Annotated in this window: 51 protein-coding genes, 6 tRNA genes and 1 riboswitch (2 of these 58 cut by a window edge); of the genes, 31 read left to right on the top strand and 26 right to left on the bottom strand. The window is 52.1% G+C overall.

What is annotated here, in order from left to right:
• From EYB48_RS09230 to rarD, 4 genes are all read left to right on the top strand, one after another.
• A protein-coding gene (locus EYB48_RS09230) for a segregation and condensation protein A (RefSeq protein WP_328823329.1) crosses the window boundary here: on the top strand, positions 1 to 298 show its final stretch. 557 nt of this gene lie to the left of the window's left edge; the window shows 298 of its 855 coding nt (coding positions 558–855); the start codon falls outside the window, past its left edge; the stop codon is at positions 296 to 298.
• A gap of 39 nt (positions 299 to 337) precedes the next feature.
• Positions 338 to 1,177, top strand: a complete 840-nt coding sequence (gene panC, locus EYB48_RS09225) for a pantoate--beta-alanine ligase (RefSeq protein WP_162020055.1) — start codon at positions 338 to 340, stop codon at positions 1,175 to 1,177.
• Positions 1,177 to 2,073, top strand: a complete 897-nt coding sequence (locus tag EYB48_RS09220; RefSeq protein WP_162020054.1) for a cobalamin-binding protein — start codon at positions 1,177 to 1,179, stop codon at positions 2,071 to 2,073. Before panC ends, EYB48_RS09220 begins: the two co-directional genes overlap by 1 nt.
• Positions 2,074 to 2,197: 124 nt before the next feature.
• Positions 2,198 to 3,085 (top strand): EamA family transporter RarD, encoded by an 888-nt coding sequence (gene rarD / locus EYB48_RS09215; protein ID WP_162020053.1) that lies wholly within the window; start codon positions 2,198 to 2,200, stop codon positions 3,083 to 3,085.
• A 117-nt stretch (positions 3,086 to 3,202) separates the two neighbouring features.
• Here the strand turns inward: rarD and EYB48_RS09210 are convergent, their stop codons facing one another.
• Entirely contained in the window at positions 3,203 to 3,844 is a 642-nt protein-coding gene (locus tag EYB48_RS09210) for a DUF3471 domain-containing protein (RefSeq protein ID WP_162020052.1), read from the bottom strand.
• A gap of 253 nt (positions 3,845 to 4,097) precedes the next feature.
• A riboswitch (TPP riboswitch) is annotated at positions 4,098 to 4,189 on the top strand.
• 68 nt (positions 4,190 to 4,257) lie between these two features.
• Between EYB48_RS09210 and EYB48_RS09205 the strand changes: the two genes are divergently transcribed.
• Both EYB48_RS09205 and EYB48_RS09200 read left to right on the top strand, forming a co-directional pair.
• The gene (locus tag EYB48_RS09205) at positions 4,258 to 6,411 is read left to right on the top strand and encodes a TonB-dependent siderophore receptor (RefSeq protein ID WP_162020051.1); all 2,154 of its coding nucleotides are present in this window, start codon (positions 4,258 to 4,260) and stop codon (positions 6,409 to 6,411) included.
• Positions 6,412 to 6,591: 180 nt separating this feature from the next.
• Positions 6,592 to 6,942: a hypothetical protein gene (locus EYB48_RS09200; protein ID WP_162020050.1), complete on the top strand. Its 351-nt coding sequence runs from the start codon at positions 6,592 to 6,594 to the stop codon at positions 6,940 to 6,942.
• Positions 6,943 to 7,105: 163 nt separating this feature from the next.
• Here the strand turns inward: EYB48_RS09200 and EYB48_RS09195 are convergent, their stop codons facing one another.
• The 12 genes from EYB48_RS09195 to tolA form a co-directional block, all read right to left on the bottom strand.
• The gene (locus EYB48_RS09195) at positions 7,106 to 8,563 is read right to left on the bottom strand and encodes a Ppx/GppA phosphatase family protein (RefSeq protein ID WP_162020049.1); all 1,458 of its coding nucleotides are present in this window, start codon (positions 8,561 to 8,563) and stop codon (positions 7,106 to 7,108) included.
• Between the two features lie 145 nt (positions 8,564 to 8,708).
• Positions 8,709 to 9,620 (bottom strand): class I SAM-dependent methyltransferase, encoded by a 912-nt coding sequence (locus tag EYB48_RS09190; protein ID WP_162020048.1) that lies wholly within the window; start codon positions 9,618 to 9,620, stop codon positions 8,709 to 8,711.
• Between the two features lie 154 nt (positions 9,621 to 9,774).
• A tRNA-Lys gene (locus EYB48_RS09185) sits at positions 9,775 to 9,850 on the bottom strand.
• Positions 9,851 to 9,903: 53 nt separating this feature from the next.
• Positions 9,904 to 9,979, bottom strand: a tRNA-Lys gene (locus tag EYB48_RS09180).
• A 53-nt stretch (positions 9,980 to 10,032) separates the two neighbouring features.
• Positions 10,033 to 10,108 (bottom strand) — tRNA-Lys (locus tag EYB48_RS09175).
• Positions 10,109 to 10,161: 53 nt separating this feature from the next.
• Positions 10,162 to 10,237 (bottom strand) — tRNA-Lys (locus EYB48_RS09170).
• 53 nt (positions 10,238 to 10,290) lie between these two features.
• A tRNA-Lys gene (locus tag EYB48_RS09165) sits at positions 10,291 to 10,366 on the bottom strand.
• 77 nt (positions 10,367 to 10,443) lie between these two features.
• Positions 10,444 to 10,519: transfer RNA gene (locus EYB48_RS09160), tRNA-Lys, on the bottom strand.
• An 86-nt stretch (positions 10,520 to 10,605) separates the two neighbouring features.
• On the bottom strand, positions 10,606 to 11,367 hold the full coding sequence (gene ybgF, locus EYB48_RS09155) for a tol-pal system protein YbgF (RefSeq protein ID WP_162020047.1): 762 nt from the start codon (positions 11,365 to 11,367) through the stop codon (positions 10,606 to 10,608).
• 83 nt (positions 11,368 to 11,450) lie between these two features.
• A complete protein-coding gene (gene pal, locus EYB48_RS09150; RefSeq protein ID WP_162020046.1) occupies positions 11,451 to 11,987 on the bottom strand; it encodes a peptidoglycan-associated lipoprotein Pal in 537 nt (178 codons plus the stop codon).
• Between the two features lie 128 nt (positions 11,988 to 12,115).
• Positions 12,116 to 13,423: a Tol-Pal system beta propeller repeat protein TolB gene (gene tolB, locus EYB48_RS09145; protein WP_235935007.1), complete on the bottom strand. Its 1,308-nt coding sequence runs from the start codon at positions 13,421 to 13,423 to the stop codon at positions 12,116 to 12,118.
• A 3-nt stretch (positions 13,424 to 13,426) separates the two neighbouring features.
• Positions 13,427 to 14,380, bottom strand: a complete 954-nt coding sequence (gene tolA / locus EYB48_RS09140) for a cell envelope integrity protein TolA (protein ID WP_162020045.1) — start codon at positions 14,378 to 14,380, stop codon at positions 13,427 to 13,429.
• Between the two features lie 439 nt (positions 14,381 to 14,819).
• Between tolA and EYB48_RS09135 the strand changes: the two genes are divergently transcribed.
• From EYB48_RS09135 to EYB48_RS09115, 5 genes are all read left to right on the top strand, one after another.
• Complete coding sequence (locus tag EYB48_RS09135; RefSeq protein ID WP_162020044.1) at positions 14,820 to 15,893, top strand: hypothetical protein; 1,074 nt, start codon at positions 14,820 to 14,822, stop codon at positions 15,891 to 15,893.
• The gene (locus EYB48_RS09130) at positions 15,890 to 17,728 is read left to right on the top strand and encodes an AAA family ATPase (RefSeq protein ID WP_162020043.1); all 1,839 of its coding nucleotides are present in this window, start codon (positions 15,890 to 15,892) and stop codon (positions 17,726 to 17,728) included. The genes EYB48_RS09135 and EYB48_RS09130 overlap by 4 nt, the downstream gene beginning before the upstream one ends.
• Positions 17,725 to 18,381 (top strand): 4Fe-4S single cluster domain-containing protein, encoded by a 657-nt coding sequence (locus EYB48_RS09125; protein ID WP_162020042.1) that lies wholly within the window; start codon positions 17,725 to 17,727, stop codon positions 18,379 to 18,381. Before EYB48_RS09130 ends, EYB48_RS09125 begins: the two co-directional genes overlap by 4 nt.
• A gap of 24 nt (positions 18,382 to 18,405) precedes the next feature.
• A complete protein-coding gene (locus EYB48_RS09120; RefSeq protein ID WP_162020041.1) occupies positions 18,406 to 20,796 on the top strand; it encodes a protein kinase domain-containing protein in 2,391 nt (796 codons plus the stop codon).
• A gap of 206 nt (positions 20,797 to 21,002) precedes the next feature.
• Positions 21,003 to 21,812 (top strand): MipA/OmpV family protein, encoded by an 810-nt coding sequence (locus tag EYB48_RS09115; RefSeq protein WP_162020040.1) that lies wholly within the window; start codon positions 21,003 to 21,005, stop codon positions 21,810 to 21,812.
• Between the two features lie 168 nt (positions 21,813 to 21,980).
• Here EYB48_RS09115 and EYB48_RS09110 read toward each other — a convergent pair whose 3' ends face one another.
• Positions 21,981 to 22,670 (bottom strand): hypothetical protein, encoded by a 690-nt coding sequence (locus tag EYB48_RS09110; protein WP_162020039.1) that lies wholly within the window; start codon positions 22,668 to 22,670, stop codon positions 21,981 to 21,983.
• Between the two features lie 247 nt (positions 22,671 to 22,917).
• Between EYB48_RS09110 and EYB48_RS09105 the strand changes: the two genes are divergently transcribed.
• Complete coding sequence (locus EYB48_RS09105; protein ID WP_162020038.1) at positions 22,918 to 24,069, top strand: acyltransferase family protein; 1,152 nt, start codon at positions 22,918 to 22,920, stop codon at positions 24,067 to 24,069.
• 100 nt (positions 24,070 to 24,169) lie between these two features.
• Here the strand turns inward: EYB48_RS09105 and EYB48_RS09100 are convergent, their stop codons facing one another.
• Together EYB48_RS09100 and pepN are read right to left on the bottom strand one after the other, a co-directional pair.
• A complete protein-coding gene (locus tag EYB48_RS09100) occupies positions 24,170 to 25,171 on the bottom strand; it encodes a class 1 fructose-bisphosphatase (protein WP_162020037.1) in 1,002 nt (333 codons plus the stop codon).
• Positions 25,172 to 25,237: 66 nt separating this feature from the next.
• A complete protein-coding gene (pepN, locus tag EYB48_RS09095; RefSeq protein ID WP_162020036.1) occupies positions 25,238 to 27,916 on the bottom strand; it encodes an aminopeptidase N in 2,679 nt (892 codons plus the stop codon).
• A gap of 435 nt (positions 27,917 to 28,351) precedes the next feature.
• Here pepN and EYB48_RS09090 point away from each other — a divergent pair, with 435 nt between their 5' ends.
• Positions 28,352 to 28,975 (top strand): DUF4136 domain-containing protein, encoded by a 624-nt coding sequence (locus tag EYB48_RS09090; RefSeq protein ID WP_162020035.1) that lies wholly within the window; start codon positions 28,352 to 28,354, stop codon positions 28,973 to 28,975.
• Positions 28,976 to 29,030: 55 nt separating this feature from the next.
• Here the strand turns inward: EYB48_RS09090 and EYB48_RS09085 are convergent, their stop codons facing one another.
• From EYB48_RS09085 to EYB48_RS09075, 4 genes are all read right to left on the bottom strand, one after another.
• Entirely contained in the window at positions 29,031 to 31,172 is a 2,142-nt protein-coding gene (locus tag EYB48_RS09085; RefSeq protein ID WP_162020034.1) for a DUF1631 family protein, read from the bottom strand.
• A 105-nt stretch (positions 31,173 to 31,277) separates the two neighbouring features.
• A complete protein-coding gene (locus tag EYB48_RS19375; RefSeq protein ID WP_268895141.1) occupies positions 31,278 to 31,409 on the bottom strand; it encodes a hypothetical protein in 132 nt (43 codons plus the stop codon).
• Positions 31,410 to 31,501: 92 nt separating this feature from the next.
• The gene (locus EYB48_RS09080; protein WP_162020033.1) at positions 31,502 to 32,476 is read right to left on the bottom strand and encodes a quinone oxidoreductase family protein; all 975 of its coding nucleotides are present in this window, start codon (positions 32,474 to 32,476) and stop codon (positions 31,502 to 31,504) included.
• 11 nt (positions 32,477 to 32,487) lie between these two features.
• Positions 32,488 to 33,405 carry a DMT family transporter gene (locus tag EYB48_RS09075; RefSeq protein ID WP_162020032.1) on the bottom strand — a complete coding sequence of 306 codons (918 nt, stop codon included), beginning with the start codon at positions 33,403 to 33,405 and terminating at the stop codon, positions 32,488 to 32,490.
• An 84-nt stretch (positions 33,406 to 33,489) separates the two neighbouring features.
• On the opposite strand from EYB48_RS09075, the gene EYB48_RS09070 reads away from it, so the two are divergent.
• The 11 genes from EYB48_RS09070 (at position 33,490) to EYB48_RS09020 (ending at position 44,695) form a co-directional block, all read left to right on the top strand.
• Entirely contained in the window at positions 33,490 to 33,876 is a 387-nt protein-coding gene (locus EYB48_RS09070; RefSeq protein WP_162020031.1) for a hypothetical protein, read from the top strand.
• Positions 33,863 to 34,588: a YebC/PmpR family DNA-binding transcriptional regulator gene (locus tag EYB48_RS09065; RefSeq protein ID WP_162020030.1), complete on the top strand. Its 726-nt coding sequence runs from the start codon at positions 33,863 to 33,865 to the stop codon at positions 34,586 to 34,588. The genes EYB48_RS09070 and EYB48_RS09065 overlap by 14 nt, the downstream gene beginning before the upstream one ends.
• A 1-nt stretch (position 34,589) precedes the next feature.
• A complete protein-coding gene (purD, locus tag EYB48_RS09060) occupies positions 34,590 to 35,864 on the top strand; it encodes a phosphoribosylamine--glycine ligase (protein ID WP_162020029.1) in 1,275 nt (424 codons plus the stop codon).
• 107 nt (positions 35,865 to 35,971) lie between these two features.
• A complete protein-coding gene (hemF, locus tag EYB48_RS09055; RefSeq protein WP_162020028.1) occupies positions 35,972 to 36,883 on the top strand; it encodes an oxygen-dependent coproporphyrinogen oxidase in 912 nt (303 codons plus the stop codon).
• Positions 36,874 to 37,542 carry a nicotinate (nicotinamide) nucleotide adenylyltransferase gene (nadD, locus tag EYB48_RS09050; RefSeq protein WP_162020027.1) on the top strand — a complete coding sequence of 223 codons (669 nt, stop codon included), beginning with the start codon at positions 36,874 to 36,876 and terminating at the stop codon, positions 37,540 to 37,542. The genes hemF and nadD overlap by 10 nt, the downstream gene beginning before the upstream one ends.
• A 4-nt stretch (positions 37,543 to 37,546) precedes the next feature.
• The gene (gene rsfS, locus EYB48_RS09045; protein ID WP_162020026.1) at positions 37,547 to 38,215 is read left to right on the top strand and encodes a ribosome silencing factor; all 669 of its coding nucleotides are present in this window, start codon (positions 37,547 to 37,549) and stop codon (positions 38,213 to 38,215) included.
• Positions 38,216 to 38,316: 101 nt separating this feature from the next.
• On the top strand, positions 38,317 to 38,787 hold the full coding sequence (rlmH, locus tag EYB48_RS09040) for a 23S rRNA (pseudouridine(1915)-N(3))-methyltransferase RlmH (RefSeq protein WP_162020025.1): 471 nt from the start codon (positions 38,317 to 38,319) through the stop codon (positions 38,785 to 38,787).
• A 177-nt stretch (positions 38,788 to 38,964) separates the two neighbouring features.
• Positions 38,965 to 40,278 (top strand): alpha/beta hydrolase, encoded by a 1,314-nt coding sequence (locus EYB48_RS09035; protein ID WP_162020024.1) that lies wholly within the window; start codon positions 38,965 to 38,967, stop codon positions 40,276 to 40,278.
• A 129-nt stretch (positions 40,279 to 40,407) separates the two neighbouring features.
• The gene (locus EYB48_RS09030; RefSeq protein ID WP_162020023.1) at positions 40,408 to 41,040 is read left to right on the top strand and encodes a Maf family protein; all 633 of its coding nucleotides are present in this window, start codon (positions 40,408 to 40,410) and stop codon (positions 41,038 to 41,040) included.
• The gene (rng, locus tag EYB48_RS09025; protein WP_162020022.1) at positions 41,037 to 42,503 is read left to right on the top strand and encodes a ribonuclease G; all 1,467 of its coding nucleotides are present in this window, start codon (positions 41,037 to 41,039) and stop codon (positions 42,501 to 42,503) included. Before EYB48_RS09030 ends, rng begins: the two co-directional genes overlap by 4 nt.
• A gap of 791 nt (positions 42,504 to 43,294) precedes the next feature.
• On the top strand, positions 43,295 to 44,695 hold the full coding sequence (locus EYB48_RS09020) for a Fic family protein (RefSeq protein WP_162020021.1): 1,401 nt from the start codon (positions 43,295 to 43,297) through the stop codon (positions 44,693 to 44,695).
• Positions 44,696 to 44,860: 165 nt separating this feature from the next.
• On the opposite strand, the gene bla is transcribed toward EYB48_RS09020, so the two are convergent.
• Together bla and EYB48_RS09010 are read right to left on the bottom strand one after the other, a co-directional pair.
• A complete protein-coding gene (gene bla, locus EYB48_RS09015; protein ID WP_162020020.1) occupies positions 44,861 to 45,760 on the bottom strand; it encodes a class A beta-lactamase in 900 nt (299 codons plus the stop codon).
• A gap of 71 nt (positions 45,761 to 45,831) precedes the next feature.
• Positions 45,832 to 46,722 (bottom strand): LysR family transcriptional regulator, encoded by an 891-nt coding sequence (locus EYB48_RS09010; RefSeq protein WP_162020019.1) that lies wholly within the window; start codon positions 46,720 to 46,722, stop codon positions 45,832 to 45,834.
• A gap of 188 nt (positions 46,723 to 46,910) precedes the next feature.
• On the opposite strand from EYB48_RS09010, the gene EYB48_RS09005 reads away from it, so the two are divergent.
• Complete coding sequence (locus EYB48_RS09005) at positions 46,911 to 47,774, top strand: MBL fold metallo-hydrolase (RefSeq protein WP_162020018.1); 864 nt, start codon at positions 46,911 to 46,913, stop codon at positions 47,772 to 47,774.
• Between the two features lie 182 nt (positions 47,775 to 47,956).
• Positions 47,957 to 48,376 (top strand): nuclear transport factor 2 family protein, encoded by a 420-nt coding sequence (locus tag EYB48_RS09000; protein ID WP_162020017.1) that lies wholly within the window; start codon positions 47,957 to 47,959, stop codon positions 48,374 to 48,376.
• A gap of 134 nt (positions 48,377 to 48,510) precedes the next feature.
• On the opposite strand, the gene EYB48_RS08995 is transcribed toward EYB48_RS09000, so the two are convergent.
• A complete protein-coding gene (locus tag EYB48_RS08995) occupies positions 48,511 to 50,196 on the bottom strand; it encodes a long-chain-fatty-acid--CoA ligase (RefSeq protein ID WP_162020016.1) in 1,686 nt (561 codons plus the stop codon).
• Between the two features lie 216 nt (positions 50,197 to 50,412).
• Here EYB48_RS08995 and EYB48_RS08990 point away from each other — a divergent pair, with 216 nt between their 5' ends.
• The 3 genes from EYB48_RS08990 (at position 50,413) to EYB48_RS08980 (ending at position 53,029) form a co-directional block, all read left to right on the top strand.
• Positions 50,413 to 51,444: an acyltransferase family protein gene (locus EYB48_RS08990; protein ID WP_162020015.1), complete on the top strand. Its 1,032-nt coding sequence runs from the start codon at positions 50,413 to 50,415 to the stop codon at positions 51,442 to 51,444.
• Between the two features lie 325 nt (positions 51,445 to 51,769).
• A complete protein-coding gene (locus EYB48_RS08985) occupies positions 51,770 to 52,012 on the top strand; it encodes an IS3 family transposase (RefSeq protein WP_162020014.1) in 243 nt (80 codons plus the stop codon).
• Positions 52,013 to 52,063: 51 nt separating this feature from the next.
• Positions 52,064 to 53,029, top strand: coding sequence for a polymorphic toxin-type HINT domain-containing protein (locus tag EYB48_RS08980; RefSeq protein ID WP_162020013.1), 966 nt, complete (start codon positions 52,064 to 52,066; stop codon positions 53,027 to 53,029).
• Positions 53,030 to 53,685: 656 nt separating this feature from the next.
• Here the strand turns inward: EYB48_RS08980 and EYB48_RS08975 are convergent.
• Positions 53,686 to 55,053, bottom strand: coding sequence for a S41 family peptidase (locus EYB48_RS08975; protein WP_162020012.1), 1,368 nt, complete (start codon positions 55,051 to 55,053; stop codon positions 53,686 to 53,688).
• Between the two features lie 612 nt (positions 55,054 to 55,665).
• Between EYB48_RS08975 and EYB48_RS08970 the strand changes: the two genes are divergently transcribed.
• Both EYB48_RS08970 and EYB48_RS08965 read left to right on the top strand, forming a co-directional pair.
• Entirely contained in the window at positions 55,666 to 56,181 is a 516-nt protein-coding gene (locus tag EYB48_RS08970) for a hypothetical protein (protein WP_162020011.1), read from the top strand.
• Position 56,182: 1 nt separating this feature from the next.
• Positions 56,183 to 56,491, top strand: a complete 309-nt coding sequence (locus tag EYB48_RS08965) for a hypothetical protein (RefSeq protein WP_162020010.1) — start codon at positions 56,183 to 56,185, stop codon at positions 56,489 to 56,491.
• Positions 56,492 to 56,941: 450 nt separating this feature from the next.
• On the opposite strand, the gene EYB48_RS08960 is transcribed toward EYB48_RS08965, so the two are convergent.
• On the bottom strand, positions 56,942 to 57,358 hold the full coding sequence (locus EYB48_RS08960; RefSeq protein ID WP_235935003.1) for a VOC family protein: 417 nt from the start codon (positions 57,356 to 57,358) through the stop codon (positions 56,942 to 56,944).
• Positions 57,359 to 57,560: 202 nt separating this feature from the next.
• Positions 57,561 to 57,671, bottom strand: the 3' end of a protein-coding gene (locus EYB48_RS08955; protein ID WP_162020009.1) for a putative adenosine monophosphate-protein transferase Fic. It continues 483 nt past the right edge of the window; 111 of the gene's 594 nt are visible here — the last part of the coding sequence; its start codon lies off the right edge, out of view; its stop codon occupies positions 57,561 to 57,563.

Raw genomic sequence — 57,671 nt, 5'->3', positions numbered from 1 at the left:
GATCGCTGACATCCAGACCGCCTGGGCCGATGTACTCAAGCGCGCGACGCTGGTACAGCATCACAAAATCAGTCGCGAGGAATTGTCGGTGCGCGCCCACATGACCGGCATCCTGCGTAAGCTGCAATCGACCCGTTTTGTCGAGTTTTCTGAACTGTTTGACCCCAGCCGCGGTGCGCCAGTGCTGGTGGTGAACTTTGTCGCTTTGCTGGAGCTGGCCAAGGAAACTCTGATTGAAATCACTCAGGCCGAAGCCTTTGCCCCTATCTACGTCCGTCTGGCTTATACACCAGCCTGATGCTGACCTCTTTTTGAACTTACTCTCTCTTTATTCACCATGAAAATCATTTCATCTATAGAAGAATTGCGCGACCACCTGAGTGGTCAGTTGCGTACGGCTTTCGTACCAACCATGGGCAATCTGCATGAAGGCCACTTGTCGCTGATGCGTCTGGCAAAAAAACATGGTGACCCGGTAGTCGCATCAATTTTCGTGAATCGCCTGCAATTTGGCCCTAACGAGGATTTTGATAAATATCCGCGCACCTTCCAGGCTGACGTAGAAAAACTGGAAAAAGAAGGCGTCTACATCCTGTTCGCACCGACAGAAAAAGATTTGTATCCTGAACCTCAGGAATTCCGCGTACGTCCACCCGATGATCTGGGCAATATTCTGGAAGGTGAATTCCGCCCCGGCTTTTTCACCGGCGTGACCACAGTTGTGTTGAAACTGTTCTCCTGCGTACAGCCTAAGGTCGCGGTGTTCGGTAAAAAAGACTATCAGCAATTGATGATCATCCGGAATATGAGTAAGCAATTCGCACTGCCTACCGAAATCATCGCGGCCGACACCTATCGTGCCGACGACGGACTGGCGCTGTCATCACGCAATATGTATCTGTCCGCTGCAGAGCGCGCAGAAGCCCCTGCGCTGTATCAAACCCTGCATGAAGTGGCACAGGAAGTCCGCAGCGGCCATCTGGATATGTTTGCGCTGGAACGCCAGGCCATGGAAAAACTGCATGCGCGTCAGTGGAATCCGGATTATGTCTCTATCCGCAAACGCGACAATCTGCAACCGCCTTCAGCCGGTGACCTGGCGCAGGGTGCGCAACTGGTGGTATTGGCTGCCGCTAAGCTTGGCGGTACCCGCCTGATCGACAATCTGGAAATCTGATGCTGCTGCGTCCGTTCTGCCTGCGTGGCATAGTCAGCCATAGCCTGGCGCTTGCCTTGAGCCTGACTGCCGCCTCCACGCTGGCGGCGGTCAGCGTGAAAGATGATGCGCAACGCACAGTCACGCTGGATAAACCGGCGCAACGCATCATCAGTCTGGCACCGCATGCGACTGAATTACTGTTTCAGGCCGGTGCCGGCAAAAGCATGGTCGCGGTCAGCGATTACAGCGATTATCCGGATGCAGCACGTCAGTTGCCCTCGGTTGGCAATGTATTCGCACTGGATCTGGAGCGCATCGTTGCTTATAAGCCGGATCTGATCGTGATCTGGGGCACAGGCAATGCAAAAAATCTGGCCAATCAGCTGCGCAACAGTAAGCTCAATGTGTTTGAAAGCGAGCCACGCGATTACGAAATGGTGGCCAGCTCGATAGAAAGACTGGCCCATCTGGCTGGCACTGACGCACAGGGCAAGGCCGTCGCAGCGCAATTCCGCGAACGCCTGGCACAATTGCGCAAGACGTATCAGTCTGATGCGAAACCGGTCAGCGTGTTTTATCAAGTCTGGCAAAAACCGCTGATGACACTCAACGATACGCACATGGTGTCCGCTGCGATACGCCTGTGCGGTGGCCGCAATGTATTTGCAGAGCTGAAGGAAATCAGCCCCAGCATTTCCCTGGAAGCGGTACTGGCAGCCAATCCTGACGCCATCATCAGCGCCGGTGACAGCCCGGATAAGCTGCGCGAACAGTGGAAGCAATATGCAATACTGAATGCGGTAAAGAAAAATCATATCTACACGGTCAAAGGCGACTGGCTCAACCGCGCCGGTCCGCGCATCCTCGAAGGTACAGAGGCCCTCTGCAAGGCAATTGCTTCCGCCCGACAATAAGTATCAGGGATACTGCACTAAGCACGATGTACCAGACAAAGTACCGGTACACCTGCCTCAGACTTTGCTGCGATAATAGCGAACTGGCCAGTGTTATCTGGCCTTTTCACTTTTGGATAGATTTATGCGCAAAGGCACTTTACTGGCAGGCTCCGCTTACGTCATATGGGGTTTGTTTCCGCTCTATTTTCATGCTTTACAGGCGGTACCTGCCTTAGAAATTCTGCTCAACCGCATGCTGTGGTCGCTGTTATTTCTGGTCGGGGTACTGGCCTGGCGCAAGCAATGGGGCTGGGTGCGGGAAGCGCTGGCCCAACCTAAGCTGATCGCCAGTTTTACACTCAGTGCTTTGCTGTTATCGACCAATTGGTTTGTGTATATCTGGGCCGTCAATGATGGTCATGTGATCGATGCCAGCCTCGGTTATTTCATTACACCGCTGGTCAATATTCTGCTTGGTTCCATCATGCTGCGTGAACGTCTGCGCGCAGTGCAATGGCTGGCGGTGGGCTTCGCGGCGGCCGGTGTGGCCTGGCTGACCTGGCAAACCGGTCATCTGCCGTGGGTGGGTTTATTCCTGGCGCTGACCTTCGGCACTTACGGCCTGTTGCGTAAAACCTCCAAGCTGGGTGCGCTCGAAGGTTTGTCGCTGGAGACTGCGATCCTGTTCCCGTTCGCAATCAGCTATCTGGGCTGGCTGACCTGGCATGGGCAGAATGCGCTGATTACCCAAAGCACGGATCTCAAACTGATCCTGATGCTCAGTGGTCCGGTTACCGCGATTCCCTTACTGATGTTTGCCGCTGGTGCACGCCGCATTCCTATGACGACACTGGGCCTGTTGCAGTACATTGCACCGATGGTGCAACTGATGCTGGGCGTCTGGTTATTTCATGAGCCTTTCGATCAGCATAAATTGCTAGGCTTCGTACTGATCTGGGCCGCGCTGCTGGTCTATTCGGCTGAAGGACTGTGGATGAATTTCCGTACCCAGTCTGACGCTAAAACCTAGTCACTTCAAAGTAAAGTCCGCATGAATAATGGCTCACAGCCCGATTTTGGCTGCTGAGGCAGTGTTCATGCGGACTTTGCTTTCTGACGCAAGTTCTGCGGCTTCAAAATCCTAGTATCAGCGCAGCCTGAGCGCCGGTAAGTGCTGGCCATGCTGATGCAGTATCAACTGCTTCACACTGCCATCCGTCTGCTTCTCGAATTGTATGCGGGCAGCTACACCAACCGCATCGAACTCGGTCTCCGACACCGCCATTAACGCAAACTGCGGCTGGCCACTGGCCTGCGCCAGAAAACGCTCGCCATCACGACTGATGGTAATCACAAAGTTGGGTGCCAGCTGATATTGGCCGACATAGGCGTCGAATACGGCTGCAGGCAGCGCCAGCACTTTAGCTGCCGGTTTGTCTGATGAGGACTTCAGCGCCACACGTTGCGCTGGTAACTCGCGACCACCCTGCCTGAGCACCAGTTTGTTGAACTTGCCATCGCTGTCTTTTTCAAAGCGGATTTCAGCGCCGAACTTATCGGATACGAATACCTCCTGCGCCTTGGCCCTGACCTCAACAGCAGGCTGTCCGGTGGCCTGAATCACAAAGCGGCTGCCCTCACGCCTGACATTCAGCACAAAATTCGGCGCCAGCTGGTAGTCGCCCACATAGCTGTCAAACACAGCATCCGGCACTGTAATCGGCGCCGGTGCAGCTTGCTCTGTACTCGTGCTGGCAGCAGTTGCCGCAGTCTGCCGGGCCAGACTCAAGGGGCTTTGCACTAGCAGCACAGCCAGTATAAAAGAATAGGAAATGGGGAAGCGGCACATCATAACTCCTGAGTGAATGACGCAATGCACTGCGCCGTGTCAGTGCGCAGCAGTGGGAAACAGAGATATTATATTGCCAATTTAATAGCAAATACAGCAATAATTTTGACTGGAAATTTCACGTGTGAGTCATTCCAGCCTGAGGCCGCCACAATCTGGCACGGACAACGGGGTGCGATTCAGGGTAAAATCGCGGCTTCGCTAGGGGTCCCGCTTTGCCGGGTGAGAAAAACCCTTATACCTGATCTGGATCATGCCAGCGTAGGAAAGCGCAAAGTTCACAGCCAGTTCTGGTTTGCTTTGGCGACTACTATGCAGCGAGTCGCAGGTCTCACTGACAACCAAGAGCAACCATGACATCTACCCGCCGCCCTGCTGTGCACGCCGTGCAAACAATCATTCAGCCTGCTTTCCGCCTATCCCTGCTTGCGCTGGCTATCGCGCAATGCCATACCGCCGCCTATGCACAAAGCAGCGACAACAGCTTGCCAGAAGTGGTCGTCAGTGCCAGCAAAAATAAAGACGGCAAAGCAGAACGCAGCAAGGCAGCAGGCTTCATCGACGCGCCTTTACTCGATACCCCGTTCTCAGTCAGCAGCTGGACCCAGCAACAAATGCAGGATTTGCGCATACGCCAGACCACCGATGCGATGAAATTTGATGCCAGCGTCAACGATGCGTACAACGCAGTCGGCTATGCGGAACAGTTTTCCATTCGTGGCTTTGCACTGGACAATGCGAGCAGCTATCGCAAAGATGGTTTCGCGATTCCGGGCGACGCCTCGATTCCGCTGGAAAATAAAGAACGCGTAGAAATCCTCAAAGGTATCGCTGGCTTCCAGTCTGGCTTCGCCACACCGGGCGGCGTAATCAACTACGTGACCAAGCGTCCGCTCAACAGCGCCTTACGCACGGTGACCACAGAAATTTCGGAACGCGGCACGCTGTATGGCGCGGCAGACCTCAGCAATCTGAACGCCGACAAGCAGTTCGGCTACCGCATCAATGCGGCTGGTGAACGGCTGCGTTCGTATGTGAAGGGTGCCAATGGCGAGCGTCAGTTTGTGTCAGCCGCGTTTGACTGGCATCTGAACAATAACTCGCTGCTGCAACTGGACCTGGATTATCAGCACAAGTCCCAGCTTTCCGTACCCGGCTTTCAGCTGTTTAACGGCACCTCCCTGCCGCGCGGCGTGAATGCAGAGATGATGCTCAATGATCAGGCCTGGGCCAAACCTGTCGATACCCGCAGCAGCAATCTGGGCCTGCGTTTTGAGACCCGCCTGAATGCGGACTGGAGCGCCAGCCTGGCGGCCAATCTGCATGACTTCCATCGTGATGATTACACTGCGTTTCCTTATGGCTGCAGTGCTGCCAATCTGTATCCGGGCTATTGCGCCAACGGTGATTATGATGTGTACGATTACCGCAGCCTGAATGAATCCAAGAAGCTGATCAGCACCCAGGCTTTATTGCAAGGCAAACTGGTGACGGGTAACTTCAGTCATCAAATCGCGGCAGGCCTGTCGACTTCGCGTCGCCGTGATTATTTCGGTGATGCGGTTTATGAATATGCAGGGTCCAGCAATCTGTTCCGTCCGGTGGCTGTTGGCATCACCAGCAAAGTGCCGGGTGCCGCTTATCTGCGCCGTACCGACAAAGAATGGTCAGCCTTCTTACAAGATATCATCACTGTGTCTGAAGCCTGGACCCTGCACCTGGGCCTGCGCCGTCTGAACATAGAGCGCAGCCAGTCAGACAACCCTGGCTATAGCAATGCGCACTGGGTGTCGAATACCGCACTGGTATATAAACCGCAAGCTGCAGTCTCGCTCTACACGTCGTTTGCACAAGGACTGGAGCATGGTGGTATCGCGCCTTTCGGCACTGCCAATGCCAATACCATGCTCAATCCGGCCCGCTCACGTCAGCTCGAACTCGGCGTGAAAGCCGATCTGCTGCGTGACCTGAGCCTGAGTGCAGCACTGTTCCAGATCAAAAAACCGCTGGAATATACGAATGCCGCGAATGTCTATGTACAAAATGGCGAAGCACAGCACACCGGTCTGGAATTATCGGCACAAGGCAAACTGAACACCAGCCTGAGCCTGGGTGCCAGCCTGACCAGCCTGCGCGCAGAACAGCAGGATACTGGCCTGGCCAGCATGGATGGCAAACGGGTGTTGAATGTACCGGAGCTGAAAGCCAGTATCTATGCTGACTACGCAGTGGCTGCGGTGAAGGGGCTGAATCTGCAGGCGGCCTGGCAGTATTCGGGCAATAAAGCCTTTTCCCCGGATAACAGCGTGATCGTGCCCGGTTATCAGGTCTGGAATCTGGGTGCGCGCTACAGCACACAAATCGCTGGTACGGCGACTACACTGCGCTTCAATATCGATAATGTGGGCGACAAATTTTACTGGCGCGATGTGACCCAGTCACTGGGCGGCTATTTGCTGCCAGGCGCACCACGTACTTATAAAGTATCGGCGCAATTCGATTTCTGAAGCGTGCAGTACTAAGCGCAATGCACGCAAAAATACACGCAAAAATGCGTGCAAAAGCGCATAAAAAAACGACGGCTAGCTGCCGTCGTTTTTTGTTGAAGATACGGCGTCTGCAGCTACGCACAGGCGCTGGCTAAATTTTGTACAATAGTCCTCTTTTTACTTACAAGCGACGCCGATATGGAATCCCACCGCAAACTCTCTTCCGCCCTGCATGCCGCATTAGGTGTGATACATGTCGTTATGCTGCTGGGCATCTATGTGTTCGCCAGTCAGTTGTTCGCGCTGTTCAGCAACGGTGAAATTCCAGCCTTGTTCACGCAGTTTGTTGGCGCATTTTTCATACTCGCCAGTGTGTTTTGTCTGGCACAGATCATCATCGGTTTTGCCGGACTCGCAGGCCAGCCCTGGGTCAGAATCCCTTTGCTGGTGATCGCGGCTTTTGAACTATTCCAATTCCCGTTCGGCACCGCCTTGGGTGCCTATACCCTGTGGGCTTATCTGAGCGAAGATAAGCAGCAAGTCCAGTAAAGACGCGGCTTCCCAGCCTTTTTTGCCCTGCAGGCCAGATTACATCAGGACTTTTGTTTTTTGATCGCTCCGCAAACCATATAATTCGCTGCCTGCATACCCATAAAAAAAGGCTGTCGCCCGCTAACGGAGACAGCCTTTTTTTCGAGCTGAGGATCACTGCTTACACATTGGTTCTGACCAGGAAGTCGACGCCGATTTCGCGCCAGCATTCGATTTCTTTTTGCAGCCAGTAAGCCACAGTAGGATGTACGCTGACCCAGTCGCGCCGCATTTCCAGTTCTATCGCTTTTTTCATCTTCAGGCGGATATCTTCGTATTCGATTTCTGCGCGTGAATGCATGAGCATAATCGCGAGCCGCAAGGCCAGTACCGCCTTGGCGAAATCCGCATCCGCCAGACCGTCAGCAACTTTGCGCAGATTGCCTTTCTGGCTCAGGATCAGCTTACTCATAATGCGCTGCTCCAGCGTGGTAAAGCCGGCCATATCGGCATTCTCTATCATGTATGCGCCGTGCTTATGAAAACCGGTATGCGACACCACCATGCCGACTTCATGCAGGCGCGCACTCCAGACCAGCAAGCGATTGTAATTGTCGCTGGCAGGTTTGAGCTGCTGATAAATCGATTTCGTCATTTCTGCCACGCGGTGCGCGCGTGATACGTCGACATGAAACAGCTGCGCCATTTTTTGCACCGACACTTCACGCCGGTCACGTTTAGTCGCCCGCAAATGCAAATCCCACATCACGCCCATGCGCAAACCGGCTTCCACCGGATACAACACGTCGATCTGAAATTCTGTCATCAGACCGATCAGGATCGCCAGCCCGCCAACCACCATCGCCACCCGTTCAGGCTTAATGCCGCTGAGCTCCAGCGTCTGCAGATGTCCGCTTTGTATGCAGTATTGTTTGAGCGTGGTCAGACTTTGCAGCGTGAGTTTGCCATCGCCCAGGCCACCTTTGGCAATCGCATCAGAAATCGCGCGCATGGTGCCCGACGAACCATAGGCTTTACGCCAGTGCTGAGGCTGATAGAAAGGCGCGTCGTCTTCAAACACAGAACGCGCTGACAGGATGGCAGCTTCAAACGCCGCCTCAGTCAAACGTCCGTCAGGAAAAAACGTGGCGCTGTGTCCTACTGTGCCTACGCTAAACGATTCCACCTTGACGATTTCATGCCCGCGGCCGAGTATCACTTCGGTAGAACCACCACCGATATCCATCACCAGACGACGCTCACCCGGCACACTGATGGCATTCGCCACACCGAGATAAATCAGACGTCCTTCTTCCTCGCCGGAGATGACATCGATAGCACACCCTATCGCCGCTTCTGCGCGTGGCAGTAATTCAGCCGCATTGTTAGCAATGCGTATGGTATTGGTCGCCACTACCCGCACCGCACTGACCGGATAAGCGTTGAGCACTTCTTTAAAACGACTGAGGCAATCTATCGCACGCTGCATAGACTCCGGCGTCAGATTACCATCGGCATCCAGCCCGGCAGCCAGGCGTATAGGCTCACGCGCACTTTTGACGACCTTGATCACATCGCCTTCATGACGGCCTATGTGCATACGAAAACTGTTGGAACCCAGATCAACGGCAGCCAGCATGTTTCCTATCCTTTATTAGTATCTATCGATGAATTTATCGGTGCATTTATCGGTACATCATATGCCACTGCTCAAACAGTGCGCTGCTGCTCAGTGGTGTGCCTGAATGCGCAACGCCTGAAATGATATTAATCATTTTTTGTGACTAAGCGGTGACGTTTTCACTGTTCGCTGTGCCATCTGCAACAAAGAAGCGTCTTTGCATATGATCCAGGCCTGTGGTTTTGAGCACCTCAGCGAGCCGCTCTGCAGCACGGCGCACAGGCTTACCCTTATATTCGGCAATGATGAGTTCATTCTTCATCGAATGCTCCCAACCGACCAGCTCAGTGACACGCACCTGATAGCCATGCGCTTCTAATTGAAGGCAACGCAGCACATTCGTGATCTGACTGCCAAATTCGCGTGTATGGATAGGATGACGCCACATTTCCGACAGCGGATTATTGCGTACCGCATCACCTTTATGCTTGCGTAATTCCGCCGCCACTTCAGCCTGGCAGCAAGGCACCAGCACCATAAAGCGGGCTTTCTTTTTTAACGCAAATTCTATCGCGTCATCGGTCGCAGTATCGCAGGCATGTAAGGCTGTCACGATATCTATCTGCTCCGGCAACTGCGTCGAACGGGTAGAGTCAGCAACCGATAAATTCAGAAATGACATGCCCGGAAAGTCGAGCCGCTGCGCGAGTTCAGTCGAGCGCTTCACCAGCTCATCGCGGGTTTCTATGCCATAGATGTGCGCTTTGCTCTGCGCCTGACCAGCTTTAAAAAACAAGTCATACAGGATGAAGCCCAGATAGGATTTACCCGCGCCATGATCGACCAGACTGATATCACTGCGTTCTGTCTGCAATTGCTGCAGCAGCGGCTCGATGAATTGATACAGGTGATAGACCTGTTTTAATTTACGACGGCTGTCCTGATTCAGTTTGCCATCACGCGTCAGGATATGTAATTCCTTGAGCAGTTCCAGCGATTGTCCGGGACGGATTTCATGCTTTTCCTGGCTCGCAGGTGCAGCGGCAGTTGGATGGGGTTTGGCTGACTTTTTCATGGCGTTATCCGGTGTACTGATCTGGCATCATAAATCCAATCCGGCGCCGGTGGGGAAAGTTTGCCTGTCCTCTGGATGCAGGCAAATGCTGTCACTGTCGACGGTTACCGGAAAAGAAAAAGGACTCAGGCTTACACCTGAGTCCTTCTTATTTTGGTAGGCCGTGCGGGATTCGAACCTGCGACCAACGGATTAAAAGTCCGCTGCTCTACCAGCTGAGCTAACGACCCAAAACTTGCTGAACTGCCTGAAAGTTTATTCGCAAGATAAACTTCGATGATTTTGGTAGGCCGTGCGGGATTCGAACCTGCGACCAACGGATTAAAAGTCCGCTGCTCTACCAGCTGAGCTAACGACCCAAAACTTGCTGAACTGCCTGAAAGTTTATTCGCAAGATAAACTTCGATGATTTTGGTAGGCCGTGCGGGATTCGAACCTGCGACCAACGGATTAAAAGTCCGCTGCTCTACCAGCTGAGCTAACGACCCAAAACTTGCTGAACTGCCTGAAAGTTTATTCGCAAGATAAACTTCGATGATTTTGGTAGGCCGTGCGGGATTCGAACCTGCGACCAACGGATTAAAAGTCCGCTGCTCTACCAGCTGAGCTAACGACCCAAAACTTGCTGAACTGCCTGAAAGTTTATTCGCAAGATAAACTTCGATGATTTTGGTAGGCCGTGCGGGATTCGAACCTGCGACCAACGGATTAAAAGTCCGCTGCTCTACCAGCTGAGCTAACGACCCAAAACCTGGATATGTCTTCGTAGGAGCTGCGTGAGGCGATCATGAATTTGATCTGCGTACTCAGCTCTCTGTATTCGTGGTAGGCCGTGCGGGATTCGAACCTGCGACCAACGGATTAAAAGTCCGCTGCTCTACCAGCTGAGCTAACGACCCGAAGAAGAACGAGATTGTATGAGGCTTCAGCCCTGATGTCAATGGGCTGAGCCGGATTAAATCCCGTTTCTTGTTTATTTCAATGCTTACTTCAAGCCCGACAGACGGCTCTTCGCTGCCTGCGCCGCTTCCGTGCCCGGATACTGTGCAATCAGACCTTCCAGGGTTTTCTTGGCAGCTGGTTTTTCTTTCAACTCAATCTGACAGGTCGCGATATTCAACATCGCTTCCGGAGATTTAGGATGATCCGGGAAGGATTTCAGCAATTGCTGCATCACTGGAATCATGCCTTTGCAATCGCGTTGCGCGTAGTAGGAATTACCCATCCAGTATTGTGCCGACCCGGCATACGCAGATTGCGGATAACTGGTCAGGAAACCGGAAAATGCAGTCACGGCATTTTTGAAATCGCCGGACTTATAAGTCGTCATCGCGGCTTCATAGGCACGTTCTTCACTCTGCTCTATCACCACTTCACGGCCATCAATCACGGCGCGCTTAGGTTCGAGCTTACGTACCCGGTTATCCAGGTCGACATAAAAATCCTGCTGACGGCGTTGCGCATTGGCGAGGTCATTCGCCAGCACTTCTAACTGGCCGCGCAGCTTCGCCATCTCACTTCTGAGTTTTTCGTTTTCATTCGCCAGATCCAGTGCGGTACTTTTATCGGCCTTGGTGTCAAGCCGGTTATCCAGCCGCGCATTGACTGCATCCAGCCTGGCACGCAGATCCAGAATCGCTTTGCGTGCTTCATCATCATCGAACAGACCAGCGGTGGCAGCCGATGGCAGGCAGGCAGCCAGGAACGCTGCTGCAATCAGGGATTTACGGGTAGAAGTGAGTTTCATAGCGTTCTAAAAATAAAATGCGCCGCCTGTCAGATAACAAGCGGCGCCAGTCAACTTATTTCACCGTTAAAGTGAAGCGCAGATTACTGATAAACGATATCAGCACGGCGGTTTTCTGCCCAGGATGCTTCATCATGGCCAGTCGCTTTTGGCTTTTCCTTGCCCAGGGAAACGGCTTCCAGCTGGGACTCAGGCACACCCAGCAGGCTCATCGCTTTACGCACTGCTTCTGCACGTTTCTGACCCAAAGCCAGATTGTATTCAGAACCACCACGTTCATCGGTATTACCCTGGATCAGAATCTTACGTGCTTTGTTGGTGTTCAGATATTTGGAGTGATTTTCAACGACAGATTTGTAGTCGTCTTTCACGATATAGCTGTCGAAGTCGAAGTACACGCTACGCTTAGCCAGAACACCGTTAGGATCGTTCAGAGGATCAACAGAAACTGTTTTCACTTCTTTGACTGCATTTGGGTCTGCAGCTGGCGTTACTGCCTGAACTTGTTTTTCAACGATAGGGGCTTTTTCTTCCAGTGGTACTTTAGAAGCACAAGCGGATAACAATACAACGCTGGACACCAGCATTGCCAGAGTTTTAGTTTGGGAAGTGAATTGCATTTTCTCTCCTGATCAAAAATAGATAACAAGTTTTTTTAGATTGAGACTGCTACCGGGAGCAAATTCCGCGTCAGATAGTGTAACTCTTTCAGCTGCTCTTGCGCCAGAAAAACAATCTCCGTACTGCTTTACTTCAAATACGGTCCCCAGGTGGGTTCACGAATATCGCCTGCCTGGACCGAAATAGTCTGCTTCACTTTACCATCCACCGACACCACCGCCAAGGTAGCACGGCGGCCAGTTTCGGTTGCATACATGATGTAGCGACCGTTAGGGGAAAAGCTCGGTGACTCGTCTTTGCTTGTGTCAGACAACTTAAGTTCCTGACCACTACCTAAATCCAGCGCATATAACTGGAATTTCCCCTCACGGCGCGAGATATAGGCCAGTGTGCGGCCGTCCGGTGAAATACGCGGCGTGATGTTATAACTGCCATTAAAGGTCACGCGTTTGGCTTCCCCGCCATTCGCATTCATACGGTAAATCTGTGGACCACCGCTGCGATCACTGAGGAAGTACACCGATTGTCCATCGGCAGAAAACTGCGGCTCGGTATCGATAGAGCTGCTGCTGGTCAGGCGCTGCAAGCCGGTACCATCAGCGTTGATAGTGTAAATCTGGGTCAGGCCATCGCGCGATAAAGCAATCGCCAGCTTGCTGCCATCTGGCGACCAGGCCGGTGCAGAATTACTGCCTTTAAAATTTGCGACCTTACGTCGTTCACCCGTCAACAGATTCTGGGTCCAGACCACCGGTTTTTTCTCTTCAAACGAGACATAGGCGACCTTGCTGCCATCCTGCGACCAGGCGGGTGAAATGATGGGCTCATTCGAACGCAGCGCAACCCGGATACCTTCACCATCTGCATCCGCCACTTCCAGCCGGTATTCGCTGCCAGCTTTGGTCACATAGGCGATACGGGTAGAAAACGCACCGCGTACACCGGTCAGTTTTTCGTAAATATCGTCTGCAATTTTATGCGCAGTAACACGGGTATTGGTCGGCAAAGCAGCGACAGAAAAGCCTGACAAGGTGCTGCCACGCACGGTATCGAGCAATTTATAACGCACATCAAAGCGGCCATCAGCCAGGCGTTGTACGCTGCCGACTACCAGTGCCTCGGCACCGCGCTTTTTCCATTCTTCAAAATTGACTGCGCTGTTTTCACTGATCGCCACACCGGCATCAATCAAACGGAAATAGCCACTGCGTGCCAGATCGTCACGGATGATCGCGGTCACCTGTTGCGGCGTCAGGGCTTCATCGGTAAATCCGGCAATCGCAATCGGAATCTGGCTCGATCCTATGCCTGACACTTCTACCCGCAATTGCGCCTGCGCAGGCGCAAACGGCAGCGCGCTACCCAGACCCAGCACCAGTGCGGACAAGGCGATTTTCTTTAACAGACGGGAATATCCATAATTAGGGCGCATCATTAATCACTCTTCTTTCATTTTATAGACCAAGTCCAGGCTGGACGGTGCGTTACCCGACTTATCTTTCGGCAGTGGCGAAGATTTTTCTATCGCCTTGGCCACCGCATCATCAAATGCCGGTATCCCTGAAGATTTCAGTTTGCGCATACCGCCACGCAAAGAGCCATCCGGGAACAGCTCAATACGATACTCCACGGTGGGATTGCTACCTGCTGTCTCAGCCGCTCCATAACTCATATTCGAGCGAACTTTAGCCGCGATTTTCGCCAGATAGCTAGGGTCGCCACGATTATTACCGGTCGACTTTTCTGCCGTGCCGCTGCCACCGCTGCCGGTGACACCCGCCTGGGCATTCAGACGCTGCATCTGTTCTTTAAACAGCTTATCGGAAGCGGCTTTGTCTTTCGCTTCGCGCGCCTTCTGATCGGCCAGCTTTTGTTTATCGGCTTTTTCGCGCTCTTTCAGCTTATCGCGCTCTTTTTCCCGCTCACGCTCTTTTTCACGTTCACGTTCCTTTTCACGTTCACGCTCTTTTTCACGCTCGCGTTCTTTTTTCAGCTGAGCTTCTTTTTCAGCCTGGCGTTTTTCTTCGGCCAGTTCGCGCTGACGCTCCAGCTCCTGTTTTTTCAGTTCTGCCTGACGCTTTTTTTCCTGCTGCAAGGCGATGTCGGGATCTTCACGCGGCGCTTCCACTGGTGGCGCCGGGGCTTTTGCTACAGGCTGGGGTTCCGGTTCAGGCTCGGGTGCAGGCGGCGTTGGCAGCGGTGCTGCCTCGCGAGTAGTCAGATCCCAAACTTCCGCCTCGACCGCAGTCGAAGCCTGATTTTGCCAACTGACGCCCACCCAAAGAAAGCCTAACAAGGCCAGATGCACGGCAATAGCAAGCGCCAGACCACGCACCGGCAAGGGTTTTTGCTGCTGAAACGACAAGTGAGCAGGTTGAGAAACGGAATTCATAGGACACTTCGATTTTATTCAGGCGAGTTAGTTCCCTGAACATACTAAATTGGCAGAACAGACTGCAGAGCTGCTCTGGCTCGAGCTTGAAATTATAAACGTAGTATCGCTCTTCTCCCTGAGGACTTACACAAAATTATCCCGTCAGCGCTGACTGGCAAAGGCTCACGATCAGTCAATTTCAGAAAAACCGGGAATCGTCCTGCCACCCGGGGGGGGGGAATTGGGGTAAGTCCTGCATCTGTAAAATACGGGTTTTCCACAGGCGAAACTGACATTTTCACCTGATTAATCCCCGGCAGCGATGAAACTAAAGCGCCAAGCAATCACGCTCTTGCTATTGTGTGTCTTTTTTGTTGCCCGTGTTATATTGCTCAACCTCTATAGTACAGTCGCTTTGTGACGACGGTACTAACCAATTGACGAGCTTTGTTCAGCCATGAGCGGACCTATAACAGCAGTATTTACTACCTCTGATCCATTCACCGTATTACTGTCGGCTGCCATCCTGCGCGCCGCCATCTCTGTGGCCGGTGCGCGCGCAGCGGCTGCGGAACTGGCCGGCGAACATCAGCGTCAGCGCGATGCCCAAACCCTGCTCATGGATCAGGCCGGTGCTGCCAGCCGGAATGCGGTACAACAGCAGCTTGACGAGGCAGAACAACTGTTCACGCATTTGCTTGCGCTAGGGGATAAAATTGGACTTGCCGCCCAACTCAGCGCCAGCAAGCCACAACGGCCACAGCAAGAAGATGAGCAAACGCTGGCGGCCTATGCGTTTCAATTACAGATGCTGAACCTGGAATTGCAACCCTTAATCGAAGCCGAAGCCTTGCGCCGCGAGCGCAGCCTGGATGCGCAGGCCGATGCGGATTTCGACCAGGCGACCGCAGCAGCAGTGCCACAGTCCCTGGCGGCACGCTTACTGCAACGCGTAGCACATCTGCAACAAATCCCAGCCAGCATCAGCGATCTGGCCGCGCAACTGGCGCAATCTCTGCCCGGCGCGCAAGCAGATTTGCTGGCGACCGAACTGCGCTTACAGATACAAACTGCGTTAGAAGCCGACCTGCAGCGCCAGCTACAGGAAGCCAATGCGCTGATCATAGGACAAACCCTGCAAGACCTGGGTTATCAGGTCGAGGATATCGCCGAGACCCTGTTTGTCGATGGCGGCACCGTGCATTTCCGTCAGTCCAGCTGGGGTAATTACATGGTACGCATGCGTATCGACCCGAAAACCAGCAGCGCTAACTTTAATGTGATACGTGCCGTCAGCGAAGCGGACAACGAACGCAGCGTGCTCGATCATTTAGCCGAGGACCGCTGGTGCAGCGAATTCCCGGCGCTACTGAAAGCGCTGGAAGCACGCGGCTTACATTTACAAGTCACGCGCCGGCTGGAAGCAGGCGAGCTGCCGGTACAACTGGTCGCTGCGCATAAACTGCCAGTCTTCACGGATGCCTCGCCTGTACTGCATCATCGTCAATTAAGAACCCGACAATTACCATGAGTCTTAGCCAAGCCCGCTGGTTACAGGATCTGCAGCGCCTGTTAGCAATACGCTCGCAATTTGTGATTTCAGGCAGCATACGCGACAGCTTTTTGACGCCCGTTGGCGAAACACAGGCACTGGTGCCGCTGGCTCGCGCCTTATGGGAAGCGCTCAGGCAGCGTGATTTCCGCTTCTTACTGATTTTTGATCCGGCAGATGGCTTGCGCGTCTACCCGGATGAACCGGTTGCGAAAGAACTGGCTTGCCGTTTATTTGATCTGAAGTTATGCGATGGCTATCAGATGATGAGTCTGGAAAGCCTGGCAAAACTGATGAAACGCGTCAGTGCAGAACGCGACGCACGCTGCGCGCTGGTCCTGGACTTCGCTTCGCGTCTGACGCGCCATAGCGAGCAATTGAGCGAAGCTGAACATCGCTTCTTTATCGCGGCTGAAAAACTGTCCCTGTATGCAGCGCCTGTAGTGCCGCGTGAAACCGGCGGCCCGCCTTTGTTTAATCCGGTCTGCTGGCTGGTGAACCGGGCCCAGGATCTGCCCTCCTGGCTCACGCTGGACAGTGAACGTATCGCCAGCCTGGTGATAGCCAGGCCGGATTATGAAACGCGGCACGCGGCTGCGAATCAGCTGGCTCCGCTGTTTGCCGGTTATAACGAAGCCAGCCCGGCAGCACGCGAGCAATTCCTGAAATCCTTCACGGAAGGGACTGAGGGCATGTCGCTGACGGCCTTATCCGACATCACAGAGCTGGCCGACCGTCAGCAACTGGGCATACGCATGATCGATGATGCGGTGCGTTGCTACAAAGTCGGTGCACTCGATAATCCCTGGCGCAAAGACTATCTGCGCGAAAAAATCCGCAATGCGCATCAGTTCATTGAAGACCGTGTCAAAGGCCAGCATCCGGCCGTCGTCAAAACCCTGGATATTCTGAAGCGTTCGGTGATGGGCCTGACTGGCGCGCAGGCCAGATCCGGCGGCAGCCGTCCGCGCGGCGTATTGTTTTTTGCCGGACCTACCGGGGTCGGCAAAACCGAATTAGCCAAGACCCTGACACAACTGGTATTCGGCGATGAACGTGCCTATCTGCGTTTTGATATGAGTGAATTTGCGGAAGAGCATAGCAGCGCACGCCTGCTCGGTGCACCACCCGGTTATGTCGGTTTTGATGCAGGCGGCGAACTCACGAATGCGGTCAGGCAAAAGCCATTTTCTGTCGTCCTGTTCGATGAAATTGAAAAAGCCCACCCGCGCATTCTGGATAAATTTTTACAGATACTGGAAGATGGCCGCCTGACCGACGGGCGCGGTGACACGGCGTATTTTTCTGAGACCATCCTGGTCTTCACCTCGAATCTCGGTATTTTTGTCGAAGACCAGCATGGGCAGCGCAAGCAAAATGTGCAGCCGGGTGAAACCTATGATGCGGTCGAAAGCAAGGTGCGCGATGCCATCGGCAATTACTTCAAATTCAAATTATCCCGCCCTGAATTACTCAATCGGATAGGCGATAACATTGTGGTCTTCGACTTTATCAACCCTGAAGTCGCGGCCAGTATTTTTGATGGCATGCTGCGTAATGTCGCGCGCCGTTTATTTGAAGAATGCAAAATTCAATTATCTATGCCCGCAACGGTGCGTCAGGAATTGCTGTCACGCTGCACCAAAGACCTGAGTCATGGCGGCCGTGGCATAGGCAATCAGCTTGAATCCTGCTTCATCAATCCTTTGTCACGCGCCATGTTTGAGCTGGACCTGGAAGGCAAACAAAAACTCATCGTGACGGGTCTGCAGGAAAGCGATAAAGTCATCAGCCTGCAAATACAAAGCGCATGAAAATCGCGATTAATAAAGCCCATTATCCAGTCACCGTACTCGGACCTGGCAAGCGCATCGGCATCTGGCTACAGGGGTGCAGCATAGGCTGTAAAGGCTGTGTATCGCAGGATACCTGGGCAACTGATCCGGGTAAGCAAATGACGGTGGCAGGTTTACTAAGCTGGTGTCGCCGGGTAGCAGCCGCCGGACTGGATGGCGTGACGATCTCCGGTGGTGAACCCTTCGATCAGCCCGCCGCGCTGTCTGCCTTACTGGACGCACTGCATTTCTGGCGCGAACAGGAGCAACGCGACTTTGATATCCTGTGCTACAGCGGTTATCCACTGCCTGCCCTGCAAAAGAAGCACAGCAAAATCATAGACAAACTGGATGCGCTGATACCGGAACCCTATATAGCCAGCCAGCCGCCGGACCGGGTCTGGCGCGGCTCGGCCAATCAGGCACTGATCACTTGTTCGGAACGTGGCAAAGCAATTTATGACGCTTATGCCGAACTGCCACTGGACAGCCAGCCCAAACGAATACAGACCATGCTCGATGGTCAGCGCATATGGTACATAGGCATACCGGCGCGTGGCGACATGGAAGCACTGGCCAGCCAGTGCGAAGAACGCGGCCTGCATTTTGACCAGGTCAGCTGGAGACAATAAGTGGGTGTTGAATGAGTAGCGAATATGAGTAGCGAATACATACGGCTGTGTCCGGGCTGTCAGACTGAAAATCCAGCCACCAGCCTGCGCTGTGGATGCGGTGCGCTGCTGACTGGCGTTGATCTGAGTCTGCCCAAAACGTTGCAAGTCAGTTTGCCTGCAACAGAAAAACCGGTTGCGCCAGCAAGCATCGCTGAGATTTCCAGCCAAAAACCAGTTACCAATCTGCGTTGCAGCTATGAGGATTGTGAGCAGGATAATCCGCCTGGCAGCACAGCTTGCCTGTACTGTAATCGTGCACTCGCCGCTCAGCCTGCCGATGCGGGCACCAGTCAGATCCAGAGCCTGCTGCGGCTGCCTGCAGAACTGGCTACCCGTTATCAAATCCTGGCACCACTGGCGCAGCAAGGCGCGGAAGCTGAATTACTGTTGATACAAAGACTGCAAGATGAGCAGCGTTTTGTGCTCAAGCTGTACCGGCATGGGATGCAGGTCAGCGCTGCGGTTCAGGAGCGCATGGCACAGATTCCGGCCGCCCATAAAGTGGTGGAACTGGAATCCGGCCGTTCAGAGGGCCATCATTTCGAAGTGCTCGAATATTGCGCCTCCGGCTCGCTGCGTCAGATGATGTCTGAGGGACGGGCCGCCAGCCAGCTCGAAGCCATCATCCGCGAACTCGCCACCGCGATCGCCAGTGTGCATCAGGCTGGCTTGTTACACCGCGATCTGAAGCCGGAAAACATCCTGCTACGCGCCACACATCCGCTGGATCTGGTGCTGACTGATTTCGGCATTTCTTCCGTCATGGATGCCACCCAAAAGCTGACCGGCGCTGCGCGCACCTTGTATTACGCCGCACCGGAAAGCTTATCTGGCGTACTCAGCGCGAAAACGGACTTCTGGGCGCTGGGCATGATAGTGCTGGAAATCGCGGCTGGCCGCCACCCATTTGCCGGTCTGTCAGAAGCTGTGATCCTGCATCAGCTGACCACACGCGAGCTGGATCTGAGCGCGATCAAAGATGGCTATCTGCGCAAGCTGCTGCAAGGCTTACTGCTACGTGACCCGCAACAACGCTGGGGTGAAGCTGAAGTGCTGCGCTGGCTGGCGCGTGATCCCAGCCTGCCAGCTCCGGTTGAGACGCAGACGATGGCAGGCTTTCACACGCCATATCACATCGGTGCCGATATCTGTCACACCAAACCGCAGTTAGCGGTGGCACTGTCGCGTAACTGGACAGAAGCAGCTGGCGATATCGCGAATGGTCAGTTGCTGGCCTGGTTCCGCGATGTGCAAAAAGATCAGAATGCAGTCAGGGTACTCATTGATTTACGCAGCGATCACCAATTATCGGTCGATGTGCAATTGCTGATCCTGATTTTGTTCCTGGCGCCGGGCATCCCCCCAGTCTGGCGCGGCGAATCAATTGAACTGCCGGATATACTGCGCAAAGCGAATGCGGCACTAAAGGGAGACGAAACTGCCGCCGCCTGGCTGCATCAGCTGTACATCCACGATGTATTGGAGATCTATGCCAATGCAGGAAATGCGGCAAGTCAGGATATCGTACAAAAGTGGCAGCTCGCAGCCAAAGCCTATGTGCAGAGCTGGCGCGATGCACAGACCCTGATCAAAGAAAATAGCCCTAAGTATATTCCTGGCGAATACGTGAACATCGATCAGCTGATGTATGGCAGCACGCGCCAAGCCAGCCCCTCACTGCTCAAAGTACATCCGCAATTGCTGGCGATTTCCTATGACCCGAAATGGGCAGACCGCTTAAGACTGCGGCTGGAGCAAGCCTATACTGGTTTGCAAGCCTATTGCCCCTGGCTGTCTGCACTGGGCGACATCGCGGGAGCGCCAGCATCCATGTTATTGGTAATGGATGCATTGCTGCCTGATGCACGTGCAGCCGTCGACAAGCAGAAAAAAGCACAACTGCGGCAAGCGGAAGCTGCAGATGAAGAATTAAAAACCGCCAAGCGCAATCTGGACTCCATCATCAGCGATATCCGTGCGGCCTGCCGCCGCAATCTGATGCTGGGCGATGCTGCGGCCGAGCTGCAACTGGCGTTGGATCGCCTGTTCACGCTTGCGATACATCTGCGCAGCGCAGAGCATATATCGCCAGACTGGATGGAATTTAAAAAGCGCATCACTCGCACTGAACGTCAGTGCCAGCGCATTGCTACCCTACTCGATCAGTTGTCTGAACGGCGCACCGAAAATCAGGGCTGGCTGGGGCGCGACATGCTGGTCGCATTTGTACTCGCTGCTTTCATATTGCCTGCCATATTGGAGCGCAGCGTATTTTTACTGCTCTTGTTTGGCTTACTCGGTTTGCTGTTCTGGCGTTTTTATCCGGTCTATCAAAACGCACAAAAAATCGAGGAACTAGGGAGCAGCTTATAAGCCTTGCCAGCCCATGCTTGCATGGCGCCTGCTGCTGAACCGGAGTGCTTAACTAAAGTCCCGTTTCCTGCCCCCTCTCGCATCAGTGGATTACGCTTTGTATTCCCGTCTTGCCTGTAGCAGCTTGATTCAGCAGACTGCGAAATTCCACAGCACGCACCCGGCCAGTCCGATGTGCAAACTGTACGAACCAGCACAGGTGAGAGATGGTGAAAAGCTTAGAGATAACAGGACGTTTATGCAGCGCTGCAGTGCTGACGCTAGTCTTGCTCTCATCCGCCAGTGCGCAGGAAGTCAGCGCACCGGTTGGCAATCATCGTGCCTTGCTGGGATTGGGTGCCGCCTATTTACCCGACTATGCAGGAGCAGAAAACAGTCGCCTGGTACCTGCGCTGTTTGCCGAATACCAGAACGAAGAAGGTTTTTTTGCCAGCACTACACGCGGCTTGGGTAAGCTGACGCGTCACACAAACTGCACCAGCAGCGTAGCACTGTCTTATCGTGCCGGCCGCTCAGAAAATCCTACACTACTGTATTTGACGCATACCGAAGCCCTGCACGGCATGGATGATATCGCGGGCACGATAACGGCAAATCTGGGATTAAGCACCCGCCTGACAGATAGAGTGACACTCAGCAGCATGGCCGCCATCGCTTTGAATCAGCCAGAGAATGGCAACAGTCTGCAACTGGGTATCAGCGCTGCAATCTGGCGCAGCATGAGTGATCAGATTGAATTGAAGACGACTGTGCATTACGGTGATGCCAGCTACAACCAGCGCTATTTCGGCGTCAGTACGTACCAAAGTCTGCGCAGCGGTTTACCGGTGACGATGGGTTCCGCTGGCTGGAATCGCAGCCTGTCCAGCATAGCCTGGACCCATGTGATCGATCAGAACTGGTCGGTACGCACATTGGCAGGCATTCAGCATATGCTAAACGACGCCGCGGATAGTCCACTCAGCAAGATGAGTGACAATTTGCTGTTGATCAGCACGGTCAACTACTCGTTTTGATTTTTTTAAGTATTTTTAAATTTAGCGGCATTCACAAGAAAACGAAATAAGCCCACAGTCGCCAACTCAGGTTCTCCCCTTTCAGGCTTGTCTGCATCTCCTTGCAGCAAGCCTGTTTTTCTTTGCCTGGCGAATCTGCCACCAGCTGTCACCCGCGATCTGACCAGGTTAAGGTCGCTGTACAGACAGCAGTATTCGCTTAAATTCTTCGCGGTTGGCCGCATAGTCACTGGCCCGGCTCCACATCGTCAGGTAGACATTCTGCTTAGCGATACGGTAATGTGCCGCCATGAAGCGCAATGGCTGTTGCGCTAACCTATCTTTACCCACATACTCAAACATGGATACCTTATTTCCATGAATAATAATCTCTTCAAATCGTTCCGCCGCGAATTCACTTAGCTGTGCCTCTACGCGCTGATAAAGTGCATCCCGGTTATCTGACCAGGCCAGCAAGGGATTCTGTTCGTAGACAGCAATAGATAACGCCGCTTCGGTCTGCCGGTTCTTCATGAAGTAAGTGTACAAAGGTGTTGGTGAGGGTGCAGACTCCCAGCGATTAGTCACATCCAGCTGTATATCATGGGTCAGCCTGATCTTGCGAAAGGTCACCGTATCAGCACTGCCTATCGCCGCTTTAATGACCGGCTCTGAACCAGCTAAGGCTAGCTGTTTGCACTGCATACGCAAGTTACGCGAACGCTGTTCCGCCTCTATATCGTAAAAACTCAGGTCTGTACTGGAAGGCTGAGGAATGGCATAAGACCAGACCCCACAATCTGGCTGTGACGCAGGTGGCGGCAATTGCGTGCATGCGTTAAGCAGCAAGGAAATCGACAGCAATCCATATTTTTTCATTGTTATACGATCCAGTTTGCTAAGTAGATTTTACTTTTCAAGTATATAACTTTTCTGATATTCAGACCTTATGAAAATTTCAATTGACGAAGTGTTTTTTTAATTCCGGAAAGAGGTACTCATCTTGTAGAGCGCAATGAATGCGATACATTGCATCGTATCTTTATGCAACTGCTTTAGCTAAGTCATGAAAATTGAGACAATTGAAGATGTACAATAAGATTTTCTTTAAGTAAGTTCTCTCATCTTGAACCAATTAAGTGCCTTTGCCGCCCTGGGAGTTATCGCATCCGGATTACTAGCTATTTTTTTAAGTAGCAAAGTATTTCCGTCAAATGAAACAACTGGACGCTTTTCAACCATCGATGGTCTTCGTGGTTATCTCGCCTTTTTCGTTTTTTTGCATCATTCGTGCATATGGTATTTTTATTTGCATACGCATAGTTGGGAAGTACCGCCATCGAACTTATATACCCATTTTGGACAAAGCAGTGTCGCGGTATTTTTTATGATTACCGGTTTTTTATTCTTCACAAAATTATTTGACGCGCACAAGCATCCAATTAGCTGGAAAAAATTATACATCTCCAGAATTTTCAGAATCGCACCACTTTACTATTTTACGATTGCTGTGTTGCTGATCATCGTTGCAATTCTATCCCGAGGCGAGCTTAACGGGCCATTGACAGATATTCGACATGAAATATGGCGGTGGATACAGTTTACGGTTTTCGGCGCGCCCAATATTAATGGTATCGAACACACGGCGCTGATCGTTGCAGGGGTTACCTGGTCTATCGCCTATGAATGGGTTTTTTATTTATTACTGCCACTCGCTTCCTTAGCCTTCGGTTTACGGCCATCAAAGAAGGCTTTATTTGTCGGAATACTGGGGCTAGGCATAGGAATCAGTATGCACGCCGACTTGAAATTACTTGGCGTTTTTTTGTCAGGCCTCACCGCGGCAGCTTTAGTCAGGTCAGATCAATTTCGAGCTATTGCAAAACGCAAAATTTCATCCCTGATTTGCATTTTGTGCGTAGTGATAACTGTGGAATTTTTCGACTCGGCTTATTATCTTCTGCCTACCCTGCTCCTGACTGTAAGTTTTTCAATCATCGCAGGCGGCAATGATCTATTCGGCATTCTCTCAAATTCATTATCGATCAACCTTGGCCGCCTAAGTTACAGCATTTACCTCATGCATGGATTGCTGCTCTTTATCACCTTCAATTTCGTACTGAGTCCCATCGATCTGCTAAGCTATTCTTCAGACCAATACTGGTTGCTCATCACAGTAATGGCACCTGTCCTGATTTTTATCAGCACGCTGACTTTTCATTTCATTGAACAGCCCGGATTAAAATTTGGCGTGAAACTCGCGAATAAAAGTAAATAGCGGCCCTTACAAAGTAGTAAAAAAAAGGCGAAGCTGATTGCTTCGCCTTTAGATGCACAGGCAGACCCAGCACTTTTCTGCTGCGTCTGCCGTTCAGGTTTTACTCCTGGTGGTAGCTGGTCACGCGTTCCACTTCATTTTTCGAACCCAGGAAAACGGCGACGCGCTGATGCAGGCCGGTAGGCTGAATGTCCAGCATACGTTGCTTACCATTGGTTGCAGCGCCACCCGCCTGTTCAACCAGGAAGGACATAGGGTTGGCTTCATACATCAGGCGCAGCTTGCCCGCTTTATCCGGTTCACGCTGATCAGCCGGGTACATAAAGATACCACCACGATTCAGAATACGGTGTACATCGGCCACCATGGAAGCGATCCAGCGCATATTAAAATTCTTAGCGCGCGGACCAGTTTCACCCGCCAACATTTCATCCACATAGCGTGTGACTGGCGGATACCAGTGACGGCTATTAGACGCGTTAATTGCGAATTCCTTGGTATCCGCTGGAATCTGCATGCCACGCTGTGTCAGTACCCAGGAACCCATTTCGCGATCGAGCGTGAAACAGTTCACGCCATTACCGGTGGTCAGCACCAATACGGTTTGCGGTCCATAGACTGCATAACCTGCGGCGACCTGTTTGCTACCTGGCTGCAGGAAGTCTTGCTCAGTCGGTGTGCCCATGCCATCCGGTGCTTTCAGTACCGAGAAAATGGTGCCGATAGAAACGTTGACGTCGATATTGCTGGAGCCATCGAGCGGATCAAACAACAGCATGTATTCGCCCATAGGATAACGGTTAGGAATAGGATGGATGCTTTCCATTTCTTCCGACGCCATCGCTGCCAGGTGACCACCCCACTCATTGGCTTCGAGCAGAATTTCGTTCGACAGGATATCGAGTTTTTTCTGCACTTCACCCTGGACATTTTCGCTGCCTGCAGTGCCCAGCACTTCGCCCAGTGCGCCTTTACCAACTGCATGGCTGATGGTCTTGCAAGCACGCGCAACCACTTCAATCAGCAAACGCAATTCGGCTGGAATAGAGTTATTCAGCCTTTGTTCTTCGACCAGATATTGGGTCAGACTTACACGTTTCATGATGCTCCTTTATTAAAAATCGGCTTGCGGTGCGCTACTTGCGGCACCGCAGAATGCAGCGCCAGCTTATGCGGCCAGCGCCTTAGTCACTACCTCGGCAACGTCCTTAGACAGCTTCTTCGTAGCCGCCACTTTTTCCAGAGCAGCACGCATTTTTTCCTGCAAATGCAGAGGGTATTTTTTCCAGCGATCCAGACTGCGTGCGAGGCGCGCTGCAACCTGAGGATTAATCTTATTCAACGCGATCACCAGCTCAGCCCATAAGGCATAACCACTGCCATCAGCCGCATGGAATTGCGCAGGGTTCGCATTGCAGAAGTTAAATGTGAGGCTGCGCGCACGGTTAGGATTATTCAGTGTGAAGGCCTTATGTGTCATCAGCTCTCTGACCTTAGCCACATCGGTGGTATGCGCAGTCGCCTGCAGCATAAACCACTTGTCGATCACCAGAGCTTCCTTCTTAAATTCTTTGTAGAAGTGCTGCAATGCTTTAGCCGCTACTTTCTGCTGTTGAGGCTGGCCACGGAAATTGCTGATACCAGCCAATGCAGCCAAGCGGTCTGTCATATTTTCTGCATCATAGAACTGGGTTTTCGCGAGTTCAAAGGTGGATTCATCGACCCATTCCAGCAGATAGGACAAGGCCAGGTTTTTCAGACTGCGCTTCGCCATCGACACCGCATCCGGGCTGAACTTACCCGGGGTCAGATGTTGTTCATAGGCAGACAGCAAATCAGCCCGCAAATGCTGGCTGATCTGCGCACGCGCAAACTGACGCGCAGTGTGGATAGCCTGAGGATCAACCACTTCAAATTCTTCTGCAATCATTGCTTCTGAAGGCAATGTCAGCACCAGTTCGCGGAAGGCTGGATCAAGTGTGTCATTGTTCAGTGTGGCGCGCAGGGCTTCGATAAACATACTATCCAGTTCCAGCGGCTCACCGGCCTGCACGGCTTGGGTCAGACGCACCAGACGGCGCGTCGCCAGCCTTTGGCCCGCTTCCCAGCGGTTGAATGGGTCGCTGTCATGCGCAAGCAGCAGGCCCAGCTCTTCATCGCTGTAACTGATATTCAGCACGACTGGCGCAGAGAAATTACGCAACAGCGAGGCAACCGGCTGTTCCGTGACCTGAGTGAAGCGGAAAGTCTGGCTGGCTGCGGTCAGTTCCAGCACCAGGCTATTTACACCAGACTGTGCTTCATAACCTTCGCAATGCAAGGGCATATCCTGACCTGCACTGTTGAGCAAGCCCATCGCAACCGGGATATGGAAAGGCAGTTTTTCAGCCTGACCCGGAGTCGCCGGGCAGCTTTGGCTCAATGTAATTTCATAGGTTTGTGCAGCAGCGTCATAGTGCGTTTGCACATCGACACGCGGCGTACCGGCCTGGCTGTACCAGCGTTCAAACTGAGTCAGGTCACGTCCATTGGCGTCAGACATCGCGGCACGGAAATCATCACATTCCACTGCCTGTCCATCGTGACGTGCAAAATACAGATCCATGCCTTTACGGAAGCCCTCATGACCGAGCAGGGTGTAATACATGCGTACGACTTCCGACCCTTTTTCGTAAATCGTCACGGTATAAAAATTATTGATTTCCACGAAGGAGTCGGGACGCACCGGATGTGCCATCGGGCCTGCATCTTCGGAGAACTGTACCTGACGCAGCACACGTACATCTTCGATACGTTTCACCGCACGGCCAGTGCTTGTGCCCACCAGGTCGGCAGAAAATTCCTGATCGCGGAATACTGTCAAACCTTCTTTGAGCGACAACTGGAACCAGTCGCGGCAAGTCACGCGATTACCAGTCCAGTTGTGGAAGTACTCATGCCCGACCACAGATTCTATACCCGCATAATCGACATCCGTTGCAATACTTGGATTAGCCAGCACATACTTGGTGTTGAAAATATTCAGGCCCTTGTTTTCCATCGCGCCCATATTGAAGTCACTGGTCGCCACGATCATAAAGCGATCCAGATCCAACTCCAGCCCGAAGCGTTCTTCATCCCAGCGTATGCTGTTTTTCAGTGAGTCCATCGCATGCTGGGTTTTATCCAGATTGCCCTTCTCCACCCAGACCTGCAGCAACACTTCGCGGCCTGAGCCCAGCTTGTATTTCTCTTCCTGGCAAACCAGACTACCCGCCACCAGCGCGAACAGATAAGACGGTTTCTTGAATGGATCTTCCCACTTGGCGAAATGACGGCCATCACCCAGATCACCCTGTTCGATCAGGTTGCCGTTACCAAGCAAGACAGGGAATTTCTTTTTATCGGCGCGTAAAACAACGGTGTATTTGGCCATCACATCCGGACGGTCAGGGAACCAGGTAATTTTTCGAAAACCTTCCGCTTCACATTGGGTAATGAAATTCCCATTGGAAGCATACAAGCCCGACAAAGAAGTATTTTTTGATGGTTTGATCAGGGTTTCGATTTCCAGCACCACTTCATCCGGTGCATTGGGAATGCGCATGGTTTCGCCGTCTATCGTGTAGGCGGATTTTTTCAGATTCACGCCATTCATGCGTAATTGCAGCGTCTTCAGTTCGGCACCGAACAAAACCAGATCTTTTTCGGCACTGTCAGGATTACGGCGCATGGTAAGGCGGGTCGCCACATGCGTGGCATCAAGATCAAGATCGAAGCCCATTTCTACGGTGTCGACCCAATATCCGGGCGCAACATAGTCTTTGCGGAAAATGGCTTGTGGAGTCGCTGCGGTATCGTTACGCATATGCTGGCTGTCTCGTGAAAAAAGTTGGAATAGCAAAGCCCCACCGTTCAGGCATGACACTTGAGCAGTCCTTCAGGCGGCACTAAGCAGCTTGAGGCTGTGCTGCGCGTCTGCGGCGTCCAGTACCGGCGTCTTACCGGGTGATGGGTGCGAATGCTGCCTGTGAGTAAAGCGCTTTGATCAGAGCTGCATTTTACCAATACCAGACCTGATCAAGGCGATTTGCATTGACTCCGACCAAGCAAAATGAAGAAAATTTGGGAAATATCCCTGTTTTTCAGTAAAAACAGCGCATGATCACAGATGCGCAGCAAGCGCCCCGCTACTGTGCTGCTGGCTTACAGATACTTGAGCTTACAAGCCGAAATGGAACGAAATTCAGTCAGAGGCTATCATAGTCATGTGCATCCTTATGTGCGCAATCAGGAGAAAACCATGAAACATTTGTTCCGCCCCCTCATACTGGTCGCCGCCGCGCTGATACTAAGTGCCTGTGCGACCACCTTCAGCAGCCAGGTCAGCGTCTTTCAGGAATGGCCTGCCAACCAAGGTAAATCGTATATCGTAGAACGCGCCCCGGCCCAGGAAAACAATCCTGAATACAAATTCTATGAAGAAGAATTACGCAGACAACTCGATGCCAAGGGTTTTCAGCCGGTCGCAACCGGAGCCATCCCACAAGTCAAAGTTTCCATCGTCTATGGCAGCAATCTAAGTGAAGTGCAATTCACTGGCTTTGGTCATCCGGCTTTGTATGATCCGTTCTGGAGTCTGCACTTCCGCCGTGGCTATTTTTATCGCCCTTATTATTTTGCGACCGATCCCTACTTCCCGCTGCGCGCCTCGGACCTGAACCTGCGCCGTTATTATCTGCATCAGCTGGAAATTAACATCACCGATGCGGTGACAAATAAAAAGCTGGCCGACATCCGCGCCTCTAGCGAACAACTGAGTCCGCAGATTTCGCTGTACATGCCCGATCTGATCGAAGCTGCTTTACTCGGCTTTCCACAAAAAAATGGCAGCACGACTCAGGTCGAACTGCCATCAAAAAAATAACAGCGAAATAACAGCGCTTGCGGCACAGGCCGCTGCGCCTGTTTTCGCCTGAGACTCAGGCCGGTGGATCGCGCAGAGCCTCAACCAGCGCGCGGTCCACAATGGAGCTGGCCGAAATCATGACGGCATCGCCATGCCGGAACTGGGTAATCAGCTCATCGCTGGAAATCGAAAATGAGTCATGGCCCTGGCGGCTGGTGAAGATATAACGGGTACGTTTAGGGCTAACCCAGGCCAGTTTAAAGCGTGTCGTCACATCGGCGCTGTTGGTGAAATCAACCCAGACACCACGCTCAAGCTCATCCACCAGTTGCAGCCATTCATCCGGTGCCTGATCCCCATGATCCAGCACATGCCGGTTCAGGCGTTTCTCACTCGCGCGTTGCGCAATATTCACTGCAATTTCCAATTGCCGGCGCGGTGACAGTTCCAGCGGTGCACGCGCAATCGCTGCATGACGCTCGGCCAGCTTAGAGAAAAACAACACGCGGTCTGGTTCGTCCCACTTGATGGCATTCAGCCAGGCATTGAGCAAAGTCAGCATGGCGGGTAGCTTGCTGACCAGTTCTTTGCGCTCTTCCGAACTGTTCTTGGGCTTCAGGCTCCAGATCAGATCATCCATCGTTCTGAGTGCATTTTCCAACGCGTTCGGCTTTTCTTCTTTGACGTTGTGCGCGATGGTCAGGATGCGTATCCACTGATTGCGCAGAAAATCTTCCAGGAAGCCGGCAACCTCACCGGTTTCAACCCGGATGGCCACATCGTTTTCAGCAAACTCGCGCGCCAGCCGCATCTTTTCCTGCTTCAGAGCGAGTGCGACCGGCTCAGAAATTGCTTCATCAGCCTGTTGTTCCTCTTCCTTCAGAAAAGCTTCCAGGTCCGCCACCACGTCAGAAAAAAGATCAATCTGCTCATCAAATTCCTGCTGCACGCGTTCGACCACGCCTTCTATCATTTGATACAAGGGATCTTCCGGCGCAGCCTCACTGCCCAGCAGCACGCTGGATTTCGCCAGCGTATCGATCAGTACGCGGGCCGGATGACTGTCTTTAAAAAAGAAGTCCTTATCCATCAACGCCACTTTCAAAGTGGGTATTTGCAACTGCCCTATGAGGGTTTTGATATCAGATGGAATGCTAGGATCATTGAACACATAATCGAAAATACGCGCGAGCAGCTCTATCGTATTCTGATCAATATGCGTCAGCTCGGTGTTGCTGGCCTGCTGGCTCAGCTGACGCAGATAGATGCCCTGTCCATTCTCACTTGCAGCTTGCTGCTGACGTTGCAAGCCGGTCAGATAATCAAAAAACTGGCGGTCTATCGTCACCATCTCCGCACCGGACATGCCATAGGACTGGTCATAGTCCCCCTGCCGCTGCAAGTCCCGCGACTGATCCGCCGCACCACTGCCAGGCTTAGGCGAGAAAATATTCCTGAGTTTATTTTCCAGGTAAGGATCACTGGACTCCATGTCTTCACGCCGGCTAAAACGTCCGCGTTTTTTACTTTCGCGCTTAGCCTCATCAATATCGACCAGTACACCACGCTCTATGAAAGCCTCATTCAGCCCCTGATACACATTGGCCAGTTGCAGGAAAATCTCCGGTTGCAGCAGGCGCAGTACCAGATGCTGACTCTCCTTATTACTGTCGAATTCTTGCCAGGCTTGCAGAAATGCGGAAATAAACACTTCCGGCCGGAACGGATTTTGCGAGACGCTGATAGGCGTGCGTCGCAGCACATGGCCAATACGGATGTTCAGCGCCACAAGATGATCGGCATTATTGACTTCCAATGCTTTCGCCAGATTGGTGGTCAATACCTTATTCTCCATCTCTTCAAAAGTCACCAGCGAAATATCCTGCGCCTCGCCCGCCTCTTTGAATTTTTTTCGGGTATTGACCACGCTGACTTCTTTGGCCAGCGCGGCATTAATCTGCGAAGCAACGATACGGTAAAAACTGGTGTGATTGCGCTTGAGCTGCTGATAAGTCTGGAAGCTGTTAGCTGCCTCATCAGGACGTACATTCTGATCTGACACTTTAAACAGCGCCTGTGTCAGGCGGGAGGCAAAAGCCTCCAGCTGGGATGACACCAAATTGGTCGCCACAGGTACCAGGCTTTGCAACAGCAGCAAGCGGCTGGAGTTAGAAAACTCATTTTTTTTGGCGATATGTAAAGGAATGGTGTCCATAAATTGAATTCATAGTGTGCTCTGTACTGCACGGTCTGCGCTACCTGGCCTGCACTGAAGGACTTGCCCCACAGCTGGCCATGACCGGGACCAGACTGACTCCGGTCAGCGCGAATAAAATGCTTCGGATGCGACGGTAATTGCCACGACTGTCAACACAGCCAGGAACAAGACTATCAGCAAACGTCCAAACTGGGGCTTCTCTTCCTCATCATCTTCAAAATGCGGCTCGGCCATCACAACTCCTCTCTGATTAAGCTGGATATTCCGGAAACCCGGAACAATGCGGGGCAACCCGGGGGAAACAGGCAGTACATGTCAGGTTCCCGTCACGGTATGATCAGACTGGAGCCTGTGGTTTTCCTGGCTTCAAGTTCGCGGTGCGCCTGCGCCACATCTGCCAGGGCATAGCGCTGCCGTACATCGACCTTGATTTTGCCGCCCTGAACCATAGAAAACAGCTGTGCCGCCATATGTTCAAGATCCGCACGCCGTGCGGTGTAATGCAGCAGGCTGGGTCGGGTAATGAACAGGGAACCACGTGATGCAAGCTCGGACAGAGAAAAATCCGGCACCGGTCCCGAGGCATTACCAAAGCTAACCATCATGCCCAACGGCGACAGACAATCCAGCGATCCTTTAAATGTCTGCTGACCGATGGAATCATAAACAACGGGTACGCCTTTGCCATCCGTTATTTCCCTGACTCGGTCCACAAAATTCTCTTTATTGTAATTAATCACATGGGTGCAACCATGGGCTTTGGCCAGTTCCGCTTTTTCATCGGAACCGACCGTCCCTATCATTTGCACGCCGATTGCACGCGCCCACTGGCAGGCGATCAGGCCAACACCACCGGCGGCAGCATGGAACAGGATGGTTTCACCGCCTTGCAAATGGAAAGTACGGTGAAACAGATACTGCACGGTCAGTCCCTGCAACATCATGGCTGCTGCGGTCTCAAAACTGATCCCTTCCGGCAGTCTGACCACATGGGCGGCGGGCATAACACGCGCTTCGGCATAGGCACCATTCGGACGCGCTGCATAAGCTACCCGGTCGCCCACCTGCAAACCATGTACATCCGGACCTAACTGTTCAATCACGCCGGCTGCTTCCATACCTAATCCGGCTGGTAATTCCTGCGGATACAAGCCGGTGCGGAAATACACATCAATAAAATTTAAACCACAGGCATGATGGCGCACCAGAATTTCTCCCGGTCCCGGCGTACCCAGCTCCACGTCCTCGTACTCCATCACTTCCGGACCACCGGTACGGTACATACGGATTGCCTTCACCATCACGACCTCCCTTATTTTTTAGTCGATAACAAATACATGCCACTCAGTACCAGTGCCGTTCCCAGTAATTGCCAGCCGGTGACCGGTTCAGCCAGCAACCAGGCGCCCAGAAACAAGGTCGATACCGGACCTATCATGCCAGCCTGAGAGGCAGTTGCCGCACCTATACGCTTGATAGCCATCATCGTCAGAAATACGGGGAACACCGTGCAAAACAAAGCATTGAACAATGACAGATAAATCACAGTATCAGGTTGATTCCACACGGAAATTGGCCGGATCGCCAGACATTGTGTAATGCATGCAACACTTGCGATACACATGGCATAGGACACCAGCCGCAAAGTACCCAGGCGTGCCAGCAATTGTCCCGACTGCATCAGGTAAGCGGCATACGAAACAGCAGCGCCAAGTACCAAGGCCGCCCCCAAAACCACATTGTCTGCGCCCCAATGCAAATCATGCAAAAACACCAGCACAATGCCTGAATAACTGAGCAATAAGGCGCCCAGTTCCAGCTTCGTTACCTTACGCTGGTACAAAATCATTGAGAAAAACAGCACAAAACTAGGTGTCAAAAACAAGATCAAACGTTCCAGCCCGGCGCTGATATATTGCAAGCCCAGAAAATCCAGGAAGGAGGACAGGTAATAACCGGTCAGCCCCACCAGCAGCAAACGCCATTTTTCACCCGTACTGAGCCGCAAAGGCTGACGCATCTGCATCATCGCAATCACGGCAAACACCGGCAATGAAAATGCCATGCGGAAAGCGATTAAGGTAACAGCATCCAACTGGTAGCGGTACAAGAGTTTTGCAACAATTGCTTTCGCGGAAAACAGGATGGCACCTGCCGTTGCCATCGCAAGGCCGGACAAATAATTCCGTCTAGAAACAATGAGTTGAGATGAAGTCTTCATGACAGACATTGTAAGCGCTATCTATCCTTACCTGAAAACAAGCTAATTGCCTTTTGCAAACAAAGACCTGCCGATAATTGACAGCCACCGAAAATGCGCAAATGGAATGGTAAAAAATCACAAGCACTTCTTACATATGCAAGGAAAACAATACAGCGCAAGTCCTTACAACAAAGTGTCAGCAAATGTACATTTACTTACAATTTACCTGCGAATGATGGCGATTTAAAGGGAACTTTATGGCCGCGTACTTTAATTTGTCATGGCAGGGTTGATACACAAGCATCCCTGATCCCGAAAAGTCTTGGCCTTCAGCTTTGTAATTCATCAACTTTTCTTCTCTTCACACCGGATTTGGAAATGTTCTCTCAGGGCGATATGGTAGAATGTTGCCCTTCAATATCTAAAAAGCCAGGCAAATCAGCCACCTTTGCGTGTGCAAATGCCGATTCAGGAAAGAGCGATCATGGCAGGACATAGTAAATGGGCCAACATCAAGCATAAAAAAGCTGCGACCGATGCAAAACGCGGCAAAATCTGGACCCGTCTGATTAAGGAAATTACCGTTGCTGCCAGAATGGGTGGCGAGGATGTCGACTCCAACCCACGTCTGCGTCTCGCTGTTGAAAAAGCGGCCGACGCCAATATGCCGAAAGAAAACGTCTCGCGTGCAATTCAGCGCGGCGCTGGCACACTGGAAGGCGCTAATTACGAAGAAGTACGTTACGAGGGTTACGGCATAGGCGGCGCAGCGATCATCGTCGACTGTATGACAGACAACCGGGTACGTACCGTAGCGGAAGTACGTCATGCCTTCAATAAATTTGGTGGCAATATGGGCACTGAGGGTTCGGTCGCATTTTTGTTTACGCATTGCGGACAAATGCTGTTTGCACCGGGCACAAATGAAGATGCACTGATGGAAGCCGCGCTGGAAGCCGGTGCCGATGATGTGATTACCGATGAAGAAGGCGGTATCGAAGTCATTTGTGCACCCTTCAGCCTGTCTGACATACGTTCCACGCTGGAAGGCGCTGGTTTCAAACCCGAAGTGGCGGAAGTCACCATGAAACCGAGCACAGAAACCGTATTCGCCGGCGACGATGCGATCAAAATGCAAAAACTGATCGACGCGCTGGAAAATCTGGACGACGTACAGGAAGTTTATACCAACGCCATCATTGAAGAATAATATGAAAATTCTGGTTGTCGGCTCAGGTGGCCGCGAACACGCTCTTGCCTGGAAACTTGCTCAATCTGAGCGGGTACAAACTATTTTTGTTGCGCCGGGCAATGGCGGCACAGCGAGTGATGCCCGCCTCAAAAACATTGCCATCAGCGATCCGGCAGCATTGGCAGATTTCGCTGAACAGGAACATATCGCGCTGACCGTGGTTGGCCCGGAAGTGCCGCTGGCAGCAGGTATCGTGAATATTTTCCGTGCCCGTGGCCTGAAAATTTTTGGCCCGAGCAAAGAAGCCGCACAACTGGAAAGCTCTAAGGATTTCGCTAAGTCCTTTATGCAGCGCCACCATATCCCAACTGCCGAATACCAGACCTTTTCTGATTTGCAGGCAGCGCATGCCTACATCGATGCCAAAGGTGCACCTATCGTGATTAAGGCCGATGGTCTGGCCGCCGGCAAAGGTGTGGTGGTTGCGATGGATTTGCATGAAGCACATGCCGCGGTCGACATGATGCTGTCCGATAATAAGCTCGGCGATGCCGGTGCACGCGTCGTGATCGAAGAATTCCTGGCTGGCGAAGAAGCCAGCTTTATCGTGATGGTAGATGGCAAAAACATCCTGCCACTGGCCACCAGCCAGGATCACAAGCGTTTGCTCGATCAGGATGCAGGTCCGAATACCGGTGGCATGGGCGCCTATTCCCCGGCCCCTATCGTGACCCCGCAATTGCATGCACGCGTGATGCGCGAAATCATCGTGCCTACGGTACAAGGTATGGCCAAAGACGGCATCATATTCACCGGCTTTCTGTATGCTGGCCTGATGATCGATGATCAGGGTAACCCTAAGACGCTGGAATTCAATTGCCGCATGGGCGATCCTGAAACCCAGCCTATCATGGCGCGCCTGAAAACCGATCTGGTGCAGGTGATGGAACATGCAGTCAATGGCACACTGGACAGCGTGGAACTGGAATGGGATCGCCGCACTGCGATGGGTGTGGTGATGGCAGCAGCTGGTTATCCGGATGCGCCACGTAAAGGCGATGTGATCAGTGGCATTCCGCCGGAAACCGCAGATAGCGTGACTTTCCATGCCGGCACCAGCCTGAACGATAAAACCCTGCTCAGCAGCGGAGGTCGCGTATTATGTGTGGTGGGTCTGGGCGACACCGTCAAACTGGCGCAGAAACACGCCTACGATGTTGTCGAAAAAATTCATTTTGATGGCGCACAATATCGCCGCGATATAGGCTGGCGCGCACTGAACCGCAAACACTGATACGTGACGGAGTGTGTACTCCGTGACTCAACTGGATGGGTTGGACGCAGTCCAGCCCGTCTTGCTTTATAACCCAGGCATTACCAAGGCACAATCAAGGCATTCTGATGAAGGATACGATGACAGATACGCAGGCAGTCAAGTCTTACTTCTTGTCCTTACAGGCTAACATCGTACAGGCACTGGAGGCCGCTGATGGCAAGGCTTTTCTCACCGATAGCTGGGAACGCCCGGAAGGCGGCGGCGGTATTTCACGCGTGATCGAAGAAGGCCAGGTATTTGAGCGTGGCGGTGTCAATTTTTCACATGTGATGGGCAATAACCTGCCGCCATCCGCTGCGGCCAGCCGTCCGGAACTGGCAGGCCGCAAATGGGAAGCGATGGGCGTTTCACTGGTACTGCATCCGCGCAATCCCTATGCGCCAACGGTACACATGAATGTACGCTTCTTCACGACACATGCAGAGGGCAAGGAAGCAGTCTGGTGGTTCGGAGGCGGTATGGATCTGACGCCGTATTACGGTTTTGAAGACGATGCGCGTCATTTTCACCAGACCTGCAAAACCTCACTGACACCGTTTGGTGATGATCTGCATGCACGCTTCAAAAAATGGTGTGATGAGTATTTTTATCTGAAACACCGCAAAGAAGCGCGTGGCGTAGGCGGTATCTTTTTTGATGATTTTAACCAGCTCGATTTTGAACAAAGCTTTGCAATGACGCGCAGTGTCGGTGATGCTTTCATCCCGGCCTATCGCCCTATACTTGAAAAGCGCTGCGGACTCGCCTATGGTGAACGGGAGCGTGACTTCCAGGCTTATCGCCGTGGCCGTTATGTGGAATTCAATCTGGTGTTTGACCGCGGTACGCATTTTGGCCTGCAATCGGGCGGACGCACAGAATCGATACTGATGTCGATGCCACCTATCGTTAAATGGCGCTACAACTGGACGCCGGAAGCAGGTAGTCCGGAAGAACAACTGAGCACCCATTTTCTGGCGCACAGGGAATGGGTATAAATCAAAGCGGACCGCGTCTGCTGGTGTTAGGCGGCAGTTTTGATCCGGTACATGCCGGTCATCTGGCGCTCGCACACAGCCTGTGTCTGCAACTCAGGCCACACCAGTTAAGAATTATCCCGGCGGGACAGCCGTGGCAAAAAAACGCTCTGACGGCTACATCGGAGCAAAGAGTCAGTATGCTGAAACTGGCTTTTGAAACATGGACACTCTGTCCGGTCATGATCGACGAACAGGAAATCCAGAGAGCGAAGCAGCAGCAGGTCAATTACACCGTAGACACGCTGCGTGCTTTGCGGCAGGAATCAGGCAGCCAGGCATCCATCAGCTTTGCGATGGGTGCAGATCAGCTGCAGAACTTACATACCTGGCGGCAGTGGCGCGAACTGTTTGACCTGGCCCATCTGTGTGCGGCAGCCCGCCCCGGATTCAGCCTGGAGATAGCCGCACCGGAAGTAGCACAGGAATGGAGACGCAGGGCGAGCAGTGCACTCACCATACAGAACACCCCGTGTGGCGGGAGTTTTCTGGAGCCGGAACTGGCGGTGGATGTGTCAGCGACCCAACTGCGCGCAGGATTACATCAGCATAACCCGACAATGAGATCACTAGTTCCTCACAAGGTGCTAGACTACATACAACAACATTCAATTTACTGAAAAAATGGATATTAAAAAATTACAAGCCCTCGCCGTTGATGCCCTGGAAGATGTTAAAGCGCAGGACATACAACTGTTTGACACCGTTCATCTGACCAGCCTGTTTGACCGCGTTCTGATCGCTTCCGGTACGTCTAACCGCCAGACTAAGGCGTTGGCAGCGTCGGTACGCGATAAAGTCAAAGAAGCCGGCGGCGAAATCGTCAGCGTAGAAGGCGAAGCCACCGGTGAATGGGTACTGGTTGATCTGGGCGACATGGTCGTTCACATCATGCAGCCAGCGATCCGCGCCTACTACCGTCTGGAAGAAATCTGGGGCGACAAACCAGTCAAACTGGGCGCTGCTAAACGCACCACCAAGAAAGTCAGCGAAGATGCTGAAGACAAGCCTAAGCGCGCACCACGTAAAACTGCTGCTAAAGCTGCTCCGGTAGAAGTCACACATGACATGATGGCGATCCAGACTACGCTGGATGACGAACCTAAAAAGACGCGCAAGCCACGTACCGTCAAAGCGGCTGATGCCGAAGCTAAGCCAGCACGTAAAACTGCTGCGCCTAAGGCTGCTAAAGTACCAACCGGTGCACGCGTCAAAGTGGCGGCGACAAAAACAGCAACTGCTTCTGCCAAAGAAGCGGCAGCCAAGCGTCCACGCAAAAAAGCGGCTGAATAAGCTGCGCTGCTGTGAGGCGGCACTTGCCTGCCTCGCAAACTCCGACAATGGCTGCCTTGGGCAGCCATTTGTTTGTCAGTGATCTCTCACGCAAAAGTGCTATGCAATTGATAATCGCGGCCGTAGGCCACAAAATGCCGGACTGGATAGAAACCGGTTTTCAGGAATATGCCAAGCGCATGCCGCCGGAATGCCGTATCCATCTGAAAGAAATCAAACCGGTGGAACGCTCAGGCAGTAAAACCGCAGAAACCGTGATGGCACTGGAAAAGGCCAAGATCGAAGCCGTCATCCCCAAAAATGCACGTGTGATTGCGCTGGATGAACGCGGTAAAGACTGGACCAGCGTGGCACTGTCGCAGCAACTGACGCAATGGCAGCAAGACGGGCGCGATGTGGTATTCGTGATCGGTGGTGCAGATGGACTGGATGCCGAATTTAAAGCCAAAGCCGATACCCTGGTGCGCATTTCCAGCCTGACCCTGCCACATGGCATGGTACGTGTTTTGCTGGCTGAACAACTGTACCGTGCCTGGTCTATCACGCAAAATCATCCTTATCACCGGGTATAAATCGACACTCTGGCCCGGTTAACACAGGTTCGCAGCAGATCACTTGAGGTAGGCAGCACCATGAAACTCCATTTATATAAACATCTTTTTGCTTGCCTGGCCCTGCTCTTCATATCGTTTCAAGTATGTGGATCTGTTGAATCAGCTTCTAAAGAAGCGGATCTGAGTCTGTCCGGAATGATGCAGCTCGTGCGTGAAAAGCCGGATCAGTTTGTCGCCAAATGGAATGCACGCCGCAAAATACAGGACGATCAATTAGCATCCCTACCTGCATCTGAAGTTAAAGAAAAAGAAAAACAGCGCATACGATGGCAATGGGCCAGCGGTTTCATCAATTATCCGTATTTTCATCAACGTGAAACCGGTGAACCTGTCACCCCCGAATGGACACCAAAAAAGACTGCCATCCTTAGTATTCCCTTCAATGAGGCGGATAAGCTGCAATCTGTCCAATACTTAGAACTGATCCAGGCCTGGTTACACGATCAGGGTGGGCAAATCATTAAAACAGAGGCTGAATTCAAACAGGGTGATAACCGTTGGTTACGCGCGTATTTTGTACTCATAGAGCGCACAATCAGTAATCGGGAAGTAAAACGCATACTCATGACCCGATTACTCAAGGAACATATTGATGAAAATGGAGCAAAAAACACCGGTCCGCAGATAGATACACTGGAGCGTTTTGAAGCGGATAAGCAACAGATCCAAATATTCCGGGCGGCCTTAGCGCGGGAGCTTACGCCACCAGACGATCATTTGCGTTTCGTCTATCAGCAGGTCGAAGGGGTCGACCTGCAATTGCATGTTTTCCCAACATCCCGGAAAAACGACACGTCTCCCGTTTTCATCTGGTTTCACGGTGGTTCCTGGAGCACAGGTCACTGGAGTTATTGTCCAGTCCTGTGCCGTAGTTTAAGAGAACAGGGTTTTGTAGTGATACAAGCTGAGTATCGCACCTCGCAGAGATTTGATGGTACTCCCTTAGATGCGCTGGCAGATGCCCATAAGATCATCGACTGGGCCATAGAACATGCAAAAGAATTGAACATCGCCCCACAACAACTGATGGTTGGTGGATTTTCCAGCGGAGCATCGCTGGCCGCTCAAATGGCGGTATTAAACTCGAATAAAGTCAGTGCGGCGGCCTATATTGCAGGATGCTTCGACCCATCTAAAGACAGCTGGTATAACAGCGTGGTGGCGGCCAGACAAAACACCAGACAACTATCCCCGCTGCACATGCTGAATACGCATGTTCCGCCGCAGATTTTTTTCCATGCGAAAGACGATGAAATGTGCGCCTATCCGGATGCACAGGCAATGACGCAACAATTGACTGCATTGGGCGTACCAAACCGGCTGATCAGCTTCGAACAAGGCGGCCACTTCTTTATCTTCAAATCCCCAGATGATAGAAAACGCATCAGCACGGAATTAGGGCAATTCGTAGACACGTTGAAGTGGAAACGCAATGAAGACCAGCACTGAGGAAGATTTCGAGCCATACCGAAATCCCATATAGGTGCTTGCTCGCCTCCATTTTCCAGTACACCGCATGCATTCTTACTTATAAAATTCACCCTATTCGCCAGACCAGATTTTGTCACAGGAATTCTTATGTCTCACCAAGAAAAAATTTATCTCGCCTCTAAAAGCCCGCGCCGCAAAGAATTACTGCAGCAAGTCGGCATCGCCTATGAAGTTCTGCTGCTACGCGACGCCCCGCCACGTGGACCGGATGTGACCGAAATCGTTTTGCCCGGCGAAAAACCGCAAGCCTATGTAGCACGTGTAACGCAGGAAAAAGCTGAAATGGCATGGAAAGTCATGCAGTTACGCGGCCTGCCGCAACGACCTGTGCTGGCGGCGGACACCACGGTGGTGCTGGGTGAGCAGATTCTGGGCAAACCAGCCAATCGTGATGAGGCGATTGCCATGTTGACTCAGTTAGCAGGACAAACCCATCAGGTCTTGACCAGTATCGCAGTGCGTTCAGAACAGGGACTACACACCGTCACACAATGTTCGGAAGTCAGCTTTGCAGCCATGAGTCAGGCTGAGATCGCAGCCTATTGCGACACCAGCGAACCGTATGACAAAGCTGGTGGGTATGGCATACAAGGCGCAGCGGCACGCTATATAGCAAACATACGCGGCAGTTATTCTGGCATTATGGGCTTACCCATTTTCGAAACCTGTCAGTTGCTAGAAGCAGCTGGCGTTCGCAACACCACAGACAGGCCATTATGAGCGAAAACCTCCTCATCAACATCACCCCGCAGGAAACCCGGGTCGCCTTGATTTTTCAGGGTGCAGTACAGGAATTGCATATCGAACGTACCTTGTCGCGCGGACTGGTCGGCAATGTCTATCTGGGCAAAGTCGTGCGTGTGCTCCCTGGCATGCAATCCGCATTTATTGACATCGGTCTGGAACGTGCCGCATTTCTGCATGTGGCCGATATCTGGGATGCCAGAGCGCCGGAAGGTAGTAATGCGCAAGGACCGACCCCGATAGAAAAGCTGTTGTACGATGGTCAGGCCATCACTGTGCAAGTCATCAAAGACCCTATCGGTACCAAGGGAGCACGCCTGTCGACCCAGATTTCTATCGCAGGCCGCATGCTGGTATTTTTACCGCAGGATACCCACATCGGCATTTCTCAAAAAATTGAAAATGAAGCAGAACGCGAAGCCCTGCGCAGCAAAGTGCAGAGCCTGCAGCAAGCCGATGAAAAAGGTGGCTTCATCGTGCGCACCATGGCGGAAGACGCATCGGATGAAGATCTGAAAGCCGACGTTGATTACCTGCGCCGTACCTGGTCTACCATCACCCAGCTGGCCAAAACCCAGCCACCGACCACCCTGCTGTATCAGGATCTGAATCTGGCGCAGCGTGTATTGCGTGATTTCGTGAATGAAGAAACCAGCAATATCCAGGTTGATTCACGCGAAAATTATCAGATGCTGCTGGAATTTGCTCAGCACTACATGCCCTCAGTACTACCGAAGTTGCAGCACTACACCGGTGAACGTCCGCTGTTTGATCTGTATGGTGTGGAAGAGGAAATTGAACGCGCGCTGGGTCGCCGCGTTGATCTGAAATCAGGTGGCTATCTGATCGTCGATCAGACCGAAGCAATGACCACCATAGACGTGAATACCGGCAGTTTTGTCGCAGGCCGCAATTTCGATGACACCATCTTCAAAACCAATCTGGAAGCTGCGCATGCGATTGCTCGCCAGCTCAGACTGCGTAATCTGGGCGGCATCATCATTCTCGATCTGATCGATATGGAGAATGAGGAACACCGCAGCGCCGTTCTGGCAGAGCTGAATAAGGCCTTGTCACGTGACCGCACCAAACTGTCAGTCTCCGGATTTTCAGCACTGGGCCTGGTCGAAGTCACACGTAAGCGCACGCGCGAATCGCTGGCTCATGTGCTATGCGAAACCTGTCCGGCCTGCAGCGGTAAGGGTCAGGTCAAAACCGCGCGCACCATCTGCTATGAAATTCTGCGTGAACTGCTGCGCGAAGCCAAGCAATTCAATCCCAAGGAATTCCGTATCATGGCCTCGCAAGTGGTGGTCGATATGTTCCTGGAAGAAGAATCGCAACACCTGGCCATGCTGGGTGACTTCATCGGCAAGCCGATTTCTCTGCAAGTCGAAACCATGTTCCATCAGGAACAGTACGACATCATATTGATGTGATGATTTTTTTTAAATTCAAATACTTATAAAATATTTTTTAGTCGGAAAAGGTGGCTAGCTACATAGCTAGCCACCTATTTTATAAGCGGAGTCTATAGACCGTTTTAGACAAAAGTGCGAAAGTAAAAAAATCGCAATTGCCGTCAGAAAAATGACAATGACTTAAAGTGACCTCAAGCAGATAGCTCAAGAAGTGACACGTGCGCTCGCGCCAGAAAACAAACCTCTTTGCGCTGGAAGGCCGGGAAGTACATCTTGAGCCGGATGATTGAGCATACTTGTTTCTTCGCTTGAACTCTGAATCCCCAGAGACATTCGGGGAACAGTTAAACGAGCCTGAAGACCTGCAAATTGCCATTCATCTCGTCAGTGTAATAGACAATCAAAGTATTAGAGTTGACCTGGATGGCAGTTGTCTCAGCCGCTTTTACCTGAGTGCTTGGTTAAATCCAGAACTTCCCTTTTTTGACGGTCACCGGATACCGTAACAGAAAAACGCTGGCTTATGGCGTTTTCCATTGAAGCGGCCAATTCTCGAAGATTCTCAGCGAACCAAAGTCAAAGCCGAACTCTGTTCACAGTAAGTGCCCATTCTCAAACGATGCAGATACACATCCTTATGTCCTCGTAAATGAAACGCCGTTTAGTTTTAGTACGTATGGAAAGGAACAAGGGAGCGCACAAAAATGCTTTTCGCGACATCTATTTGGCACACAAAGTGACACAAACTCATTTGCGCGCCACTTTATTTGGCGCGATAATGGTTACGCCAGCAATAAGCAGAGAAGAAAATGCCAAAATCAATCCTGCCTCAAGAGTTAGACCAACTCGTCGAACTGATTTCCTCACACCATGAAGGTATTGGCATAGATGCAATCTTACAAGCCATCAGCGATAATATACCGCGGCGCACCTTGCAGCGAAGGCTGGCGCTACTCATAGGGCAAGGCCGCATCCAAACCAGCGGAGAAAGCCGTGCATTACGCTACCTCCGCACACCGCGAATCGTCAACGCATCAGTCCAAGCGCAAGCAAATGCTAAGGATCAGGCATCGTCCGAAGTTTACGTACCTACGTCACCTGAAGGTGCTGAGATTAAAGCTTATGTGCGCCAACCTCGTCAGTTACGTTCCCCAGTCGGCTACAAGCTGGAATTTCTTGAGCAGTATCACCCCAATCAAACCGCGTATTTACCCCAAAGTCTGCGCGATCAGCTACACACGCTGGGGCGCTCACCTGCGGACCAAACACCTGCTGGTACCTTTGCACGTGACATTCTGAATCGCTTGTTAATCGACCTGTCCTGGGCATCTTCTCAACTTGAAGGCAACACCTACAGCCGACTCGATACGGAACGGCTGATCGAGTTCGGCCAGGCTGCCGAAGGTAAGGATGCACTGGAAACCCAGATGATCCTGAATCACAAGGATGCCATCGAATACTTGGTGCGGGATCCTGAACATGCGAACCTGACCAGGGACACCATCATTGCGCTGCACGCATTCCTGTCTGATGGCCTGATGGCCGATCCGTCGGCTTGCGGACGTATCCGTAGCCGCGCGGTGGAGATCGGGGGCAGCGTGTATTTACCCGTTGCCTTGCCGCAGCGACTTGAAGAATTATTTGGCATCGTCATCCAAATGGCGGCAGAAATTCACGATCCATTCGAGCAAGCGTTCTTCCTGATGGTGCATCTGCCCTACCTGCAACCCTTTGAAGACGTAAACAAAAGGGTATCTCGACTTGCTGCGAATATCCCCTTCATCCGTCACAACCTGTGTCCGCTGTCTTTCATCGACGTACCGCAACAGGCCTATGTAGACGCCATGATTGGTGTGGTTGAGTTAAACCGCATCGAACTTCTGCGCGATGTTTTCGTCTGGGCTTATGAACGCTCTTGCCAGCAGTATGTCGCCGTGAAACAGAATCTTGTGCCGCCAGATATTTTTCGGCTACGTTATCGGCAGGTATTGACAGAAGTTGTTGCTGCGATTATTCGCGGTGATGAGGCCGCCACTGACGCAACGGTGCGTTCCAGAACACCCGCTACGGTGACGGATGCTGACAAAGATCATTTCATCGAATTGGCGCTTGCAGAATTCAAGACACTACATACGGGAAATGCTGTTCGCTTTGGTATCAGACCTTTGGAGTTTGCTGCGTGGCAGGAAAAACATGCAAAACACGATTGACCCATGCTTTTCCCATTGTGTTGATTCCAGCAACGCTAAGGGCGTCAATACGAGCAACACTAGACCTATTGCTATAACTACAGGAGCTTAACGCGAAAGATAACGATGCGATCTGTACCGAGGCAGCAATGTGCACTATTCCGTATCAAGCCAGCTGCCTGGCACTCAGCCCTGCTTCAGCAGCCATTGTTGCACTAATACCCGTGTCACTTCGGCGATGATATCGCTGCGCGCTTCGCTGTCTTTTTTCTTACGGCAGGTGTAAATCGCAAGTACAAACGGTGCGCGTGATGGCGGCCAGACTACCGCGATATCATGGGCGCTGCCGTAATCACCAGTACCGGTCTTATCACCAACGAGCCAGCCCTGCGGCAGTCCCGCGCGGATGCGGGTATTGCCAGTGGTATTCCCTATCAGCCATTCCTTGAGCATGTGTTTTTGCGGTTCAGCCAGTGCATTGCCGAGCACCAGTTTATGCAGGCTGTTGGCCATCGCAGACGGCGTCGAGGTATCGCGTAAATCGCCAGGCAGCGCGCTGTTGAGTTCTGTTTCCCAGCGATCCAGCCGGAACGCGTTGTCGCCGATGCTGCGCATGTAAGCGGTGAGCGCCGCCGGGCCACCCAGCTCGCGCAGCAAGGCATTGGCAGCTGTGTTATCGCTGGTTTGTATGGTCGCCGCACATAAATCGGCGATGCGCATACTTCCATCTTTATGCTTTTCTGTGACCGGTGAATACGTGACGAAATCGCTGCTGTTAAGCGTAATTTCACGCTCCAGCAAATCCCCATCCTGACTGCTTTTATGCAAAATCGCGGCACCCAGCAAGGCTTTAAACGTACTGCAAAATGCAAAGCGCTTTTCGCCCTGATAACTGAAGTGACGTCGCGTATGCGGGTCCAGCAGATACACCCCTATCGATCCCGAAAAACTCTTTTCCAGCCTGGCTAACTCCTGACGACTAGCCATCAGCGGAGAATCATTCACTGCCCAGGCTGGCAGGGTCAGTCCCAGCGGCGCAGCTGCCAGCCAGCCCAACAGCTGGCGACGTTGTGCATTCATATTCATACTTAGCTACCACATTCTTTTTACTCACTGCAGCTTGGAGTCAGGGTGCAGGATTTGGTTCCCATCCATGATCACCACTGTGTATTCGCAAAACGCTGCACCAGAAAATCCAGCAGCGCACGCACTGCCGGTGACAGATGACGGCGCGAAGGATAAAGTGCGCTGATGGTAAAACTGGGTAATTGCCATTGCGGCAGTATTTGCTGCAAGCGGCCGTCTTTGAGTTGTTGGCTGACCAGATAAGTGGGCAACATGACGATACCGGCGTCGGCCAGTGCCGCCTGCATCAGCGTGGTGGCATCATTGGCTGTGAAACGGCTGCTGATACTGAACGCAAGATGCTGTTCGCCCTGACTGAAATGCCATGGTGATTTGGCGAAATTGCTGTGACACAGACAGCGATGCTGCAACAAGTCCTCAGGATGCAAGGGCGTACCCATTTGCTGCAAATACGCCGGACTCGCAACCAGCATCGAATCACATTGTGCCAGCGGACGTGCGATCAGCATGGGATCAGGATCGCTGCTGATACGGATCGCCAGATCGATGCGCGACTCCACCAGATTCAAGGCACCATCGCCCAGACTCAGATCGATCTGCAAACGCGGATGTAATTGCAGGAAGGCGCTGACCGCTGTCGCTAGCTGCGCATAAGCGAACGAAACGCTGGACGTCAGACGCAATTGGCCATGCAGCTCTCCACCGCGCATACCTGTCTCTTGCTGCAAATCCTGCATCATCGCCAGCATTTGCTGGCTGCGTGCGAGGCAACACTCGCCCGCATCAGTCAGGCTTACCCGCCTTGTGGTTCTTTGTAACAGGCGCGCATCCAGCCACTCCTCTAACTCTTCCACATAGCGTGTGACCATCGCACGTGACATATCGAGCTTGTCCGCAGTGGCGCTGAAACTGCCACTGGCCGCTACCTCGGTAAATACCTGCATCGCCGTCAGTCTGTCCATGCTGTCCTCTGCTGGTTTGAATTCGCACGTTTTTTGAAACAATCATGCCCATTTTAAGGGATTTATCGCGCAGGAAGGCAGATATACACTGGCTTCAGTTTCAAAAAACGAATATCCCGAACACTCATCACACATTAAGCAAACACTCAACAAACGCTGCATCCTCTTACTGAAAAAGGAAACCTACCATGTTACGTCAGACTCTGATCGCCGCCACCATCGCCCTTACCGTCAACGCTGCTCAGGCTGAACAGGCTTTGCAAGTGCGTGTGTATAACGCCGATGCCAAGAGCTTCAATGTCAACTCCACCCTGATCACCGGTGAAAAAGAAGCGATGGTGATCGATGCCGGTTTCACCCGTGCCGACGCGCTGCGTATCGCAGCCAATGTGCTCGACAGCGGCAAGGAACTGAAAGTGATTTTCGTGAGCCAGGCAGATCCGGATTACTACTTTGGTGTGGAAACGCTGAAACAATACTTCCCTCAGGCTCAGGTATTGGCAACGCCAGCGGTATTAGAAAAGCTGACCTCTAAAGTCGCTGCTAAAGTCGCTTTCTGGGGTCCGAAAATGGGTGTGAATGCACCAGTCAAACCTGTGCTGCCAGTTGCCTACACAGCAAACACTTTGACGCTGGATGGAAAGACCATAGAAATCCGCGGTACCGAAGGCCTGCTCGCGCACCGTCCATATCTGTGGGTACCATCTATCCGCGCCGTGGTAGGTGATATCGCAGTCGTCAACAATTTGCATGTGTGGACCGCCGATACCCAGACTGCGGCGGAGCGTCAGGCATGGATTGCCCAGCTCGATGAGATGCAGGCTCTGAAACCGGCACTGGTCGTGCCTGGCCACATGCGTGCAGGCAGCGCTTTAGATGCAAGTGCCATCGGCTACACCAAAACCTACTTGCAAAAGTTTGAGCAATTTGCGGCGAAATCGGCCAACAGCGCGGAGCTGATTCGCCAGATGCAGCAAGCTTATCCGGATGCAGATGGCGCACTGTCGCTGGATATCGGTGCTAAGGTCACTAAAGGTGAAATGAAGTGGTAACAAAGGAAGCAGTCAAACTTCAGCGACATCAGTTCGTACACGTTTGACTGGCAATTGCAACGGCAGCGCTAGTTGCAATTAACACGAACACAGCAGCCCCCCAAGCATCATCCGGGAGGCTGCTTCCCAGTTGCTCTCATTTCGCTATTCCAAAAAAGTTAAGCACGACTGAAAAGCTAGCTATGAATACCTCAACGAATGCACAACAAACCGCACAACATCTGGCGCTGGTACGCAGCACTTACGAAGGAAGCAATGCGGCAGAAAATGCGCAGCGTCTGCGCGAAGCGGTCACCAGCGACATACGCTGGACTGAAGCCGCCGGTTTCCCTTATGCCGGTACCTATATTGGCTGGGATGAGATACAGCAGCATGTGTTCGCACGTCTGGGTAGCGAATGGCAGGATTACCGCGTCACGATAGAGCATTATTTTGCTAATCAAGACCAGGTGGTTGCGATTGGCACTTATAGCGGCATCTATCTGAAAACCGGACTGCCCTTCAGCGCCCGCGTCGCGCATTTGTGGACCTTGCGAGATGGCCGCATCAGCGCCTTCGAACAAATCGTCGACAGCGCAATGGTATGGCGCGCGATGAAGTAAGTATGAAAACGCGTTCAGCCTGACGCCGTACTATACAAAAAAACGCACTGCATACTCCGCAGTGCGTTTTGTTTTTTGTGCTGATTTTGTGTTGATATTGCGTTGATAAGGTGCTGCACTACCGGGGCCGGTGCTCAGCCCTTATGTTCATCCCTTAATTCGCGGCGCAGGATTTTACCGACATTGGTCTTCGGCAGCTCGCTGCGGAATTCTATGTACTTCGGTTTTTTATAAGCGGTCATTTGCTCTTTGCAATAGTCCATCAACACATCGACTGTAAGCGCAGGGTCTTTTTTCACCACAAATAATTTCACCGCTTCGCCGGAAGCCGCATCCGGCACACCGACGCATGCACATTCAAGCACGCCGGGATGGGCCGCCACCACCGCCTCCACCTCATTCGGATAGACATTGAAACCGGACACCAGGATCATGTCTTTTTTACGGTCCACGATGCGCACAAATCCACGCTCATCCATAGTGCCGATATCGCCGGAACGGAAATAGCCATCGGCCGTCATCACTTTAGCCGTTTCATCGGCACGGTTCCAGTAACCACGCATGACTTGCGGACCACGGATAGCAATTTCACCCGGCGTACCAGGCGCGACCGGCTGGCCAGCGTCATCCAGTATCGCCACCTCGGTCGATGGCACCGGCAAGCCTATGGTGCCGGAAAACTGCTTTGCATCCGGTGGTGTCAGCGTGGCGGTAGGCGAAGTCTCGGACAAGCCATAACCTTCGAGGATAGGTTTGCCCGTCAGTTTTTGCCAGCGTTCACTCACGCTTTGCTGTACTGCCATGCCACCACCGAGCGTGATCTGTAGTTCAGAAAAATCCACCTGTTTGATGTCAGCATGATTCAGCATGGCGTTAAACAGGGTATTCACACCAGGGAAGAAATTCACCTTGTGCTTGCTCAGCACTTTCAGAAAGCCCCCGATATCACGCGGATTCGGAATCAGGATATTCATCGCACCCCAACGCGCGCCCATCATCATGCAGGCATTCAGCGCCAGGATGTGATACAGCGGCAGCGCGCACACTGTGATCCAGGGCCGGTCTGCAGGCAGGCTCTGTAATGCGGGCTGCGACCAGGCATCATTCTGCAAGATATTGGCAATCACATTCCGATGCGTGAGCACTGCACCTTTGGATAAACCGGTGGTACCGCCCGTATATTGCAGGAAGGCGATGTCCTCATGCGTTTGCAAGGGCTTGAGCAAATGCAGGCCCGTGCCCTCTTTCTGTACCCGTTTAAAACTGACTGCGCCAGCTAACTGAAATGCAGGCACCATTTTCTTGACGTGCCTGACCACAAAATTCAGCAGATGTCCTTTCAGTCCAGGATGCAGATCGCCCATACTGGCAAGCACGATGTGGCGCACAGCGACTTTGCTCAGGACTTTTTCCAGCGTATGCGCAAAATTCTCCAGTATCACGATGGCTTCCGCACCGGAATCGCTGAGCTGATGCTCGAGTTCGCGCGGCGTGTACAGCGGATTCACATTCACCACGGTATAACCGGCACGCAGTATGCCAGCAACGCACACTGGATAATGCAGCACGTTGGGCATCATCACTGCCACCCGCGCACCGGGTGCCAGCCCACGACTTTGCAGCCAGGCACCAATGCGGGCGGAATATAAATTCAGGTCACGATAGCTGAGCCTTTGTCCCATGCACAGGTAAGCGTCGCGGGTCGCATAGCGTTGAAATGACTCTTCCAGTAAGGCCGTCAACGATGCGTACTGACCAGGATCGATCTCGTCTGGTACACCGGCTGGATACGAGGACAGCCAAGGTTTAGATTGTTGCATAGTGGTCTCCGTTTTTTTATTGGGTCAGGCTTAGCTTGCTTACGCTATGTTTCGCTAGATTTTACTTAGTCACAAGCACAATTTACCTTAATTTTATTTGGCTACCTCACTTCCTTTTACTTAAATGCAACAATTTCACATCCGCAAACTTTATTTCTGGAAATCTTTGCCCCATCCTATACAATGCCCGGCTCCCGCATCCAACTCTGAACGAACATGCAAGACACCGAACTACGCACAGCGCGTGACCATTGGACAGATATCGCCAAAGGCATAGGCATACTGCTGGTGGTGTATGGCCATGTGGCGCGTGGTGTGTTCAATGCAGACTTAGGCATGGATGCAGGCTGGTTCCGGCTGATCGATAATCTGATCTATGACTTTCACATGCCGCTGTTTTTCTGGCTGTCCGGGCTGTACTTACTGAGCTCGCTACAAAAATACGGCGCTGGCGGCCTGATCCGCAGCAAGCTTGATACCCTGATTTATCCTTATCTGGTCTGGTCACTGCTGCAGGGTAGCGTAGAAGTATTCCTGTCGCGCTATACCACCAGCCAGACCAGCATGGCGGATGTGCTGCGCCTGTTCTGGCAACCGCGCGCGCAATTCTGGTTTCTGTATGTGCTGTTCATCGTGTTTGTGGTGGCGGTGCTGTTATTACAGCGCCACCCGACCCGCTTGAAAGCCTGCTTGCTACTCGCTCTGGCGGCCTGGTGGGTGCAAAACCAATGGCAATTATTATTCCCGCTGGATTTTGTCTCCTCCTTTTTACTGTTCTTCCTCGCAGGCACGCTGTTTCAGCAATACCGCTCCACATTCCGGCAACATGCGCACAGCGCGCTGCTGATCAGCGGACTCAGTTTTAGTACGCTGGCCTGGATTTATCACAGCCAGCTAGGCCTGCATCATGACAGCAACCACTGGCTGAAACTGCCACTCAGTCTGAGCGGCATACTGCTGGTGATCAGCGCCTCCATGCTGTTGGAACGCCACCAAGCCGGCCTGCGTGGGCATCTCACACAAGCACTGCTGCTATGCGGCAGCTACTCCATGCCCATCTACCTGATGCATATTCTGAGCGGCAGCGGCATACGCATCGTGCTCAAAAAAGTGTTCCACCTGCAGTCCGCCCAGTTACACCTGCTACTCGGCTGCCTGTTTGCAGTGCTGTTACCGGTACTGTTTTATCGCCTGCGCGAACGGCAAGGATTTCAGTGGATTGGTTTGCTGTTTACTGCGCCGCGCTGAGTCTTAGCGCAGCAAGTAGGGCGCATCGCGATGCGCCGCATGCATTAGCTATTGTCACCAAGTTTTTTCAAACCACAGCCCGCCCTGTCGTTAGGAAAAATGCCAGCTTCCACTCAACAATGAAAACCCGAATAAAGCCGATCTGAAACGCTATCGACTCAGTCATGTGCAACTGGGTAGCTGTAAACTTCATCCTCATGCGGCGCATCGTGATTGCCCTACCTCAGGATTGCACCTTACCGCGTTGCATCATTCAGATAGTGGCAGTCAATAGGCCAGCAAAGCATTTCAGGGCAAGCTCAAGGAATTCGGCATGGTTTGCGCCATGAGTCGCAAAGGAAATTGTTGGGACAACGCGCCCACCGAGAGCTGGTTTAACAACTTCGAGAATGTGCGTTATCATGGAATTCGATATGCAAGCCGTTATGCAATGAAGGCAGCGAGCTTTGCATATATTGAGGTGTTTTATAGTCGAACACGGCAACATTCAACATTAGGCTATCGTTCGCCAGTTCAATATCTGGAGGACTGGATGAAGAAACAAAATCAAGAGAATTTGGGTGCATAACATTCACCTGATAGTGAACTAATTACCGAGGGAAGCTCAGTCTTTAATACCATGATCAGCCATGCCAAATCAGTCTACGCTGTTCAATATGTCTATGGGCAGCAGCACACCTTGGATTATTTGGTTTCCACGCACGACCATCCCTATTGGATTGAGGGGCAGGGTTGGACAGCAGCAGAGTCTTTGCGTGCTGGGCAGTCTTTTCAGCTTGCCGATGGTAATGCGGCGAAGGTCATTGGCGCAGCGCAGATATTCACAACGCAGATACCAAACGTTGGCGTTGCCCGTGATATCGACAATGCGTGGGAAGTTGCTCTGGATTTGAGTCAGGATGAAATCACACTGATTGACCGCAACGACTTTGATCTGTCAACGTTAGAGAGCCTGCAAGAGTTTGCCTCGCCGGTATTTAACTTTGAAGTAGATAACCTGCATACCTACTATGTTGGGCAGGCTGGGGTTTGGGCGCATAACTCGAATTGCCAGGAAGAGAGTGTTGGCGGTGCGATTACGAAGGAAATTGCAAAAGAAAATCTCTCGGAAGCTTGTTTTGTTGCAGGTACTTTGGTTCACACGAGGGATGGTTTGAAACCAATTGAGGAAATTAAGGTTGGTGATTGGGTGATGACGAATGCTGAGGACTCCGTTATGCCGAAGCTTCAAGTAGATGCACAGGATCCAATATATCGTCAGGTTATTGAAACGTTCGTCACTGACGATATGCCAATTGTTGAATTGCGTTATGTGCAACCCGATGGAGAATATGGTTACTTGCAGGTAACGCCAAGTCATCCGATTATGGTGAAAAAACATGGTTGGATGGCAGCTAAAGACTTAAGGTACGGGCATGTCCTAATGTTGGGTTATTGGGGTAATGTTATTCTAGGTAAGAACAAGCCAATCAATGGGACGGCGCGAGTTTACAATATCAAAGTCGATGAATTTCATACCTATTTTGTGGGCAAGTATGGTGTGTGGGTGCACAACTGCGGTCATAACGTTGAGACAAGGCCGTAAGGCGTAAACCTTTGGTAGGGCGCATCAAGATGCGCCGTATGGAAGCCTGAGTAACATGTGGGACGTTTAAATTCCTGCTGATCTTCTTTGTTTTTTTTTGTTATGGTTTCCTCTTCAGCTGCTGAAGAGGAAACAGCACGAAAGGCACATCGCGATGCGCCGCATGCATTNAACTGCGGTCATAACGTTGAGACAAGGCCGTAAGGCGTAAACCTTTGGTAGGGCGCATCAAGATGCGCCGTATGGAAGCCTGAGTAACATGTGGGACGTTTAAATTCCTGCTGATCTTCTTTGTTTTTTTGTTATGATTTCCTCTTCAGCTGCTGAAGAGGAAACAGCACGAAAGGCATATCGCGATGCGCCGCATGCATTAGCTATTGTCATCAAGTTTTTTCAAACCACAGCCCGCCCTGTCGTAAGGAAAAACGCCAGCTTCCACTAAACATTGAAAACTCAAATAAAGCCGATCTGAAACGCTGTCGAATCAGTCATGTGTAACTGGGTAGCTGTAAACTTCATACTCATGCGGCGCATCGTGATGCGCCCTACCTTAGGATTGCACCTTACCGTGTTGAGCTGAGTATTGGGGCCGGAAATCTGCTGTTAGCTTTTTACGTCGCTTGATGTGCCGGACCGTCATAAAACAAAGAGCAAATTCATTGATTTTCTGGCTTGCGGCACGATGATTGCAACCACTCCATGGCTGCAGGCAAGGCTGCAGCCGTGTGCTGTTGTGGCTGGAACTGAGCCGGCACTTCCTTACCATCGGCAGTAAGCAGCACATGGGTGACCAGGGCGAGCCTTGCACCATCTGGCAGCGACCAGTCGTGGACGCCATTTAATTGCCCGGCACTTCCTTCACCAAAACTGCGGGTGGCGGGCCGCTGCTGCAGTAGTGCCGCCAGAATTTCTGATGCGCTGGCAGTGCCTGGCCCCGTCACCAATGCCAGCGGCAAGCTGGTTTGCGGCTGACGCCATTGCGCTGCCAATGCCACATCCGGCTGCACTAGCTTGCCATGCTCTAATTCCTGATAAGTGCCATGCGCCAGACGTATCATGTTTTTTTCACCCCGCGCATTTTTCCACCAACCCAGCAATTGTCCTTCTTCAAATAATGGGCTAAAGCCAGCTAAAGGTGGACCAATTGCACCACCACCATGCGCGCGTAAATCCAGAATCAAGCCACAAGCACCACTTAGCTGCTGCAACAATGCCCCCAGACGATCGGCATAAGCCTGACGTAATTCAGGTTGCGGAGCGGCAAACCCCGGCAAAGCCAGATAGGCGACGCCCGGCGCTGGCCACTCCAGCTGCATCTGCGGCACGGCAGTAGCGGCAGCAGATGCCAAGGCGGGTGCCCGGCCACCCCGCGCAGGTAGGATACGGGAATGGGGAACCGGTTCTGCCAACAGATTGAGGCCGAGTTGCAATACCAGATTCCTGTCCTTCGCTGCCAGCGCATGCCTGCTTCGTTCCATCATTGCGCGCCAGGCACCCCATCCCATCGTCGGCGCAAACATCGCTTGCTGTTCAATACGCTGCATTTGCTGTTGCAGTACGAAGTCAGGTTTAGCGCCTTGCTGTTTATCGCTGATTGGTAACCAATAGAGTTGTGCTTGCCCCCAACGCCATTCACCGCCGCGGGGGTGTACAAAACTGAGTTGTAATCGTTCGGTCTCCGGCGGGGCCCAGGCCAATACACGTAACGCAGTTGCCGTCCCCGAAGGCAGGCTACTAATGTAATGCCGTAGCATCTGTTGCCCACGCCAGGCACTCAGATAAACAAAGCCTGGCGCCGCGTTTGTACTTTGCGTTAGCGGCAGGCGCAATTCCAACAGACAGTCCGTGCAAGGCGTTGCGATCTCTTGCTGGCTAAATGTCTGTGCATCCGGCTTTGGCCATGTCAGCGTCTGATGTTGCCAGGCCAGCGCATGACTGGCGCTAACAGACAACAGCACAAGCACCAGCCAGCATGCCCGCAACGAATCAACTGCCTGACGCAAAAAGTACCGGATGTTCTGCATAGTTTACGATCTTCCAATTTCCATAGACAGCGATAGTGCGATCACGCCTTATAGTTGCGACTATAACAGCAAATCATCTAAAATAAATATTAAATAAGCAACTTCAATCCCAGGCGACTCAGCACCCGCCGACTAATCAGGCAGGGGCTGAATCTGTGTTGAATTTGAGGGAAAGAAAACAAAGAGGATAAGGCCGTAAAGCGTAAGCCTTTGGTAAGGCCGTAAGGCGTAAGCCTTTGGTAGGGCGCATCAAGATGCGCCGTATGGAGGCCTGAGTAATATGAGCGACGTTTAAATTCCTGCTGATCTTCTTTGTTTTTTTGTTATGGTTTCCTATTCAGCTGCTGAAGAGGAAACAGCACGAAAGGCATATCGCGATGCGCCGCATGCATTAGCAATTTTCACCAAGTTTTTTCAAACCATAGCCCGCCCTATCGTAAGGAAAAACGCCAGCTTCCACTAAACGTTGAAAACTCAAATTAAGCCGATCTGAAACGCTGTCGAATCAGTCATGTGTAACTGGGTGGCTGTAAACTTCATCCTCATACGGCGCATCGTGATGCGCCCTACCACGGGATTGCACCTTACCGCGTTGCATTCGTCAATGGACGTATGCCGGGCATTATCGGGCACGAGACGGAAGACCTGTGGTGGCAGGCTGTGCGAGATAAAGCCATGACTGCTCAAGAGGCACGTGCCGTGGCGATTAGGAATGGCGCGGATATTCCTGATAATGTTAGATTTGGAGTGTTAAGCGATAAGGAATATATCGATCGTTTTGGCGCGGATTCGTGGGCAAGTTATGCGAGATTCAAAGTGAGCGGTAACGGTTCTATCCCAATGCGAGCAACAAGTCCAGGTCAGACAGCCTTGTTGAATACAGATGGCAATTTAGTAGTGTATGTCCGTGAGAAGGTGCTCACCAGTGAGCGGGCGACTACGGCGGTCTTTGCGCATGAAAGCTTGGAAGCTGAGGAGTTGATGTATGCGTTCCGGGAGAATGCAGGTTCAATGAGCTATAAGAAGTTTAATGACTTGGTGCGCAATAACCAGCCAGGAAATCTGCATAATGATGCGCGTGATCTCGGTGATTATCTGGTGCGTCAAATGATTAAAAAAGGAAAATAATATGATCGATGGGATGGATTCAATTCTTAACATGTTTCAGCGAGGTGTAATGCCTCTTTGGGAAGTTGTGTCTTGGACAGTGAAACGTTTAGCAGAAGGGGGATGCGAAAAAGCCGAGTTCGAAAACTTACCTGATTGGCTAAAAGAGGCCGTGATTGCAGATATTGTGCAGTTCGAAAAAGACGGCGAATGGTATGTGATTGGCTCCAATTCCCCTGGGGAGGATTACGCTCCGTATGCCGTGGCAGTGCGTGCACAGATACTGGAGCCTCTGGGGCTCATCGCGCCGCATTGGGACGCTGATCGCTAACAGTCAATCATGCTGGCGTTGATCTTGGCAATGCGCTGGGGTCTTCTCTCGCAAGGCCGTAAGGCGTAAACCTTTGGTAGGGCGCATCAAGATGCGCCGTATGGAAGCCTGAGTAACATGTGGGACGTTTAAATTCCTGCTGATCTTCTTTGTTTTTTTTGTTATGGTTTCCTCTTCAGCTGCTGAAGAGGAAACAGCACGAAAGGCATATCGCGATGCGCCGCATGCATTAGCTATTGTCATCAAGTTATTTCAATTCACTGACTGCGCTATCGTAAGGCTACACGCCAGCTTCCACTAAACGAGAAAACCCGAATAAAGCCGATCTGAAACGCTATCGATTCAGTCATGTGCAACTGGGTAGCTGTAAACTTCATCCGCATACGGCGCATCGTGATGCGCCCTACCACGGGATTGCACATTACTACGCTAAATGTATTGGTATGAACTTTAGCTGTTGAGACTGACATCCTGATTTGAATCCAGTTCTTCGCCAAACATTATCCTATGTCCATCAACGGATACGATGCCGAACTCTCTCATCCCCCAAGGTTCATCCGTCAAAGGTTTCATCATCTCGACCAGCTTCGAATACAACTCGTCAAACAAAGCTGTCGCATCCGTAACCGTGATGTAGGCAAAATAGGAATGATCGCCTAAGGCCTTAGGCGCAATCGCGTCAGGGCACTCGCCAAGCATGAGCGAAAAATTATCCCTGGACAGAAAACACCAGCCACCCTCTTCAAATTCAACATCCATTCCCAACTTATCGCGATAAAAAGGGACTGACACTTTAAGGCCAGGTACAGCAAGAACGAATCTGGACTGTGTCAACATGATGTTTTTTCTGGTGTTTTCTGGTGTCATGATCATTGACCTATTCGATAAAGACAAAGTGCGCAAAATCTAAGTGTTATCACATAACACCAGCACGTAGGGAGCTTCGCGATGCACCATACCGCGTTAGCACGGCTTTACGGACTATGGTCACCCACTATTTCTTGCGTTTTTGGTTTTCAGCACCGATGTGTGGTTTCAGGCTCGGCAAGGATGGGACAACAGGCTTGCCTCAGATGCGCGTCAGTGCGCGATTCAGGAGGGCTTTGAGTGGCTCTAACCGGCAATGGTAGGCCTCGATGTTAGCTGCGACCCATTCAGCCCGACCAATCGGCTCCCAGCG

This window comes from Cognatundibacterium crateris, from assembly GCF_010078235.1.
Lineage (GTDB): Bacteria > Pseudomonadota > Gammaproteobacteria > Burkholderiales > Burkholderiaceae_D > Undibacterium > Undibacterium crateris.
This window is presented reverse-complemented; position numbering and strand designations above follow the sequence as displayed.

Coding starts and splice junctions, on each gene's coding strand:
- rsfS (WP_162020026.1), top strand. CDS start 37,547: ATGGATATTAAAAAATTACAAGCCCTCGCCGTTGATGCCCTGGAAGAT.
- EYB48_RS09130 (WP_162020043.1), top strand. CDS start 15,890: ATGAGTCTTAGCCAAGCCCGCTGGTTACAGGATCTGCAGCGCCTGTTA.
- EYB48_RS09135 (WP_162020044.1), top strand. CDS start 14,820: ATGAGCGGACCTATAACAGCAGTATTTACTACCTCTGATCCATTCACC.
- EYB48_RS08980 (WP_162020013.1), top strand. CDS start 52,064: ATGATCAGCCATGCCAAATCAGTCTACGCTGTTCAATATGTCTATGGG.
- EYB48_RS09085 (WP_162020034.1), bottom strand. CDS start 31,172: ATGGACACCATTCCTTTACATATCGCCAAAAAAAATGAGTTTTCTAAC.
- EYB48_RS09080 (WP_162020033.1), bottom strand. CDS start 32,476: ATGGTGAAGGCAATCCGTATGTACCGTACCGGTGGTCCGGAAGTGATG.
- EYB48_RS09035 (WP_162020024.1), top strand. CDS start 38,965: ATGATGCAGCTCGTGCGTGAAAAGCCGGATCAGTTTGTCGCCAAATGG.
- panC (WP_162020055.1), top strand. CDS start 338: ATGAAAATCATTTCATCTATAGAAGAATTGCGCGACCACCTGAGTGGT.
- EYB48_RS09190 (WP_162020048.1), bottom strand. CDS start 9,620: ATGAAAAAGTCAGCCAAACCCCATCCAACTGCCGCTGCACCTGCGAGC.
- EYB48_RS08985 (WP_162020014.1), top strand. CDS start 51,770: ATGAGTCGCAAAGGAAATTGTTGGGACAACGCGCCCACCGAGAGCTGG.
- EYB48_RS09090 (WP_162020035.1), top strand. CDS start 28,352: ATGAAACATTTGTTCCGCCCCCTCATACTGGTCGCCGCCGCGCTGATA.
- EYB48_RS09020 (WP_162020021.1), top strand. CDS start 43,295: ATGCCAAAATCAATCCTGCCTCAAGAGTTAGACCAACTCGTCGAACTG.
- EYB48_RS09000 (WP_162020017.1), top strand. CDS start 47,957: ATGAATACCTCAACGAATGCACAACAAACCGCACAACATCTGGCGCTG.
- EYB48_RS08995 (WP_162020016.1), bottom strand. CDS start 50,196: ATGCAACAATCTAAACCTTGGCTGTCCTCGTATCCAGCCGGTGTACCA.
- EYB48_RS08960 (WP_235935003.1), bottom strand. CDS start 57,358: ATGACACCAGAAAACACCAGAAAAAACATCATGTTGACACAGTCCAGA.
- EYB48_RS09195 (WP_162020049.1), bottom strand. CDS start 8,563: ATGCTGGCTGCCGTTGATCTGGGTTCCAACAGTTTTCGTATGCACATA.
- hemF (WP_162020028.1), top strand. CDS start 35,972: ATGAAGGATACGATGACAGATACGCAGGCAGTCAAGTCTTACTTCTTG.
- EYB48_RS08965 (WP_162020010.1), top strand. CDS start 56,183: ATGATCGATGGGATGGATTCAATTCTTAACATGTTTCAGCGAGGTGTA.
- tolB (WP_235935007.1), bottom strand. CDS start 13,423: ATGATGCGCCCTAATTATGGATATTCCCGTCTGTTAAAGAAAATCGCC.
- EYB48_RS08990 (WP_162020015.1), top strand. CDS start 50,413: ATGCAAGACACCGAACTACGCACAGCGCGTGACCATTGGACAGATATC.
- EYB48_RS09115 (WP_162020040.1), top strand. CDS start 21,003: ATGGTGAAAAGCTTAGAGATAACAGGACGTTTATGCAGCGCTGCAGTG.
- EYB48_RS09125 (WP_162020042.1), top strand. CDS start 17,725: ATGAAAATCGCGATTAATAAAGCCCATTATCCAGTCACCGTACTCGGA.
- EYB48_RS19375 (WP_268895141.1), bottom strand. CDS start 31,409: ATGGCCGAGCCGCATTTTGAAGATGATGAGGAAGAGAAGCCCCAGTTT.
- EYB48_RS08970 (WP_162020011.1), top strand. CDS start 55,666: ATGCCGGGCATTATCGGGCACGAGACGGAAGACCTGTGGTGGCAGGCT.
- ybgF (WP_162020047.1), bottom strand. CDS start 11,367: ATGAAACTCACTTCTACCCGTAAATCCCTGATTGCAGCAGCGTTCCTG.
- EYB48_RS09220 (WP_162020054.1), top strand. CDS start 1,177: ATGCTGCTGCGTCCGTTCTGCCTGCGTGGCATAGTCAGCCATAGCCTG.
- EYB48_RS09120 (WP_162020041.1), top strand. CDS start 18,406: ATGAGTAGCGAATACATACGGCTGTGTCCGGGCTGTCAGACTGAAAAT.
- nadD (WP_162020027.1), top strand. CDS start 36,874: ATGGGTATAAATCAAAGCGGACCGCGTCTGCTGGTGTTAGGCGGCAGT.
- pal (WP_162020046.1), bottom strand. CDS start 11,987: ATGCAATTCACTTCCCAAACTAAAACTCTGGCAATGCTGGTGTCCAGC.
- EYB48_RS09030 (WP_162020023.1), top strand. CDS start 40,408: ATGTCTCACCAAGAAAAAATTTATCTCGCCTCTAAAAGCCCGCGCCGC.
- EYB48_RS09005 (WP_162020018.1), top strand. CDS start 46,911: ATGTTACGTCAGACTCTGATCGCCGCCACCATCGCCCTTACCGTCAAC.
- EYB48_RS09205 (WP_162020051.1), top strand. CDS start 4,258: ATGACATCTACCCGCCGCCCTGCTGTGCACGCCGTGCAAACAATCATT.
- EYB48_RS09075 (WP_162020032.1), bottom strand. CDS start 33,405: ATGTCTGTCATGAAGACTTCATCTCAACTCATTGTTTCTAGACGGAAT.
- EYB48_RS08975 (WP_162020012.1), bottom strand. CDS start 55,053: ATGCAGAACATCCGGTACTTTTTGCGTCAGGCAGTTGATTCGTTGCGG.
- bla (WP_162020020.1), bottom strand. CDS start 45,760: ATGAATATGAATGCACAACGTCGCCAGCTGTTGGGCTGGCTGGCAGCT.
- EYB48_RS09070 (WP_162020031.1), top strand. CDS start 33,490: ATGCGCAAATGGAATGGTAAAAAATCACAAGCACTTCTTACATATGCA.
- EYB48_RS09065 (WP_162020030.1), top strand. CDS start 33,863: ATGGCAGGACATAGTAAATGGGCCAACATCAAGCATAAAAAAGCTGCG.
- tolA (WP_162020045.1), bottom strand. CDS start 14,380: ATGAATTCCGTTTCTCAACCTGCTCACTTGTCGTTTCAGCAGCAAAAA.
- pepN (WP_162020036.1), bottom strand. CDS start 27,916: ATGCGTAACGATACCGCAGCGACTCCACAAGCCATTTTCCGCAAAGAC.
- EYB48_RS09110 (WP_162020039.1), bottom strand. CDS start 22,670: ATGAAAAAATATGGATTGCTGTCGATTTCCTTGCTGCTTAACGCATGC.
- rarD (WP_162020053.1), top strand. CDS start 2,198: ATGCGCAAAGGCACTTTACTGGCAGGCTCCGCTTACGTCATATGGGGT.
- EYB48_RS09200 (WP_162020050.1), top strand. CDS start 6,592: ATGGAATCCCACCGCAAACTCTCTTCCGCCCTGCATGCCGCATTAGGT.
- purD (WP_162020029.1), top strand. CDS start 34,590: ATGAAAATTCTGGTTGTCGGCTCAGGTGGCCGCGAACACGCTCTTGCC.
- EYB48_RS09100 (WP_162020037.1), bottom strand. CDS start 25,171: ATGAAACGTGTAAGTCTGACCCAATATCTGGTCGAAGAACAAAGGCTG.
- EYB48_RS09010 (WP_162020019.1), bottom strand. CDS start 46,722: ATGGACAGACTGACGGCGATGCAGGTATTTACCGAGGTAGCGGCCAGT.
- rlmH (WP_162020025.1), top strand. CDS start 38,317: ATGCAATTGATAATCGCGGCCGTAGGCCACAAAATGCCGGACTGGATA.
- rng (WP_162020022.1), top strand. CDS start 41,037: ATGAGCGAAAACCTCCTCATCAACATCACCCCGCAGGAAACCCGGGTC.